The 57,671-nt window shown below is 72.2% G+C and carries 44 protein-coding genes and 1 tRNA gene; 22 read left to right on the top strand and 23 right to left on the bottom strand.

Going from position 1 to position 57,671, the window contains the following annotated elements:
- Positions 1–27 precede the first annotated feature (27 nt).
- Positions 28–831: a hypothetical protein gene (locus AB0F71_RS17740; RefSeq protein ID WP_360234600.1), complete on the top strand. Its 804-nt coding sequence runs from the start codon at positions 28–30 to the stop codon at positions 829–831.
- 78 nt (positions 832–909) lie between these two features.
- On the opposite strand, the gene AB0F71_RS17735 is transcribed toward AB0F71_RS17740, so the two are convergent.
- Both AB0F71_RS17735 and AB0F71_RS17730 read right to left on the bottom strand, forming a co-directional pair.
- Positions 910–1,464, bottom strand: a complete 555-nt coding sequence (locus AB0F71_RS17735) for a hypothetical protein (RefSeq protein WP_360234597.1) — start codon at positions 1,462–1,464, stop codon at positions 910–912.
- Positions 1,465–1,642: 178 nt separating this feature from the next.
- Complete coding sequence (locus AB0F71_RS17730) at positions 1,643–2,632, bottom strand: DUF5937 family protein (protein ID WP_360234595.1); 990 nt, start codon at positions 2,630–2,632, stop codon at positions 1,643–1,645.
- 106 nt (positions 2,633–2,738) lie between these two features.
- Between AB0F71_RS17730 and AB0F71_RS17725 the strand changes: the two genes are divergently transcribed.
- The gene (locus AB0F71_RS17725) at positions 2,739–3,608 is read left to right on the top strand and encodes an alpha/beta hydrolase (protein WP_360234592.1); all 870 of its coding nucleotides are present in this window, start codon (positions 2,739–2,741) and stop codon (positions 3,606–3,608) included.
- A 72-nt stretch (positions 3,609–3,680) separates the two neighbouring features.
- On the opposite strand, the gene AB0F71_RS17720 is transcribed toward AB0F71_RS17725, so the two are convergent.
- Entirely contained in the window at positions 3,681–4,562 is an 882-nt protein-coding gene (locus AB0F71_RS17720) for a LysR family transcriptional regulator (protein ID WP_360234897.1), read from the bottom strand.
- A 79-nt stretch (positions 4,563–4,641) separates the two neighbouring features.
- Here AB0F71_RS17720 and AB0F71_RS17715 point away from each other — a divergent pair, with 79 nt between their 5' ends.
- Entirely contained in the window at positions 4,642–5,370 is a 729-nt protein-coding gene (locus AB0F71_RS17715) for a hypothetical protein (RefSeq protein WP_360234589.1), read from the top strand.
- A gap of 46 nt (positions 5,371–5,416) precedes the next feature.
- Here AB0F71_RS17715 and AB0F71_RS17710 read toward each other — a convergent pair whose 3' ends face one another.
- The 3 genes from AB0F71_RS17710 to AB0F71_RS17700 form a co-directional block, all read right to left on the bottom strand.
- On the bottom strand, positions 5,417–5,956 hold the full coding sequence (locus tag AB0F71_RS17710) for a GNAT family N-acetyltransferase (RefSeq protein WP_360234586.1): 540 nt from the start codon (positions 5,954–5,956) through the stop codon (positions 5,417–5,419).
- A gap of 164 nt (positions 5,957–6,120) precedes the next feature.
- On the bottom strand, positions 6,121–6,720 hold the full coding sequence (coaE, locus tag AB0F71_RS17705; RefSeq protein ID WP_360234583.1) for a dephospho-CoA kinase: 600 nt from the start codon (positions 6,718–6,720) through the stop codon (positions 6,121–6,123).
- A gap of 105 nt (positions 6,721–6,825) precedes the next feature.
- A complete protein-coding gene (locus AB0F71_RS17700; protein WP_360234580.1) occupies positions 6,826–7,467 on the bottom strand; it encodes an MBL fold metallo-hydrolase in 642 nt (213 codons plus the stop codon).
- Positions 7,468–7,529: 62 nt separating this feature from the next.
- Here AB0F71_RS17700 and AB0F71_RS17695 point away from each other — a divergent pair, with 62 nt between their 5' ends.
- Positions 7,530–7,961 (top strand): MarR family transcriptional regulator, encoded by a 432-nt coding sequence (locus AB0F71_RS17695; protein WP_360234577.1) that lies wholly within the window; start codon positions 7,530–7,532, stop codon positions 7,959–7,961.
- Positions 7,962–7,973: 12 nt separating this feature from the next.
- Here the strand turns inward: AB0F71_RS17695 and AB0F71_RS17690 are convergent, their stop codons facing one another.
- Positions 7,974–10,205, bottom strand: coding sequence for an MMPL family transporter (locus AB0F71_RS17690; RefSeq protein WP_360234574.1), 2,232 nt, complete (start codon positions 10,203–10,205; stop codon positions 7,974–7,976).
- 271 nt (positions 10,206–10,476) lie between these two features.
- Positions 10,477–11,967, bottom strand: coding sequence for a 30S ribosomal protein S1 (gene rpsA / locus AB0F71_RS17685; RefSeq protein ID WP_329928268.1), 1,491 nt, complete (start codon positions 11,965–11,967; stop codon positions 10,477–10,479).
- A 414-nt stretch (positions 11,968–12,381) separates the two neighbouring features.
- Between rpsA and AB0F71_RS17680 the strand changes: the two genes are divergently transcribed.
- Together AB0F71_RS17680 and hrpB are read left to right on the top strand one after the other, a co-directional pair.
- The gene (locus AB0F71_RS17680; RefSeq protein WP_360234571.1) at positions 12,382–13,278 is read left to right on the top strand and encodes a class I SAM-dependent methyltransferase; all 897 of its coding nucleotides are present in this window, start codon (positions 12,382–12,384) and stop codon (positions 13,276–13,278) included.
- 5 nt (positions 13,279–13,283) lie between these two features.
- Positions 13,284–15,794: an ATP-dependent helicase HrpB gene (gene hrpB, locus AB0F71_RS17675; protein ID WP_360234568.1), complete on the top strand. Its 2,511-nt coding sequence runs from the start codon at positions 13,284–13,286 to the stop codon at positions 15,792–15,794.
- A gap of 77 nt (positions 15,795–15,871) precedes the next feature.
- On the opposite strand, the gene AB0F71_RS17670 is transcribed toward hrpB, so the two are convergent.
- Together AB0F71_RS17670 and AB0F71_RS17665 are read right to left on the bottom strand one after the other, a co-directional pair.
- On the bottom strand, positions 15,872–16,048 hold the full coding sequence (locus AB0F71_RS17670; protein ID WP_360234566.1) for a hypothetical protein: 177 nt from the start codon (positions 16,046–16,048) through the stop codon (positions 15,872–15,874).
- A 132-nt stretch (positions 16,049–16,180) separates the two neighbouring features.
- Positions 16,181–16,963: an alpha/beta hydrolase gene (locus AB0F71_RS17665; RefSeq protein ID WP_360234563.1), complete on the bottom strand. Its 783-nt coding sequence runs from the start codon at positions 16,961–16,963 to the stop codon at positions 16,181–16,183.
- Positions 16,964–17,338: 375 nt separating this feature from the next.
- Here AB0F71_RS17665 and AB0F71_RS17660 point away from each other — a divergent pair, with 375 nt between their 5' ends.
- Complete coding sequence (locus AB0F71_RS17660) at positions 17,339–17,689, top strand: hypothetical protein (protein WP_360234560.1); 351 nt, start codon at positions 17,339–17,341, stop codon at positions 17,687–17,689.
- 70 nt (positions 17,690–17,759) lie between these two features.
- Here the strand turns inward: AB0F71_RS17660 and AB0F71_RS17655 are convergent, their stop codons facing one another.
- A complete protein-coding gene (locus tag AB0F71_RS17655; protein ID WP_360234557.1) occupies positions 17,760–18,410 on the bottom strand; it encodes an SMI1/KNR4 family protein in 651 nt (216 codons plus the stop codon).
- Between the two features lie 205 nt (positions 18,411–18,615).
- Here AB0F71_RS17655 and AB0F71_RS17650 point away from each other — a divergent pair, with 205 nt between their 5' ends.
- Positions 18,616–19,257, top strand: a complete 642-nt coding sequence (locus tag AB0F71_RS17650; protein ID WP_360234554.1) for a dihydrofolate reductase family protein — start codon at positions 18,616–18,618, stop codon at positions 19,255–19,257.
- 4 nt (positions 19,258–19,261) lie between these two features.
- Positions 19,262–20,137 carry an alpha/beta hydrolase gene (locus tag AB0F71_RS17645; protein WP_360234551.1) on the top strand — a complete coding sequence of 292 codons (876 nt, stop codon included), beginning with the start codon at positions 19,262–19,264 and terminating at the stop codon, positions 20,135–20,137.
- Between the two features lie 120 nt (positions 20,138–20,257).
- Here the strand turns inward: AB0F71_RS17645 and AB0F71_RS17640 are convergent, their stop codons facing one another.
- The 6 genes from AB0F71_RS17640 to polA all read right to left on the bottom strand — a co-directional run bounded on the left by AB0F71_RS17640 (position 20,258) and on the right by polA (position 31,260).
- Complete coding sequence (locus tag AB0F71_RS17640; protein WP_360234548.1) at positions 20,258–21,223, bottom strand: MsnO8 family LLM class oxidoreductase; 966 nt, start codon at positions 21,221–21,223, stop codon at positions 20,258–20,260.
- A complete protein-coding gene (locus tag AB0F71_RS17635) occupies positions 21,223–23,121 on the bottom strand; it encodes an ABC transporter ATP-binding protein (RefSeq protein ID WP_360234545.1) in 1,899 nt (632 codons plus the stop codon). Before AB0F71_RS17635 ends, AB0F71_RS17640 begins: the two co-directional genes overlap by 1 nt.
- A complete protein-coding gene (locus AB0F71_RS17630; RefSeq protein ID WP_360234542.1) occupies positions 23,118–26,327 on the bottom strand; it encodes a lantibiotic dehydratase in 3,210 nt (1,069 codons plus the stop codon). Before AB0F71_RS17630 ends, AB0F71_RS17635 begins: the two co-directional genes overlap by 4 nt.
- A gap of 128 nt (positions 26,328–26,455) precedes the next feature.
- On the bottom strand, positions 26,456–27,736 hold the full coding sequence (locus AB0F71_RS17625) for a lanthionine synthetase C family protein (RefSeq protein WP_360234539.1): 1,281 nt from the start codon (positions 27,734–27,736) through the stop codon (positions 26,456–26,458).
- 226 nt (positions 27,737–27,962) lie between these two features.
- A complete protein-coding gene (locus AB0F71_RS17620) occupies positions 27,963–28,127 on the bottom strand; it encodes an FDLD family class I lanthipeptide (RefSeq protein WP_360234894.1) in 165 nt (54 codons plus the stop codon).
- A gap of 430 nt (positions 28,128–28,557) precedes the next feature.
- A complete protein-coding gene (polA, locus tag AB0F71_RS17615; protein WP_360234891.1) occupies positions 28,558–31,260 on the bottom strand; it encodes a DNA polymerase I in 2,703 nt (900 codons plus the stop codon).
- Positions 31,261–31,494: 234 nt separating this feature from the next.
- On the opposite strand from polA, the gene AB0F71_RS17610 reads away from it, so the two are divergent.
- The 6 genes from AB0F71_RS17610 (at position 31,495) to AB0F71_RS17585 (ending at position 38,418) form a co-directional block, all read left to right on the top strand.
- Entirely contained in the window at positions 31,495–32,001 is a 507-nt protein-coding gene (locus AB0F71_RS17610; RefSeq protein ID WP_360234536.1) for a hotdog fold thioesterase, read from the top strand.
- 601 nt (positions 32,002–32,602) lie between these two features.
- The gene (locus AB0F71_RS17605) at positions 32,603–33,844 is read left to right on the top strand and encodes a branched-chain amino acid ABC transporter substrate-binding protein (protein WP_360234533.1); all 1,242 of its coding nucleotides are present in this window, start codon (positions 32,603–32,605) and stop codon (positions 33,842–33,844) included.
- A gap of 131 nt (positions 33,845–33,975) precedes the next feature.
- Entirely contained in the window at positions 33,976–34,941 is a 966-nt protein-coding gene (locus AB0F71_RS17600; protein ID WP_360234530.1) for a branched-chain amino acid ABC transporter permease, read from the top strand.
- A 5-nt stretch (positions 34,942–34,946) separates the two neighbouring features.
- Positions 34,947–36,878: a branched-chain amino acid ABC transporter permease gene (locus tag AB0F71_RS17595; protein WP_360234527.1), complete on the top strand. Its 1,932-nt coding sequence runs from the start codon at positions 34,947–34,949 to the stop codon at positions 36,876–36,878.
- Between the two features lie 8 nt (positions 36,879–36,886).
- Positions 36,887–37,705 (top strand): ABC transporter ATP-binding protein, encoded by an 819-nt coding sequence (locus AB0F71_RS17590; RefSeq protein ID WP_360234524.1) that lies wholly within the window; start codon positions 36,887–36,889, stop codon positions 37,703–37,705.
- The gene (locus AB0F71_RS17585) at positions 37,702–38,418 is read left to right on the top strand and encodes an ABC transporter ATP-binding protein (protein ID WP_360234521.1); all 717 of its coding nucleotides are present in this window, start codon (positions 37,702–37,704) and stop codon (positions 38,416–38,418) included. Before AB0F71_RS17590 ends, AB0F71_RS17585 begins: the two co-directional genes overlap by 4 nt.
- A 55-nt stretch (positions 38,419–38,473) precedes the next feature.
- Here the strand turns inward: AB0F71_RS17585 and AB0F71_RS17580 are convergent, their stop codons facing one another.
- The gene (locus AB0F71_RS17580; RefSeq protein ID WP_360234888.1) at positions 38,474–39,091 is read right to left on the bottom strand and encodes a response regulator; all 618 of its coding nucleotides are present in this window, start codon (positions 39,089–39,091) and stop codon (positions 38,474–38,476) included.
- 138 nt (positions 39,092–39,229) lie between these two features.
- Between AB0F71_RS17580 and AB0F71_RS17575 the strand changes: the two genes are divergently transcribed.
- Positions 39,230–39,304, top strand: a tRNA-Leu gene (locus tag AB0F71_RS17575).
- 122 nt (positions 39,305–39,426) lie between these two features.
- The gene (locus tag AB0F71_RS17570) at positions 39,427–40,182 is read left to right on the top strand and encodes a transcriptional regulator (protein WP_360234518.1); all 756 of its coding nucleotides are present in this window, start codon (positions 39,427–39,429) and stop codon (positions 40,180–40,182) included.
- A 47-nt stretch (positions 40,183–40,229) separates the two neighbouring features.
- Here AB0F71_RS17570 and pyk read toward each other — a convergent pair whose 3' ends face one another.
- Entirely contained in the window at positions 40,230–41,660 is a 1,431-nt protein-coding gene (gene pyk, locus AB0F71_RS17565) for a pyruvate kinase (protein WP_360234515.1), read from the bottom strand.
- Positions 41,661–42,002: 342 nt separating this feature from the next.
- Here pyk and AB0F71_RS17560 point away from each other — a divergent pair, with 342 nt between their 5' ends.
- The 5 genes from AB0F71_RS17560 to AB0F71_RS17540 all read left to right on the top strand — a co-directional run bounded on the left by AB0F71_RS17560 (position 42,003) and on the right by AB0F71_RS17540 (position 47,974).
- Positions 42,003–43,106, top strand: coding sequence for a hypothetical protein (locus tag AB0F71_RS17560; protein ID WP_360234512.1), 1,104 nt, complete (start codon positions 42,003–42,005; stop codon positions 43,104–43,106).
- Positions 43,103–44,758, top strand: a complete 1,656-nt coding sequence (locus tag AB0F71_RS17555) for an extracellular solute-binding protein (protein ID WP_360234509.1) — start codon at positions 43,103–43,105, stop codon at positions 44,756–44,758. Before AB0F71_RS17560 ends, AB0F71_RS17555 begins: the two co-directional genes overlap by 4 nt.
- On the top strand, positions 44,745–45,224 hold the full coding sequence (locus AB0F71_RS17550; protein WP_360234506.1) for a hypothetical protein: 480 nt from the start codon (positions 44,745–44,747) through the stop codon (positions 45,222–45,224). The genes AB0F71_RS17555 and AB0F71_RS17550 overlap by 14 nt, the downstream gene beginning before the upstream one ends.
- Positions 45,225–45,503: 279 nt before the next feature.
- Complete coding sequence (locus tag AB0F71_RS17545) at positions 45,504–47,339, top strand: 5'-nucleotidase C-terminal domain-containing protein (protein WP_360234503.1); 1,836 nt, start codon at positions 45,504–45,506, stop codon at positions 47,337–47,339.
- A 74-nt stretch (positions 47,340–47,413) separates the two neighbouring features.
- Entirely contained in the window at positions 47,414–47,974 is a 561-nt protein-coding gene (locus AB0F71_RS17540) for a Uma2 family endonuclease (protein WP_360234500.1), read from the top strand.
- A gap of 228 nt (positions 47,975–48,202) precedes the next feature.
- Here the strand turns inward: AB0F71_RS17540 and AB0F71_RS17535 are convergent, their stop codons facing one another.
- From AB0F71_RS17535 to gltB, 4 genes are all read right to left on the bottom strand, one after another.
- On the bottom strand, positions 48,203–49,660 hold the full coding sequence (locus AB0F71_RS17535) for an aldehyde dehydrogenase family protein (RefSeq protein ID WP_360234885.1): 1,458 nt from the start codon (positions 49,658–49,660) through the stop codon (positions 48,203–48,205).
- Positions 49,661–49,708: 48 nt separating this feature from the next.
- Complete coding sequence (locus tag AB0F71_RS17530; protein WP_360234497.1) at positions 49,709–50,575, bottom strand: helix-turn-helix transcriptional regulator; 867 nt, start codon at positions 50,573–50,575, stop codon at positions 49,709–49,711.
- 477 nt (positions 50,576–51,052) lie between these two features.
- Positions 51,053–52,513 (bottom strand): glutamate synthase subunit beta, encoded by a 1,461-nt coding sequence (locus AB0F71_RS17525; protein WP_360234494.1) that lies wholly within the window; start codon positions 52,511–52,513, stop codon positions 51,053–51,055.
- Complete coding sequence (gene gltB, locus AB0F71_RS17520) at positions 52,506–57,134, bottom strand: glutamate synthase large subunit (RefSeq protein ID WP_360234882.1); 4,629 nt, start codon at positions 57,132–57,134, stop codon at positions 52,506–52,508. Before gltB ends, AB0F71_RS17525 begins: the two co-directional genes overlap by 8 nt.
- Between the last annotated feature and the right edge of the window lie 537 nt (positions 57,135–57,671).

Below are 57,671 nucleotides of genomic sequence, written 5' to 3'. Positions count from 1 at the left end.
GACACCGGACACCCGAGGGATCGTCACGTGCGCAGCAGCACCCGCCTGGTCACCGTCACCGCCGCCGCCCTGCTCTGTGCGGGCGCCCTGAGCGCCTGCGGACCGGACAACGGCGGCCAGGACGGCGGCCGCAGCGCCGCCCCGGCGGCGCCGACCACCGCGGCGCCCGCCACCGGCACGGCCCAGCCCGGCGGCACCGCCAAGCCCACCACCGGCGCCGACCAGGGCAAGGGCGTCCCGGCCAAGGCCTGGGCGGACACCAAGAGCATCCCGATGGACGAGACCTACCACTTCGCCCCGCTGGCGGCCAACGCCAAGCCGGTCACCGGGCCGATCGGCTTCAAGGGCATGGAGCTGTGCCACGCCGCGCCGCCCAAGGGCGACGAGTACATGTACACCGACGGCGCTGCGCGGGCCAAGGCCGCCGTCGGCTTCGGCGGGGACCGCTGGACGGCCCAGCAGACCGTGGACTTCTGGGGCGACCCGACCCACAGCAGCGGCAACGCCCAGACCGCCAACGCGATCAAGCGCGGGCTGGTCGAGGCCGTGACGAACTGCGCCCGGACGGCGCCCGGCGCCACGGTCAAGGTGACCAGCGCGGCCGACGCGCCCTACTTCGCCGCCACCGTCACGGCCCCGCAGCCCGACGGCTCCACCGCCACCCTGCACGAGTACGTGGTGCTGGGCGGCGGGGCGGTCACCGAGCTGTCCGTCTGGGCGACCGCCAAGGGCGGCGCCCAGCCCAAGGACGCCTGGAAGGCGCCCGAGGACAAGTACGTCGCCACCGGCATGACGGCCCCGCTCTGCGAGGCCTTCCCCGGCTGCAGCTGACGTACCGACAGACCGCCGCCAGGCCCGTCCGGCACAGGGGACCGGACGGACCTGGCGGCTTCCTTCAACCCCGCGGGGTCACAGCCCCAGGCGGCTGAGCGCGGTGGTCCAGTCACTGGCGATCGCGCTGCGGGCGGCGTCGAGGGTCACCTTGTGGCCGCACACCGCGTTCTTCAATCTGGTCTCGACCGAGTCCTTGCTCTGCGCGGGCTCGGTGCCGTAGCGCGGCTCGGGCCACAGGTTGCGCGGGTCGCGCGGGTCGCCGCCGAGCTCCAGCGGGACGAAGTGGTCCTCCTCGTAGTCCGAGAGGTTGGTGTCCGAGTAGCCGTACTGGGCGATCTGCTGGGTCTTCAACGCGTTGGTGTAGCTGGTCGGCGGGCGCACGGTGGCGGTCCAGCCGGAGACGCAGATGGTCTGGCCGATGGTGGCCTGGGTGACCGCCGGGTTGTACGCGCCGGGGGTGCAGGACGGGTCGGGCAGCGGCAGGTACGCCTGCGAACAACTGGCGGCCGTGGCACCGGACTTGCCCGGCTTGTGGGCGGCCGTGGCGGCCTGCGCGGTGCCGGTGGCGAGCCCGGCGGCGGCGAGGGCGATCACCGCGGCGATGACGGTGGGACGCTGACGGAGCATCATGGGGGAAGCTCTCCCGGTCCGGCCCGGCCGTTCGCCGGGCGACTGTGCCCATGACAGCACCGCCCGCGCGACGACCGTCAGGTGCGGGACGTGAACGAGTGGTGTCCACCCCCTCCACATCCGCCCGGCCCCGGGCAGTCGGACCCGTCCGCCCGCCCCCGAGCGGGGGCTCCGGCCCTCAGCCCCCGGGCCCCGGCGGAACGGCGCCCGGCTCCCCCACCAGCACCGCCCCCAGCGCCGTCGGCAGGTGCAGCGCGTTGCGCCCGCTCCGCCGGGTGGCCACCAGCCCCGCGCCGCGCAGCGCGCCGAGGTGCTGGGAGACGGCACTCGGGGTGACGCCGAGCCGCTCGGCGAGCTGCGGGGTGCTCGACGGCTCGCCGAGCACGGCGAGCAGCTCCGCGCGGGTGCGCCCCAGCACGGCGGCCAGCCCGGCGGAGGACGGCCGGGGCTCCTCCCACAACAGGCCGACGCCGGCCGCCGGGTAGCGGATCGAGGCGGCGGCGCGCGGGGAGTGGTCGACGATCACGTCCGGCCAGCCGAAGACCGACGGCAGCAGCGCCAGGCCGTGCCCGCCCGCCTCGACCGTCCACACCGACCCGGTACGGCGACGGCCGTGCACCAGCAACTCGCCCTCCCGCCAGACGACATCGCCGTGCAGCTCGGCGAACAGCCCCTCCACCCCGCGGTCCACCAGGGTCACCGCCCGGCGGCCCAGGTCCGCCTCCAGCAGGGCCCGCATCCGCCCCCAGTGCGGGGCGACCAGCTCGCCGTGGAAGCGCTCCAACGCATCGGCGACCCGGCTCAACAGCTCTTCGGCGCCCGGCAGTTCACGCGCCCGGGCAGCGCCCAGCGCGGCGGCGCACTCGGCCGCCGTGTACGCCGGGTCGGTCGCCCGCAGCCCGGCCAGTTCGGCCTCGAAGGAGGGCAGCCGCGACTCCGGCACCGGGAACAGGAAGGACGGCAGGCACCCCGTCAACAGGGCCCGCAGCAGCGGCAGTTCCGGCTCCCGGGCGAGCACCGGACGGGCCCCGCGCACCCACCCCCGGTGCACGTCGTGCCCGCCGACCCCGAGCGTCAGCCGCAGCCCGAGCACCGTCTCGGCCAGCGGGGAGACCGCGAACCGCACCCGGGCGACCTCCGCCGCCGACAGCCGGATCTCCACCGCCACGCGGCCACCGCCCCTCGATCGTTCAGTCCTCGACCGTTCAGCCCTCGATCATTCAGTCCTGGCTGAACGATAGCCGTGCGGGCACCGGCCCTCCAGGCTGTCCGCCATGGAGTTCCTCACCTCGTACGACGGCACCGACCTGGCCTTCCGCACCCTGGGCGACGGCCCGCCGCTGCTCTGCCTCCCCGGCGGCCCCGGCCGCGCCGCCGAGTACCTCGGCGACCTCGGCGGCCTGAGCGCCCACCGCACCCTGATCCTGCCCGACACCCGGGGCACCGGCGCCTCCGGGACGCCCGCCGACCCGACGAGCTTCCGGGTCGACCGCCTGGTCGCCGACGTCGAGGCACTGCGTCGCCACCTCGGCCTGGACCGGATCGACCTGCTCGGTCACTCCGCCGGCGGCGCCCTCGCCATGCTCTACGCGGCCGCCCACCCCGACCGCCTGACCAGCCTCACCCTGCTCACCCCCTCCTTCGCCGCCGTCGGCCTGCCCTCCGACACCGGCGCGCGGGAGGTGATCGCCGCCCGGGCGGGCGAGCCCTGGCACGCCGAGGCCGTCGCCGCGTACGACGGCATGCGGTCCGCCACCACCTTCGCCGAGGCCGCCCGGCACCGCTTCGCCTTCGAGCCGCTGATGTACGGCCGCTGGGACGCCGCGGCCCGCGCCCACGCCGCCGCCGACCCGGCCCAGCGCTCCCTGCCGGTCAGCGAGCACTACTACGCCGGCTACACCCCCGACACCGAGGGGCTGCGCCGCCGACTGGCCGCGCTCAGCTGCCCGGTGCTGCTGCTCGCCGGGGAGGTGGACCTGTGGCCCACCGCGGCCTCGGCCGCCGCGGCGGCCTCGCTCTTCCCGGACGTCACCCTCACCGTCCAGCCGGGCGCGGGCCACTACCCGTGGCTGGACGACCCGGCGGCGCTCACCGGCGCGGTCGCGGACTTCCTCGCCCGCAGCGACGCACGGACCGCGGCCTGACCGCGCGCCTGACCGCGCACCCGACCTCAGCCCGACCGCGCGCCCGACCTCAGCCTCACCCCGCGCCTGACCTCACCCCGCCAGCAGCCGCGCCAGCAGTGCCGCCGGCCCCTCCGGCAGGCTGCCGTGGAGGAGTTCGGTGCGGTGCACCAGCCGGGGCGCGGCGACCAGGGCGTACGCGACCTCGGGCGTCCGGGCGAGGACGGACGCGGGCAGCAGGGTCAGTCCGTGCCCGGCGGCGACCAGCGCGAGCAGCCCGTACAGGTCGGTGCCGCGGTAGCGGGTGGCGGACCGGAAGCCGTCGGTACCGGCGGCGGCGCGCAGCCGGGCCGCGGTGGGCGTGAGGTCGGGGGCGTCCAGCCAGCGGGCGGCGGACAGGTCGGCGAGGGCGAGGCCGGGGCGGTCGGCCAGCGGGTGTCCGAGGGGCAGGGCGACGGCGAGCGGCTGTTCCTCGACGGCGACGGTGGTCAGCGGGCCGACCTCGGGCAGCGGCAGCGGGTCGCTGGGCGCGGCCAGGCCGTCGATCAGCGCGAGGTCGACCTCGCCGGTCGCGACCTGGGCGGGCAGCACGCCCTGGGCGAGCACCTGGACGACGGGTTCCACCTGCGGGAACACCCGGCGCACTTCACCGAGCGCACGCCCCAGGGCCGCTCCGACCGCCAGTGGGGTGGCGCCGAGCACCAGCCGGGCACTCGGGGCATCGGCCAGGCGCGCGACATCGGCGCGCGCCGCCTCCAGCCGGACCAGCAGCGGGGCGGCGTGCTCCAGCAGTCGCCGGCCGGCCGCGGTCGGGGCGACCGGGCGGCGGCCCAGCAGGGCGGTGCCGAGGTCGGCCTCCAGCGCGGCGATCTGCTGGGACACCGCGGACTGGGTGTAGCCGAGGTCCCGGGCCGCCTCGGAGAAGGAGGCGAGCCGGGCGACGGTGACGAAGGTGCGGAGCTGCTGCGGATCCACTGCGGTCATCAACCGATCTGATCGGGGTGTAAGAAATCATCGTTGGCGCTGATCTCGGATGCGGCGCCAGGATAGCCCCATGACCTACCTGACCCCCCGGATCGCCCTGGTCGGCGACCGCTCCCCCGCCGTCCGCTCGCACGCCCGCATCCCCGGCCTGCTCGCCTCCCTCGCCGAACGCGAGCAACTGGTCCTGGACGCCTACTGGATCCCCACCGAGGACGCCGGGGCCCCGGGCGCGCTCGACGGCTTCGACGCCGTCTGGCTGCTGCCCGGCAGCCCGTACCGCAGCGAGGAGGGCGCCCTGGCCGCGATCCGGACCGCCCGCGAGAACGGCATCCCCTTCCTCGGCACCTGCGCCGGGTTCCAGCACGCGGTGCTGGAGTTCGCCCGCAACGTCTGCGGCATCACCGGAGCCGTCCACGGCGAACAGGACCCGGACCTCGACCAGCAGGTGATCGTCCCGCTCAGCTGCTCCCTGGTCGGCCACGAGGGCGCCGTCGCGATCACCCCCGGCACCCTCGCCGAGCGCGCCCTGGGCGCCACCGGCACCCAGGAGCGCTACCACTGCAACTACGGCCTCAACGCCGACTACCTGGACCGGCTGCGCGCCCACGGGCTGCGTTTCAGCGGCGCGGACACGTCCGGCGAGGTCCGCATCCTCGAACTGCCGGAGCACCCGTTCTTCCTGGCCTCGCTGTTCCAGCCCGAGCTGTCCGGCGACGGCACCCGGGCCCACCCGATGATCCGCGCCCTGGCTCAGGCGGCCGTCGCCCGCGCGGCCCGCACCGAAGCGACGCCCGCCTGACCCCACCCGAGCTCGCCGGAGCCCGGTGGCCCCGGCCGATCGGCCCTCACATCGGCAGCGACCGCAGCCGTACCGGCCCCTCCGGCCACCCGGCGCCCTCCGCCAGCGGCCGCCACATGGTGCGCAGCGGCATGACCGCGAGCCGCCCCTCCGGCTGCTCGACCGTCACCTCCTCGGCCACCTCCCGGAAGCCGAGCCCCCGGTAGAAGGCCGCCAGCGGCGGGCGGCAGAACAGCAGCGCGTACCGGAAGCCGAGCGCGCGCCCGTGGTCCACGGCGGCGCCGACCACGGCGTGCGCCAGGCCCTCGCCGCGCCGCTCGGGGGCGACGCAGACGCCGCCGACGCCGATCGCGTCCAGGTCGGTGCCGCCGACGGTGAGCGGGACCGGGAGCAGCCCGGTGTGGGCGACGAGCCGGCCGTCGGCGGCCCGGATGCCGAAGTGCACGTCCTTGGGCCGGAAGGTGAGCCCGGTGTAGGCGACGCCGTACGGGTCCTCGCCGGGGCCGAGGATCTGGTCCTGTTCGGCGCGGGAGTAGCTCTCCAAGCGCTCGACGGTCAGTGGTTCAGCGGAGAATCGATCATCCATCACTCCATGCTCCGTTCCCCACGGACCGGCCTCCAAGTCCCCTCCGGCCCACCGGATCGGTCACATGATCGGACGGTGGGCTCCGCGGGTACGGGGGCGTGGAAACCGGCCCCTCATGCGCCGACCGTCCGGCCCACCGGACCGGCCGACCCCACGGCGCGGCCCTACGCGGCGGCCCGCTCCACCAGCTCCGCCCACACCTCGTCGACCCGCGCCGCCAGCGCCTCCAGCGGCCCGCCGTTGTCGATCACCAGGTCGGCGGCCGCCAGCCGGTCCGCCCGCGAGGCCTGGGCGGCCATCCGGGCCCGGGCCTCCTCCTCGGCCATCCCGCGCAGCCGCACCAGCCGGTCCAGCCGCACCTCGTCGTCCGCGTCGATCACCACGACCAGGTCGAACAGCGACGCCAGCCCGTTCTCGACGAGCAGCGGCACGTCGTGCACCACCACCGCGTCCGGCGCGGCCGCCGCCTCCAGTTCGGCGGAGCGGGCCCGCACCAGCGGGTGGACGATCGCGTTCAGCGCCCGCAGCCTCTCCGGATCGGCGAACACGACCGCCCCGAGGGCCGGCCGGTCCAGCGTGCCGTCCTCCCGCAGCACCTGCGGGCCGAACTCGGCGACCACGGCCGCCAGGCCGTCCGTCCCGGGGGCGACCACCTCGCGGGCGATCAGGTCGGAGTCCACGATCACCGCGCCGTGCGCGGCGAACAGCCGGGACACCTCGCTCTTGCCCGCGCCGATCCCGCCGGTCAGTCCGATCTTCAGCATGGCGTCAGGCTACCGGCGCGGCTACGGACGCGGCAGCCCGGGCCCGAAGCCCCGGCCTCGGGCCCGGCCCCGGTCCCGGGCCCGAGGCGTCAGGCCGTCGGACCGTCAGCCCAGCTCCAGGCTCTCGCCGTCGCCCAGCACGGTCAGTTCCGCACCGGCGCCCGGCCCGTCCGGCCCGAGCAGCCGGGTGGCGATCATGTGCCCGATCGGGCTGAGCGTCGCCTCGTGCACCGGCACCGCCACCCGGGGGCCCGCCTCCCGGACGTAGTCGACCACCTCGCCGGCCTTGCTCCAGGGCGCCGCGAGCGGCAGCAGCAGGGTGTCCACGGCGTGCGGCGGCACGGTGAAGGCGTCGCCGGGGTGGAACAGCCGGCCGTCGAGGAGGAAGCCGATGTTCTTCACCAGCGGGATGTCCCGGTGGATCTCGGCGTGCCACTCGCCGTGGACGGAGACCCCGACCCCGCCGATCTCGAAGGCGTCGCCCTCGCCGACGACGGTGATCCGCTGCCCGACGCCGTCCAGCTGGGCGGCGACCTCGCGGTTGGCCCAGACCCGCAGTGCCGGGTCGGCCTCCAGCGCGGCGCGCAGCCGGGACGGCTCGAAGTGGTCCATGTGCTCGTGGGTGATCAGGACGGCGTCGGCCCCGGCCAGGGCGGCGGGGTCGGTGAAGGCTCCGGGGTCTATGACGAGCGTGGTCCCGTCCTGCTCGACGCGTACGCAGGCGTGTCCGAACTTGGTGATTCGCATGGAAGAAACCATACAGCACAGCTGTACAGTCTTGCTGCACATCTTCCGGATAGACTTCCCCCATGCCCAGCAACGCCCCGCACCCGGACACCCTGGATCTCGCCGCCGACCTGCGCGCCGCCCTCGGCAGCCTGGTCCGCACCCTGCGCGACAGCGACGAGCTCCCGCCCAACCAGGCGGCCGTGCTCGGCCTGCTGGTCCGCGACGAACGCTCCTACACCGTCGCCGAACTCGCCGACCTCCGCCGGGTGCGCCACCAGTCGATGGCCCGCACCGTCGCCCTGATGTCCGAGGCCGGCCTGGTCGCCCAGCAGCCCCACCCCACCGACGGCCGCAAGCAGCTGATCGCCGTCACCGAGGCCGGCCGCACCGCCCTGCTCGACCAGCGCGCCCGCCGCGAGCACCACATCGCCACGGCCATCGAGTCCCGCCTCAGCACCACCGAGCGCGAGCAGCTGCGCACCGCCGTCGGCCTGCTGAACCGCCTCGCGTGAACCCGGAAGGCCTCAGGCCTTCACCAGGTCCTGCTCCGCGGGTACGGCAGGCCCGCCGGCCGCGGGCCGCTGCGCCGGGAGGACCGCCGGCTCGATCTCCGGCAGGTCCACGTGCTCGCTCAGCCCGAACCGCCGGTGCAGCCGCCGCAGCGGTGCGGGCGCCCACCAGTTGAACTCGCCGAACAGGCTCATCGCGGCCGGCACCAGCAGGCAGCGCACCAGGGTGGCGTCCACCGCGACGGCCACGGCCAGCGCGATGCCCATCTGCTTGACCATGAGCATGTCCCCGAGCGCGAAGCCCGCGAAGACGATCACCATCAGCAGCGCCGCCGAGGTGATGATCCGACCGCTGCGCTGGACGCCCAGCTCCACCGCCCGGACGCAGCCGTGCCCGCGGTCGGTCAGCTCCTTGATCCGGGCGAGCAGGAACACCTCGTAGTCCATCGACAGCCCGAACGCGAAGGCGAAGACCAGCACCGGGATGAAGGTCTCCAGCCCGCCCGTCGAGCTGAACCCGAGCAGCCCGCTCAACCAGCCGTCCTGGAACACCAGGGTCAGCGCGCCGAGCGAGGCACCCAGCGACAGCAGGTTCATCAGCAGCGCCTTGACCGGCATCACCACCGAGCCGGTCATCAGGAACAGCAGCACCAGCGTCCCGGCCGCGACCAGGCCCAGCGCCCACGGCCCGCGCGCCAGCAGCTCGTCCTGGAAGTCCACCACCGAGGCCGCGCCACCGGTGACGTAGGTCTTCAACCCGCCCCGGTCGGCCCGCAGCTCGTCCACCACCTGCTTGGCCGTGGCGCCCTGCGGGTCCCCGTGCACCAGCACGTCGACCGTCGAGACCGCCCCGCTCACCGGCGTCACCGCCCGGACCCCGCTGACGCCCGGCAGCTTGGCCACCACCTCGTCCGCGTACGCCTGCGCCACCGGCGCCCCGCCCTCGACCACCACCGTGATCGGCGCGGCCGCGATCTGCGGGAAGCGCTGGTCGATCGCCTCCGCGACCTGCCGGCCGGCCGAGGAGGCGGGCAGCACGGCGGCGCCGGAACTGCGCATGTCGGCGTGCAGGAACGGCGCCCCGGCCGCCATCAGCACGCCCACGCAGGCGAGGGTGACCAGCACGGCCCGCTTGCGGACCCGGCGCACGGTACGGCTGAAGAAGCCCTCGTCCGGAACGGGCGCGCTCGGTGTCCTGATCCGGCCGCCGGCGAAGCCGAGCAGCGCGGGGATCAGGGTGAGCGCGGCGGCGACCGCGATCACCACCACACTGACCCCGGCGGCGGCGACCGCGCCCAGCACCGGGCTGGTGAAGACGAACAGGCCGGCCAGCGCGACGGCCACGGTCAGTCCGGAGAAGGCGACGGTGCGCCCGGCGGTCGCGGCGGTGCGTTCGACCGCGGCGGCGATGCCCGCGCCGTGGCCGCGCTCCTCGCGGAAACGATTCACCATCAGCAGCGCGTAGTCGATCGAGAGCCCGAGCCCCAGCACGGTGGCGATCGGCAGCACGCTGGTGTCGATGTCCATGATCCGGCTGAACCCGAACATGGCCAGCAGCGCCCCGCCCACCGAGGCGACGGCGCCGATCACCGGCAGTGCGGCGGCGGCCAGGCCGCCGAACACCAGCACCATGACGACCAGGGTGAGCGGCAGGGTCACCATCTCGCCGAAGCGGGTGTCCTGCTCGGTCTGCTTCTTGACCTCCTGCTGGAGGACGAGGTCCCCGCCGACGGTCACGTGCGCCCCGCCCGCGCCGTTCAGGGCGGCCAGCCGATGGGTGGCCGCGTCGGTCTGCGCGGAGGTCGCGGTGTCGGCCATCCGTACGCTGACCAGACCGGCCCTGCCGTCGGCGGCCCGCAGCGCGGCCGCGCCCGGGCCGGAGCCGTACGGGTCCTGGGCGCCGGCGACCCCGGGCAGGGCGGCGATCTCGGCGGTGGCCTTCTGCACGGCGGCCCGGACGACCGGGTCGTCCACCGGCCTGCCGTCCACCACCGCGGTCAGCGTCCCCTTGACCGGGTCGGCCGCGGCGACCACCGCACTGCCCCGGTCCGCCTCGGCGGACGCGGAGGAGGCCCCGGCCACCGAGCCCTCGAACACCCGACCGCCGATCAGCACCCCGACGACGAGGACCACGGCCCAGAAGCCGAGCACCCACCGACGGTGGCGGAAACAGAACCGGCCGATCGCGGCGAGCCGGCCACCGACCACGGCGGTGGGGACGGCGGAGGAGGGGTTGCGCATGCGCATGAAGGAGCCTTTCGGGCAGCTCCACTCAATGTAGGTGCAACCCGAACTCCGGCCTATAGCAGGGCAATGAGCCTCATCTCACATTTCCCTTCACATAAACCACACATAAGTCAAACCGGAAAACGAAGGCCCGGGAGGACGCGCGAAACGGGTGGAGAACACAACCGATGGAGAGCACAACACCGTCGGCCGGAAACGCGAAACGGGCCCCACCCGGAGTGATCCGGATGGGGCCCGTTCCCTAGCTGTCAGCTAGCGGGGGGCGAGAGCCTCAGCTCTGGCCGCCGGCCAGCTTCTCGCGCAGGGCGGCCAGGGCCTCGTCGGAGGCCAGGGCGCCCGAGCCCTCGTCGCTGCTGGACGAGTACGAGCCACCGGCAGCGGCGGCGACGGCGTCGCCACCCTCGGCAGCGGCCTCGGCGTCGGCCTCGCGGCTCTTGATGACCTGGGCCTGGTGCTGCTCGAAGCGGGTCTGCGCCTCGGCGTACTGGCGCTCCCACTCCTCACGCTGCTTCTCGAAGCCGGGCAGCCAGTCGTTCGCCTCGGGGTCGAAGCCCTCCGGGTAGATGTAGTTGCCCTGGTCGTCGTACGAGGCGGCCATGCCGTACAGGGTCGGGTCGAACTCGACCTCGGCCGGGTTGGCACCCAGGGCCTCGTTGGCCTGCTTGAGCGACAGGCTGATGCGACGACGCTCGAGGTCGATGTCGATGACCTTGACGAAGATCTCGTCGCCGACCTGGACGACCTGCTCCGGGATCTCGACGTGGCGCTCGGCCAGCTCGGAGATGTGGACCAGGCCCTCGATGCCCTCGTCCACGCGGACGAACGCACCGAACGGAACCAGCTTGGTGACCTTACCCGGAACGACCTGGCCGATCTGGTGGGTACGGGCGAACTGCTGCCACGGGTCCTCCTGGGTCGCCTTCAGCGACAGGGAGACGCGCTCGCGGTCCATGTCAACGTCGAGAACCTCGACGGTGACCTCCTGGCCGACCTCGACAACCTCGGACGGGTGGTCGATGTGCTTCCAGGACAGCTCGGAGACGTGCACCAGGCCGTCGACGCCACCCAGGTCCACGAAGGCACCGAAGTTGACGATCGAGGAGACGACGCCGGAGCGCACCTGACCCTTCTGGAGGGTGGTGAGGAAGGTCTGGCGGACCTCGCTCTGGGTCTGCTCCAGCCAGGCACGGCGGGACAGGACCACGTTGTTGCGGTTCTTGTCCAGCTCGATGATCTTGGCCTCGAGCTCCTTGCCCACGTAGGGCTGGAGGTCGCGGACGCGGCGCATCTCGACCAGCGAGGCGGGGAGGAAGCCCCGGAGGCCGATGTCGAGGATGAGACCACCCTTGACGACCTCGATGACGGTACCGGTGACGATGCCGTCCTCTTCCTTGATCTTCTCGATCGTGCCCCAGGCACGCTCGTACTGAGCGCGCTTCTTGGACAGGATGAGACGACCCTCCTTGTCCTCCTTCTGGAGAACCAGGGCCTCGATGTTGTCACCGACGGCGACGACCTCGTGCGGGTCAACGTCGTGCTTGATCGAGAGCTCGCGGGACGGGATGACGCCCTCGGTCTTGTAACCGATGTCGAGGAGGACCTCGTCACGGTCGACCTTCACGATGACGCCCTCGACGATGTCGCCATCGTTGAAGTACTTGATGGTCTCGTCGATGGCGGCGAGGAACGCCTCCGCGTCGCCGATGTCGTTGACCGCGACCTGCGGGGTGGTGCTGAGGGAGGAGTCGGTGGGGCTCGTCATTAGGAAAAGGGCTCCGGTACGGACATGAAAGTCGTAGGTAATGCCACGCGGAGGGCCCGTATCGCTCCCACCGAAAGCCGGACAGCCAAGAGCACGGCACACCGGAAATCCCGTAAACAACGAGAAATCGGCGTCCGTCTTGCGACCGTGGGGTCTTCGACAGATGCGAGCGCGACCTGCTCCGTCCGAGGCGCGCAGGCCCGCAGCGCAACTTGTAGCATACGGGGACGGCCAGGCACGGTCAACGCCAGAAGAGGCAAGACGGTGGAGCCTGGTACGGATCAGGCCATATCCTCCGATCGCGCACCTCGCGGTGGCGCCCGAAGGGGCCCTTCCCCGGATGCCACCGCCAGGACCCGGCCCCGATGGGGTCGTTTCGCAGCAGCGGCGCTTCCGCACTCCATACCCTACGCGATGGGCATTGTCACCGTGGCCACCACCCCCCAGTCCTCCCTTCACGATCTTGACACCTCTCCCGCAGGGGCCGACGGAATCGACGAGTTCGAGGAGGAGGACGGCGACGACGCGGTCCGGCGCGAGGCCGGGGCCGGCGAGAGCAGCCGGGCCAGCCGGCACTGGTGGGACCGCAACGCCGACGAGTACCAGGACGAGCACGGCGAGTTCCTCGGCGACGACCGCTTCACCTGGTGCCCCGAGGGCCTGGACGAGGCCGACGCCCGCCTGCTCGGCGACGTGGCCGGCCGGGACGTGCTGGAGATCGGCGCCGGCGCCGCCCAGTGCTCCCGCTGGCTGGCCGCCCGCGGCGCCCGCCCGGTCGCCCTCGACATCTCCTACCGCCAGCTCCAGCACTCCCGCCGGATCGACCTCGGGCGGGGCGTGGAGCCCGTGGCCGTCGTCCAGGCCGACGCCGCCGTCCTGCCCTTCGCGGACGCCTCCTTCGACCTCGCCTGCTCCGCCTACGGCGCCGTCCCGTTCAGCGCCGACACCGAGCAGCTGATGCGCGAGGTGCACCGGGTGCTGCGGCCCGGCGGGCGCTGGGTGTTCTCGGTGACCCACCCGATCCGCTGGGCCTTCCCCGACGAGCCCGGCGTCGAGGGCCTGACCGCGGTGTCCTCCTACTTCGACCGCACCCCGTACGTCGAACAGGACGAGAACGGCCACGCCACCTACGTCGAGCACCACCGCACCCTGGGCGACCGGGTCCGCGAACTCGTCGCCGCGGGCTTCCGGCTGGTCGACCTGGTCGAGCCCGAGTGGCCGGCCGGACTGGAGCAGGAGTGGGGCGGCTGGTCCCCGCTGCGCGGGCGGCTGATCCCCGGCACGGCGATCTTCGTCACCGAGCGGGGCTGAGGCCCGTGAACCCCGCGTGGCGCGAACTCCCGGTCCGTACCGCCCTCCCCGCGCTGCACGAGGCCCTGGACGGGGACGGCACGGCCGTCCTCGCCGCCCCGCCCGGCACCGGGAAGACGACCTTGGTGCCGCTCGCTCTGGCCGGGCTGCTCGCCGACGGCCGGCCGGTGCGCCGGGTGCTGGTCGCCGAACCGCGCCGGCTCGCCGTCCGGGCCGCCGCCCGGCGGATGGCCTGGCTGCTCGGCTCGTCCGTGGGCCGCGAGGTCGGCTACACCGTGCGCGGGGACCGGCGCGTCGGCGCCGACACCGTGGTCGAGGTGGTCACCACCGGGGTACTGCTGCAACGGCTCCAGCGCGACCAGGAGTTGCCCGGGGTGGACGTGGTCGTCCTGGACGAGTGCCACGAACGGCACCTGGACGCCGACACCGCGCTCGCCTTCCTGCTCGACGTCCGGGCGGCGCTGCGGCCCGAACTGCGGCTGGTCTGCGCCTCGGCCACCTCCGACACCGAGGCCTGGGCCGAACTCCTCGGCGGCGCACCGGTGGTGGCGGCGCACGGGGTGTCCCACCCGGTGGACGTGGTGTGGGCGCCGCCGCCGCGCGCCGTCCGGCCCGCGCACGGGACCCGGGTCGATCCGGCCCTGCTCGACCACGTCGCGGCCGTGGTGCGGCGGGCGCTCGGCGAGCAGGACGGGGACGTGCTCTGCTTCCTGCCCGGGGTCGGCGAGATCGCCCGGGTCGCCGGGCAGTTGAGCGGCGTTCCGGCCGACGTGCTCCAGCTCCACGGCCGCGCCCCGCAGGCCGTCCAGGACGCCGCGCTGACCCCGTCGCAGGGGCGTCGGGTCGTCCTCGCCACCGCCGTCGCCGAGTCCTCGCTCACCGTGCCCGGCGTGCGGGTCGTGGTCGACGCCGGACTCGCCCGCGAGCCGCGCACCGACCACGCGCGGGGGCTGGCCGGGCTGGTCACCGTACGGGCCTCGCTCGCCGCGGCCCGCCAACGCGCGGGCCGCGCCGGGCGCGAGGCCCCCGGCACCGTCTACCGCTGCTGGAACGAAGCCGAGGACGCCCTCGCCGCCCGCTTCCCCACCCCCGAGATCGCCCTCGCCGACCTCACCACCTTCGCCCTCCAGGCGGCCTGCTGGGGCGACCCGGACGCCACCGGGCTCGCCCTGCCCGACGCCCCGCCCGCCGGCGCGATGGCCGCCGCCCGGCAGACGCTGACCGCCCTCGGCGCGGTCTCCGCCGACGGCCGGGCCACGGATCGCGGCGTCCGGCTCGCCCGTACGGGGCTGCACCCACGGCTGGGCCGCGCGCTGGTCGACGGGGCGGCGGCCGTCGGCGCGCGGCGGGCCGCCGAGGTGGTCGCCCTGCTCTCCGAGGAACCGCCGCGTGCGCTCGGGGACGACCTCGGCGCGGTGTGGCGGGCGGTGAAGGACTCCCGGGACCCGTACGCGGGCCGCTGGCGCGACGAAGTCCGCCGCTTGCTGCGCGCCACCTCCGACGAACCCGCGACCGCCCTGCCCGACGCCACCGCCGTCGGCCTCGTCGTCGCCCTCGCCTTCCCCGAACGCATCGCCCGCGCCCGGGTCGAACGGCCCGCCCCCGGCGAGCGCAGCCCGTACCTGATGGCCTCCGGCACGGCCGCCGAACTCGCCCCCGGCACCGCGCTGGGCGCCCTCCCCTGGCTCGCCGTCGCCGTCGCCGACCGCCCGGCCGGCTCGCACTCCGCCCGGGTGCTGCACGCTGCGGCACTGGACGAGTCCACCGCGCTCCAGGCCGGCGCCTCGCTCGTCACCGCCCGCGAGGAAGTCCACTGGGACACCCGCCGAGGCGAAGTCACCGCCCGCCGGGTCGAATCCCTCGGCGCCGTCGAACTCGCCGAGAAGCCCCTCAAGCGCCCCGACCCGGCACTCGTCCGGGGCGCCCTGGTGGAAGGCCTCGCCCGCGAAGGCGTGAGCGAGCTGCTGACCTTCACCTCCGGGCTCCGCGAACGCCTCGCCTTCCTCCACACCGCCCTCGGCGACCCGTGGCCCGACGTCTCCGACGAGGCGCTGCTCGACCGCGCCGACGAATGGCTGGAACCCGAACTCTCCCGCGCCCGCCGCCGCGCCGACCTCGCGAGGATCGACACCACGGCCGCCCTCCAACGCCTCCTGCCCTGGGCCACCGGCGAAGCGGGCCGCCTGGACGAACTCGCACCGGAGCGCATCACCGTCCCGTCCGGCTCGCGGATACGGGTGGACTACGGCACCGAACGCCCCGTCCTGGCAGTCAAGTTGCAGGAGCTCTTCGGCTGGACCACGACCCCCGCCCTGGCCGCCGGCCGCGTCCCGCTGACCATCCACCTGCTCTCCCCCGCCGGCCGCCCGGCCGCCGTCACCGGCGACCTGGCGTCCTTCTGGCGCGACGGCTACCGCGCCGTCCGCGCCGAGCTACGAGGCCGCTACCCGCGCCACCCCTGGCCCGAGGACCCCACCACGGCCGAGCCCACCCGGCGTACCAAACCGCGGAACTGACGGCCGCCCGGCGCGGCGTCGGCGCCCCCCGGCGGCAGGTCACCACCCTACGGAGCCACCGACCCGGGCGGGTGCGGTCAGTCGCGCGGGCCCGGCCGGATCGCGGAGAAGAGGACGAACGCCAGGACCACGGTGGTGAAGAGGATCAGGAACTGCCGGAAGCCCTCGGAGCTGGCGGGCAGCCATCCCTGGATCAGCCCGACCAGCAGCACGATGTCGAGCACCACCGCAACTACGTACCCTGGTCGCTTCATTGTCGACCTCCCTCCCCACTTCCCGTTCGCACCGTACCCGATCGGGCCGCTCCTCGGGAGGCCCGCCCGGAGCGCGGGAAGTCGGCCCCGTCGACTTCCCGCGCCGGGCGCCATGCGCCGCGACCGGGGTGGTCAGGCCTGCGGGGTGGGGGTGGTGGGGCGGCCGAGGTGTCGGGCGAAGAAGCGGGCCGCGCTGTCGGCCTCGAAGCGGGGAAGGTCCTTGTGCCTGCCGGAGTTCACGTGCAGGGACTTCTCCTTCGAGGCGAAGGCGTCGAACAGCGCGAGGCCCTCCTCGCGCGTGATGTGCTCGTCGTCCCACTGGAGGTCGAACTCGACCGGGACGGTGATCCGCCTCGCCTGCTCGGCCAGGGTGTCCGGCCAGTGCTGGCCGAAGACGGCGGCGGAGATCCTGGGTTCGCCCGCCACGAAGGGGATGCCGATCGCGGTGCCCATGTTGATGCCCCAGAAGCCGACCGGCCCGTCGGCGCCGATCTCCGGGAGCTCCTGGAGGGCGTCCAGCAGCGCCCGGTACTCGGGTACGGCCTGCTCCGCCAGGTGGTCGTTGTAGCGCACGACGATCGGGCCCTCCGGCTCGCCCGCCGCCCGGGCCGCGTACAGGGCGGCGATCTCCGCCTCGTCGTGTGCCGTGCGCGGCCGGTCGCCGTGGCCGGGCGCGTCGATGACGGCGACGTGGAAGCCGCAGCCGGCCACCAGGAGTCGGGCGCGGCCGGACATCGCCGGGTGCTTCTTGTGGTTGCCGCCGCCGTGGGCCATCAGGACCAGGGGCGCGCGGTCGGCCGCGCCGGAGGCCGGGGACCAGAGGACACCGGGGACGCCGGGGGCGGTGCCGAGGGTGAAGTCGCGCTCGAGAATGCCGTTCGAGGACGACTGAGCGGTGAAGTGTGCAGAGTCCATGAGGTGTTGCCTTTCGGGAGTGCCTGGCTGTCGAGGCGCTCCCGGCGACACCTACGTCAATCGCCCGACCGTGACGAGCGGGGGAGCACCCATATGGGTCCAGCGGTCATGGGTCTCACCTCCTCGGGCGGTTGCACGGTCGCTTGGAAGCTACCAGCCCCGGCGATCATCCCCCAACCCCTTTTTTGCCCGTACGCACCGGAAGTCGGCGGGGTCGACTTCCTGCGCCGCCCTCAACTCCGCAGGGCCGGTTGCTCTTTCGGGGGAACTTCCGGCCAACCTAGGGACAGCCGTGACCGCCCTCGGTCAAGGTGGCACCGGGCCCTCCCCCGGGCCCGCACGATCCCGCACGATCCCGCGAGGAAGGGCACCCCTATGCGCGTCTCCCCGTCCCGGCTCGTCCGCACCGGCGGCACCATCGGATCGATCGCCCTGGCGACCGTCCTCGCGACCGCCACCACGGCGGCCTCCGCCGGCCCCACGTCCTTGCAGATCGACGACGGCACCACCGTCAGCTCCCGGCAGGTGACGGTCGGGCAGTGCGTCAACCCCTCGCTGACCACCCACATCCAGAGCATCGCCGTGGGGAACCGGGCGGGCAACGGCAGCGCCACCGTCTTCCAGTACCGCAACTGCACCGGCAACGTGATCCGGCAGGGCCGGAGCCCCCTGTTCTTCAACCCGCCGACCTCGATCGGCTCGGTCCGCATCGACTCCGCCCCCTGACCACCGGAAGCCACGAGGACCAGCTGGGCGCAGGAAGTCGACCCCGCCGACGGGTACCGGGCCCAGCGCGTCAACGGCCCGCCGTGGTGGGCTCCCAGGTGAGATCGCCTACGGCGTCGACCGTCGCGGTGCCGGGTGCCTGGGAGCCGCCGAGGGCCGCGTGGCCGAGCAGCACCGGCGTCCCGGCCTCCAGCGCCTGGGCGACGTCCTGGAGCATCGAGGCCACCGAGGCCCACTGGGGAACGTCCAGGATCCAGGTCTCATGGTCCCAGCGGAACACCGCGCCCCGGGTATCCCCGGGGCGCAGGTCGACGATCAGTCCGTCGCCGCCGGGGTCCAACGCGATCGGCATGAACTCCCGCTGGTAGCGGCTCTCGGGCCGGCCGTTCCCGTCGAAGGAGTCGCCCTCCTGCGCCGCGACCAGCAGCCAGGTCTCGTGGGTCTCCAGAGCCTCGCCCAGCGGGACCGGGGCGAACTCGCCCGGGATCCAGTGACCGGCGGCGACCTCGGGCAGCAGCCACCAGGCCCGCAGGTCGGCGGGCAGCGGCAGGCCGAGGTCCGCCTCGAACGCGTCCAGCCGGGCCGCGTCCGTCGCCGGTCCCGCCGAGCCCGCCGGTCCCGCTGGTCCGGCCGATCTCACCGGGCCTCGTCGGGTGTGCGCGGCGAGCCAGGCGTCGATGCGGCTCCAGGAGGTCGGGACGTCGTGATCGGCGCTGCTCATGGCCGGAAGTCTGCCGCACCGGACCGACATCGGAAGTCGGCCCGGCCGACTTCCGGTGCCCGGACGGGCTACCGCCGGACGGGGTGGTCGGCGAGTCCGGAAACCGGGTGTCGGCGCGCCGATGAGTTTTCCGGCGCCGACCGGTCTACATCTCGACGGGACCGACCGGTCCCTCCGACCGACCCAGCTCATCGGGAGTGCAGACATGGGCCTCATCCAGATCGAACTGTTCGCGACCCTCGACCTCGTCGGGCAGGCGCCCGGCGGCCCCGACGAGGACCCGGAGGGGTTCCCGTACGGCGGCTGGCAGGCGCCCCTGCTGAACGAGGTCACCGGGGCGCAGATCCTCGCCGCCTACCAGGGCACGGACGCGCTGCTGCTCGGCCGGCGCACCTACGACCTCTTCGCCTCCTACTGGCCGCACCAGAAGGAGGGCGAGATCGCCGAGCTGTTCAACCGCGTCCCGAAGTACGTGGCCTCCCGGGGCACGACCGACCTCTCGTGGGCCGACTCCACCCAGCTGGGCCCGGACCTGGCCGGCGCGGTGCGCGAGCTCCGCGACCGGCACGAGAACGTGAAGGTCGTCGGCAGCCTGAACCTGGTGCAGAGCCTCCTGCGCGAGAAGCTCTTCGACCGCCTCGACCTGTGGGTGCACCCGATCGTGCTCGGCGTCGGGAAGAAGGTCTTCGAGGAGGGCGCGGTGCCCACGAACCTCACGCTCCTCGAACCCCCGGCGGCCGGCCCGCAGGGCACCGTCTACCTGCGGTACGGGCTCGCCGAGGGCACGCCCAGGACGGGCGACATGAGCCTGCCCGACCGCGGTCTCGGGGACGACGGGGCCCGGTGACCCGATGACCGCCGTCCACGCCACCGTCCACACCGCCGTGCACGTCAACGGGGTGGTCTCGGGCACCGAGTCGTTCGGTGCCGCCGACGCGCCGCTGGTCCTGCTCGCGGGCGGGCCGACGATGCTGTCCTGGCCCGACGCGCTCTGCGCGCGCCTCGCGGCCGGCGGGCGCCGGGTGGTGCGCTACGACCTGCGCGACAGCGGGGCGTCGACGACGGTGGATCCGCAGGCGCCCGCCTACACCCTGCGTGACCTCGCCGCCGACGCCGCCGCCCTGGCCGGCGCGCTCGGCGGCGGGAGCCCCGCGCACCTCGCGGGGATCGGTGTCGGCGGGATGGTCGCCCAGGTGGCCGCGCTCGACCACCCGGGGGCGTTCTGCGCCCTCACCCTGGTCGGCACCCGCGCGGTCGCCCCCGGCCCGCCCGACGACGACCTCCCCGGCCACGACCCGGCGACGATGAGCCGGCTGTTCGCCCGTCCGGCGCCGGACTGGAGCAGCCGCACGGCGGTGGCGGAGTTCGCCGCCGCCGGCGCGGAGATCCTCGGCAACGACCCCGACACCGCACGAGCGACCGCCACGCGCATCTGGGACCGTACGCCCGGCACCGCTCCCCCGGTCCAGCTGGCCAACCAGCTGGGCCTGGTGTTCTCCCGGCTCGACTGCGCACCCCGCTGGCGCGAGCGCCTGCCCGGGATCCGGGTCCCCACGCTCGTCGTCCACGGCCGCCGCGACCCGTTCTTCCCCGTCGGCAACGGCGAGGCGCTCGCCCGCGAGATCCCCGGGGCCCGGCTGCTCGTCCTCCCGCAGGCCGCCACCGCGATCCCCGACGCGGCGGTCGGCGAGGTCGCCGGAGCGATGCTCGCGCTCGGACCGGGGTGAGGCGGGGCGGGTGGGCACACCCGGTGAGCCCGGAACCCACCGGCCCCGACCACCCGGCCCACCCACTGCCCCACCCACCGCCCCGCCCCTCGCCCCGCCTGAACGGCACTCGGGCCGCAGTCACGACCTCGCGGTGGCCGAAGCGGCCGGGACCATCGCGCGGAGCAGCTCGAAGGTGCGGATCCGGAGGCCGAGGTCGGGGCAGAGCGTGGTGATCGCGAGCTCGTCGGGCGCGTAGGCGGCGGTCAGGGCGGCGAGCCGCTCGGACACCTCGGCGGGGGCCCCGGCGAGTACGGACATGTCGGCCGGTTCCTCCGCGGGCAACGACCCGGTCGCTGCCAGGGCGTGGAGTTCGTCCCAGGAGGGAAGGGTCCGGCGGCCCGTCGAGGTGGCGCCGAGGGCGAGGCCGGCGCGCAGCAGCCGGACGTCCCCCGGGTCGTCCGCGCAGGCCACCCGGACCGCGACGGCGACGCGTGGGAGTGCCCCGAACGGGCCTGGGCGGAAGTTCTCCCGGTACAGCTCGACGATGTCCGGCCGCAGGTCGCCGTGGGCGAACTGCGCCAGGCAGAACGGCAGTCCGTAGTGGGCGGCGAGGTGTGCCCCGCCCGCTCCGGCGCCGGTCAGCCACAGCTGCGGCGGGGTGGAGTCGGGCAGCAGGTCCGTCTCCGCGGTGAGATGGGCCAGCAGCTGTGCGATCTTCTCGTGGTACGGCGCCTCGCCCTCCCGTGCGAGCAGCCGGGTGACCCGCTCGGCCGCACCGGGCCCGCGGCCGATGCCGAGGTCGATCCGCCCGGGGTGGAGCCGTTCCAGCAGGTTGAAGGTGGTCGCCACCTTCAACGGCGCGTAGTGGGGCAGCAGGACCGAGGCGGTGCCGACCCGGATGGTGCCGGTCGCGGCCGCGGCGGCGGCGACCAGGATCTCGGGCGAGCCGCAGCCGCTGGTCGTGCCGTGGTGCTCGGCGACCCAGAACCGGTGGTAGCCCAGGCGCTCGGCCGCCACGGCGAGTTGGACCGACTCCCGGGCGGCGCCGGCCGGGCCGGTGCCGCCGTAGACCAGCACCTGGTCGAACGCGGTGAGTTTCATCATCAGGCTCCTGTTCCCGCCCTCGTTCCGGCCTTCGCCCCGGCCTTCGCCCCGGCCCTCGTCCCGGCCCTCGTCCCGGCCTTCGACGCGGGTTCGTGGCCGGCGGTCTGCGCCTCGTACATCTCCGCGTACAGGCCGCCGAGGCTCATCAGTTCCTGGTGGTCGCCGTCCTCGACGAGCCGGCCCCGGTCGAAGACCAGCACCCGGTCCGCGCGCAGCACGGAGGAGAAGCGGTGGGCGATCATCAGCGAGACCTGGCCGGCCGAGGTCGCGGTCAGCGTGTCGAGCAGTTCGGCCTCGGTGATGGGGTCGAGCGCGGCGGTCGGCTCGTCCATGACCCGTACGCTGGCGGACCGCACCGCGCTGCGGGCGATGGCCAGTCGCTGCCACTGGCCGCCGGAGAACTCCACGCCTCCGGCGAACAGCTTCCCCGCCTGTGTCCGGTAGCCCTGGGGCAGGGCGGTGATGTGCTCGTGCATCCCGACCTCGCGGGCCGCGGCCTCGACCCGGGCGGTCGACCGGTCGGCCTCGTGCGCCATGCCGAGCGAGATGTTCTCGCCCACCGAGAGCTGGTACTCGACGTAGTTCTGGAACACGTAGGAGACCCGGTCGCGCAGGCTGTCCAGCCGGTAGTCGGTGAGCGGGACGCCGTCGACCAGGATCGAGCCCCCGGTCGGTTCGTAGAGGCGGCCGATGAGCTTGCCGAGGGTGGACTTCCCCGCGCCGTTCAGGCCGACCACGGCCGTCACCTGGCCCGGTTTCAGGGTGAAGGAGACGTTGTCCAGGGCGAGCCGCTCGCCGCCGGGGTAGCTGAACGAGACGTTGCGGAACTCGATGCCTCCCGCGATCTCCTGAGGAAACGTCAACTCACCCTCGACCGAAGCTTCCTGCTCGATCGCGAGGAACTCGTGCACGTTGCGCAGGTAGAGCTGGTTGACGTACATCCCGGACACCGCGCCGAAGAGCTGTTGCATGCTGCCCTGCAACATGCCGATCGCCTGGATCACGGCCAGCAGACCGGCCAGGTGCCGGGTGTCGCCACTGCCGGCCACGATCGCCGTGGCCTGCGCGGCGATCGTCAGCAGCGCGGTCAGGACAACCATCGGGACGGCCAGGGCGAAGTTCCGGTTCGCCATCCGCAGGTCCGCGCCGACGATCCTGGCCAGCAGCCGCCGGTGGTTGGTGAGCACCACCGGGCCGAGCCGGAAGGCCAGCACCTCCTTCATCGAGTTCGGCTGCGAGGCCAGGTGCTGCCAGTAGTTGACCCGCCGCCGCTCCTCGGACCGGCCGTGCTCCAGCGCGTGCGCACGGCGGCCCTGCAGGATCTGCGCGACCACCGTGGGGAACGGCGCGACCACGGCCAGCAGCGCGACCCGGGGGTCCAGGGTCCACAGGATCGCGCCGACCGAGCCGAAGGTGACCACCGGGGTGGCTGCCTGCACCAGTTGGGAGAGCATCATCCCCGGCCGGAACGCCACCTCCCGGACGGCCCGCTGCAACGAGTCCTGCACGCCCGCGTCCTCCACCTGGGAGAGCGTGAAGCGACTCGCACGGCTGATGATCTCGTCGGCCAGGTAAGCCGAGAGCCGGCTCTGGCAGCGCTGCATGGCCCGGTTCTGCAGCAGCGTCAGCAGCTGCGAGCCGAGGCCGAGCAGCGCCAGCACGACCAGGTAGAACAGGACGCCGCCGACCTGCGGGTGCCCGCCCTCGGCCGCGCTGAGCAGGGCCGCGGCGAACGCCGCCGTGGTCTTGACCTGCCAGGCCGGCAGGAGGCCGACCACCAGCGAGATCAGCAGCACCTGTGCCGTTCCCGAGCGGTCGCAGCGCCAGGACTGGCCCAGCACGGTCAGCACCGGGCGCAGCGCGGCCACCGGCCGCCGGAACCAGGGGCGCGGGCTCACCTGGCCCTCCCCTCCGGCGAGCCCCCGGCCGTGGCGGCCCGGTCGAGCAGCCGCCGCCACATGCCGTAGGCGGCGTCCTCCTGCTCGCGCAGCAGGCCCATCCGGTTGCAGTGCATGTGGAACAGGCTGCGCAGGACGGACTCCCGGTCCGACCAGAGTTCGCCGGCCTCGGCGGCCTTCGCGACCCCGGCGGCGAATCCGGCTCCCTCCAGGCCCCAGGCGGCGCCCACCCGCTCCAGCACCGCGGCCTCGCCACCGGGCGCGGTGAGGCCCTGCCAGAGCCGGCGGGCGACGGCCCGGTACTCCGTGGCACCGGCCTGCGGCCCGGCCATGGACCGCACCAGGGCGTGCCGTTCGGCGAAGTCGGGGACCAGCACCCGCCCGACGGTTTCGAGGCTGAGCGCGGTGAGGGCGTTGCGCTCCAGCGGGACCTCACCCGCCCGTACGGGCTCGGCAAGGTGCCGCAACAGGGCCAGGGTCGCGGTGCTGTCCAGGCAGAACAGCTCCTCGGCCCGGTCGATCAGGTCGGGGCCGCCGTAGCGCTCGATCTCGCGGCGGTAGGTCGCGAACTCGACGTCCGCGATCCGGCCCTCGACGGCCAGGTCGTGCGCCCACCGGGCGACCTCGCCCAGCAGTTCGGCGCCCCCGGCCGGGTCCGCGGCCCGGTAGCGCAACCGCAGGTGCGGGGCGGGATCGCCGTACCGGAGGTAGAACATGTGCCGGGTCAGGCCGCGTTCGGCCAGCGAGCGCGTCAGCGCCGTCACCTGCTCCAGCAGCAGGGCGTCCTGTGCCTCGTTCTCCACGTACAGCTTGGCGAAGACCCACGGCCCGCCGGCCGGGCGGAGCCGCTCGGCCTCGGTGATCCGCCGACGGGTGACGGCCGCCGCCCGGGGCGCCCGGGCCCGCTGCCCGGACAGTACGGGGACCACGACCTCCGCGACGTAGCGGGCGCCGTCCGTGTCGCGCAGGAAACCCTCCTCGGGGCCGGGCAGCGCCTCCTCGATCCGCAGCGCGAAGGACGCCGCGTTCCGGGCGGCGGCCAGCCGCAGCTCCGCCAGCGAGGGCTCGCTCTCCAGGTCCAGCAGGATCGTGTTGTCGCCGTGGGTGAGGAAGACCAGGCGCGGCACGCGCCACTGCTCGCGCCAGGCCGCGACGGCCGCGGTGAAGGCCGCCGCCGAAGCGGTGCAGCCGGCCGGCACGTCGGTGGCACGCAGCAGCCAGCACGCGCGCCTGAGCACCAGGTCGTGCCGGACGACCCTGGGCAGGAACGGCATGACGGTGGCCAGTCCGCCCCAGTCGAACGAAGGGACCTCCTGGAAGGCCGCCGAGGAGACGTCCAGCAGGAAGCGGGCGACGTTCGGCGCCATCAGCGGGTTGAGCATGGTGTGTTGGGTGACGTGCAGGTCGCGTCCGAGGGCGGGGCTGTGCAGGTACAGCCGGCCCTCCCGGACGCCGACGACCACGTCGTCCAGCGCGATCACCTCCCCCGTGCCCCGCCCCGGTGCCACGTTGACCGGCAGTTCCAGCCTCCGTACCGCGGGCCGGACCGAGACGTTCGCGGCCCGCGCCTTCTCCGGCAGGTAGGTCAGCTCGACCACCTCGACCCCGGGCAGTGCCGCCGCCTCCGCCTCGGCCAGCTCCCGCAGCCCGGCCTGCTCCTCGGCGCCCAGCAGGTCGTGGAACCGGGCGAAGGTGCGCCCGCCGTTCGCCATCGCGGTGACCACTCCGCGCCACCGCGAACCCGGTGCCGTCGGCGGCGCCAGCTGCAGGTGGACGTCGACCGCGGGCCTCGGCGGCCGGTCGTCCGAACCGTGCCCGAGCTCGGCCATCCACCGCTCGTCGAGGACCGCCTCCACGCTGCCGCGGCTGAGCGTGTCGGCGACGAGCCGGTGCAGCACCGCGTCCCGTTCCTCCATGCTCCGGTCGCGCCTGGTCGCCGGCTGCAACTCGAAGGTGCGCGGCGGATTCCGATAGCTGTTCGGCGCACCGAGGCCGGTCTCCTCGGAGAGCGCCTCCAGGACCGGGACCTCGGCCTGCGCGCCGTAGCGCTCGCTGAACGCCAGCGCGTAGTCGCTCAGCTGCGACGGGTACCGCTGGCCGGCGCCCAAGGTGGCCAGGATCTCGGCGGCGTCCTCCGCCAGCGTCCGGACCTCGGCCGGCAGCACCGGCGGGGAGACCAGGTTCAGCCGGGCGTCGACCCTCAGCAGGGGCCCGTCGTAGTCCTCGCTCACCCGCCGCGCCTGTGGGGCGATCCGCTCCTGGAGCGCCTCCAGACCCCGTGGGTCGCCGACCGAGTTGAACTCGGCCACCGCCTCCTCGACGGACGTCAGCGCGGTGGCCGCGTCGCCGTCGTGGACACCCGCCAGCTGGGCCGACAGCGACGGCCGGCCCGGCCCCTCCAGCAGGGCCGGCCGGTGCGCGGTGATCAGGAACGCCAACTCGACCAGCTGGTCCAGGAGCGCGGTGACCTTCTCCACCGGAACCGTCGGGTACCGCTGCGCCAGTTGCTCCCGCAGCTCGCCGAAGGTCTGCGGGGTGCGCGCCGCCTCCAGGACGAACTGGACGGCCGGGGACCAGCGGACGGACACCGAGCGTCGCGATCCCCCGCCGTAGGCGTCGGCCGTGGAGAGCCAGGCCCGTCCCCGGCCGCGGTGGATCAGGTCGTTGGCGCGCAGCTCCAGTTCGGGCCGCAGCCGCGGCGCGTCGGCGGCCGCCCGGAACAGGTGCAGCACCCAGCCCATGTCCGGCCTGGCCACCGCCGTGCCGATCGCGGGAACGCCGAGCCGGGTGGCCGCGGTGTCCGACTCCGGCCCCGGGAACGTGCCGACCGCGACACCCGCCACCGTGCCCAGCGGGGTCGCCCGCATGCTCATCCGGTTCAGGTACCGGCCCAGGCTCATCATCGCCCGCCGCCGGTCCCGGGCCGGGAGCCGGTCGATCCCTGTCACCGCCCGGGCCAGGTCCGGTGCCGCCAGCGAGATCGCCGAGCGGACCTCGGGCCTCTCCCACAGCTCCAGCAGGCCCTGGAGGTAGCGGTCCTCCCAGGTGGCGCCGTCCGCGCCCGCCGGACCCGTCCCGGGGGCCAGCAGGTCGGTCAGCGCCCGGGTCGGCAGAGCGGGCGCGCGGAGCAGGAAGAAGTCCCGGGCGACGTAGCTGCGGCTCCTCCCGGACTTCCGGTCGCTGGTCTCGGCGTTCCGACGGGTCACACTCGTTCCTTAGCTCTGCTGTCGACGCTGGTACGGGACAAGGCGGTTCGGCGCGGGCGCCCGGGGCGGTCCAGCGCGGGCGCCCGGGGCGGTCCGGCGCGGCCGGGCTTCGCGGCCTCCGGCCGCGGTCAGGCCGGGGAGAGGAGGAAGATCTCGTCCCACCCGGTCGCCCGCGGTGCGAGCACGCCGCAGAGCGCGAGCAGCACGCCGGCCGCACCGTTGACGAATCCCGGGTCGTCGACCGGCTCGCCGGGCCTGGGCTCGTCCGCCATCACGTACGGGCGGGCCTCGTCCGCCTTCGAGAGCACGGCCCGGAGCGACTGCTCGGCCATCGACTCGAAGGCGGCCGAGCCGGTGAGCGCGTGAGCCCGCTGATAGATCGCCAGCAGCCCGGCGTGGCCGTGGCAGAGGTTGGGCGAGAAGATGTACCGCTCGGCCGGCGACCAGTCCACCACCCGTTGCAGGGCTCCGACCGCGGTCGCCTCGAGGGCGGTGTCACCGAGCACCCGGGCCGCGTTCAGCAGGGCGGTGCCGATGCCCGGAGCGCCGTAGCACCAGGCGGCGCGCGCGGACCGTCGGCCGGTCGGGGGGACGGGCAGCCCGGTCCCCTCCTCGGCCTGGAGCACGTTCGGCCAGGCAGCGCCGGGCACGTCGTCCCTGAGCCGGTTCTCGACCAGCCAGGCCGTGGTCCGCGCGATCGTCTCGGCCGGGCCCGACCCGCCGATCCCGGCGACGGCCGCGGCGGACAGCCCCGCCACGATGCCCGGAAGGCCGTGCGCGAAGCCGATGTTGTACATCCCGTACGGGGCCTGCTCGTCGTAGCCCGGGTAGGCCGCGTAGTAGTCCGTCGACGTGAACCAGCCGAACCGGTGCCGGTCGTCCGGCTCGGTCACCCGCAGGAGGTACGCCGTCAGCCGCTCGGCCGCGGTGCGGATCGGGTCGCCCGGCCGGGACTCCAGCACCGAGCAGAGCCGCACGGCCGCGGCCAGCTGCCCGGCCGCACCCGAGATGACGTCGAAGGCGGAGAGCGGCAGTCCCTTCCCGGGCTCCAGGAGCGGCCTGGCGGCGATCTGCTCGCCGAGCCGGTCGGCGACCCGGCGCAGGGACGGCAGGTAGCGGCCGTCGTGGATCGAGAATTCGAGCAGGATGCTGGCGAAGCCCGCGGTGCCGTTGTAGAGACCGGCCTCGGACAGCGGCCTTTCGGCGGTGGCCTGCGCCGAACGGCGGAGCACGGCCTGTGCCGCCTCGATCAGCCCGGGCTCGTCCAGCGCCTTTCCGGCGTGCAGCAGCGACAGTGCGATCCCTGGATAGCCGTCGGCCAGGCTCGCCCCGTCCGAAAGCGGCTCGGGTCCCGTCGGTTCCCCCGACGCCCCCGGCGTGCGGGCGAAAACCGTCAGCCGATCAGCCACGGACCGGGCCACCTCCGCGGTCCTCACATCGAGATCCAGCACCGCCACTGCGAATTCCCCCAGAATCACATCGCCGATACCCGGCAGCATTTCCGAACGTACGCGCCTCGAGTGCGCCGACCCGTTCGCCGAAGAATCCCGGAAAGGATTCCGGCTCATTCGGGAGGGCTCCCGGCGCAGGACAGCGCCAGGAGCCCCCCAGGTCGGCGTCGGCGCCGACGAGCGACTAGCAGACGGTCGGGAAGCCGACCGTGATCGGGCAGTTGCACGAGTTGCCACAGGACCAGCACGTGGTGCCGATGGTGGCGAAACCGTCCGGCGTGTTGGCCGCCTCGGGAGCAACAGCCACGCGGACGTCGAGGTCGAAGTCCTGCTCCATTTTTACCTCCATCACGAATTCATCCTTCCCGCTCCCCCGACCGGGTTTCCACGAAATTCCGCACGAAGGAGCGGCTGTAGGAGTTTTCTAGCACGCCCCTCGAACGCGGGAGCCGATTTGTACGATCGATTCGAGCCAACAGAACCGCGCCTCCGGCAACGGCCACCCGAAAAGTGCTGGTCAACCGACCGCCGGACGGGGCGGCCGAGCGATCAAGATGGCTGATCTCGTCATTGGCGGACTCGAACACGAAGTACCAGATGTCCACCTTGGACAAGTTCGTCGACATTGAATAATTCGGCCACATTGCGGGTGATCATCCGTATACCGGAAGACCGGAACGGGCGCCGGCGTTCGGACGCATTCCCACCCGAAAACACGGCGGCGGGCCCGGACACGCAACCGTGTCCGGGCCCGCCGCCGAGGATGACCGCGGCGCGCGTCAGTGCGCGGCGGCCTCCCAGTCGGCGCCGACGCCGACGGAGACGTCGAGCGGGGCGCGCAGCGGGTAGGCGCCGGCCATCTGCTCGCGGACGACGGCCTCGACCGGCTCGCGCTCGCCCGGGGCGAGTTCCAGCACGATTTCGTCGTGCACCTGGAGCAGCATCCGGGAGGTCAGCCCGGCGGCGCGCAGGGCCTCGTCGACCCGCAGCATGGCGATCTTGACGATGTCGGCGGCCGAGCCCTGGATGGGGGCGTTGAGGGCCATCCGCTCGGCCATCTCGCGGCGCTGGCGGTTGTCGCTGTTGAGGTCGGGCAGGTAGCGGCGGCGGCCGAGCAGGGTCTCGGTGTAGCCGGTGGCGCGGGCCTCCTCGACGACCCGGTGCAGGTAGTCGCGCACGCCGCCGAAGCGCTCGAAGTAGGTGTCCATCAGGCCCTGGGCCTCGGCGGGCTTGATGTTGAGCTGCTGCGAGAGCCCGTACGCGGAGAGCCCGTACGCCAGGCCGTAGGACATCGCCTTGATCTTGCGCCGCATCTCGGCGTCGACCGCCGCGCCCGGGACCTCGAAGACCTGGGAGGCGACGGTGGTGTGGAGGTCCTCGCCGGAGGCGAAGGCCTCGATCAGGGCCTCGTCCTCGGAGAGGTGCGCCATGATCCGCAGTTCGATCTGCGAGTAGTCGGCGGTGAGCAGCGACTCGTAGCCGGCCCCGACGACGAAGGCGCGGCGGATGGCGCGCCCCTCCTCGGTGCGGACCGGGATGTTCTGCAGGTTCGGGTCCTGCGAGGAGAGCCGGCCGGTGGCGGCGACCATCTGGTTGAAGGTGGTGTGGATCCGGCCCTGCGGGGAGACGGTCTTGAGCAGGCCCTCGACGGTGGTGCGCAGCTTGGCCTGGTCGCGGTGGCGCAGCAGGATGACCGGCAGTTCGTTGTCGGTCTGGGTGGCGAGCCAGGTGAGCGCGTCGGCGTCGGTGGTGTAGCCGGTCTTGATCTTCTTGGTCTTGGGGAGGGCGAGTTCGCCGAAGAGGATCTCCTGCAGCTGCTTGGGCGAGCCGAGGTTGAACTCGCGCCCGGCGGCGGCGTGGGCCTCTTCGACGCAGCGCTGGATCTCGGCGGCGAACTGGGCCTCGAGCCGGGTGAGCCAGTCGCGGTCGGCGGCGATGCCGTTGCGCTCCATCCGGGCGAGGAGGGCGGCGATGGGCAGTTCCATGTCGTGCAGCAGCTCGGCGGCGCCGACCTCGGCGAGGCGGGTGTCGAAGAGCGCGGCGAGGTCGAGCACGGCGCGGGCCTGGAGCATCAGCGCCTGGGCGCGCGCGGCCTCGGCGTCGACGCCGTCCTCCTCCGGGGCGTCGAAGGCGAGTTGGCCGCTCTCGGCGGCGGGGGCGGCCGGGGTGAGCGAGCGGGCCAGGTACTCCTCGGCGAGCACCTCCAGGGTGAAGGTGCGGCGGCCGGGCTTCTCCAGGTAGGCGGCGAGCGCGGTGTCGGCGACGACCCCGGCGATGGTCCAGCCGCGTTCGGCGAAGGCCCGCATGACCTGCTTGGCGATGTGCAGGGCCTTGGGGGCCGACGCGTCGGCGAGCCAGTCGGCGAAGGCCTGTTCGTCCTCCTCGGCGAGCAGCGCCGGGTCGAACCAGGCGGCCGCCTCCCCTGCGGCGAGCGCCACTTCGGTGACCTCGCCGGTGCCGAGGGCCCACTGGTAGACGGCGGCCAGCGCCACCGGCGCCTTGTCGTCACGGGCGTGCTCGCGCAGCCAGGCGGCCAGGGTGCCCGGGTCGGTGAGGAGTTCGCCGTCGACCTCGACGCCGGGGGCGAGTTCGGCCTCCGCGGCCTCCGCGGCACCGGCCGGGTCGATCCCGAACACCCGGTCGCGGAAGTTGGCGTTGCGGAACTCCAGCGACTCCATCAGGGTGCCGACGGCGTCCCGGTCGAAGGGCTGCCGGGCCAGGTCGGGGACGCCCAGCGGGAGTTCGACGTCGCGGACCAGCTCGGTGAGCACCCGGTTGCGCTTGACCGAGTCGAGGTTGTCGCGCAGCTTCTCGCCGATCTTGCCCTTCACCTCGTCGGCGCGGGCGACGAGTTCGTCGAAGGAGCCGAACTGGTTGACCCACTTGGCGGCGGTCTTCTCGCCGACGCCGGGGATGCCGGGCAGGTTGTCGGACGGGTCCCCGCGCAGGGCTGCGAGGTCGGGGTACTGGCGCGGGGTGACGCCGTACTTCTCGGTGACCTTCTCCGGGGTGAAGCGGGTGAGCTCGGAGACGCCCTTGGTCGGGTAGAGCACGGTGACGTGGTCGGTGACGAGTTGGAGGGAGTCGCGGTCGCCGGTGACGATGTCGACGTCGTAGCCGGCCGCTTCGGCGGCGGTGGCGAGGGTGGCGATGATGTCGTCGGCCTCGAAGCCCTCGACCGTCATCCGGGGGACGTTCATGGCGTCGAGGAGTTCGCCGATCAGGCCGATCTGGCTCTTGAACTCGTCCGGCGTCTTGGCCCGGTTGGCCTTGTAGTCGGGGAACTCGGCGGAGCGGAAGGTCTGCCGGGAGAGGTCGAAGGCGACGGCGAGGTGGGTGGGCCGTTCGTCCCGGACGGTGTTGGCGAGCATCGAGGCGAAGCCATAGACCGCGTTGGTGGGCTGTCCGGTGGAGGTGTTGAAGTTCTCCACCGGCAGGGCGTAGAAGGCCCGGTAGGCCATCGAGTGCCCGTCGAGCAGCATCAGCCGGGGCCGCGGGCCGGCCCCGCCGCCACCCGTCGCGCCCTTGTCCGTACTCTGCGTAGCCACGTCAACGTCCGTTCCTGCCGATTCCACTACCGGCCCCCGATCCTATGGCCCGGCACCGACAAAAGGGGCGCCGCGCCGGTCGGGCCGGGCCCACTACCAGTGAGTAGGACGGTCGTACGATCACAGGCAGCACGACGACGTGACCCCAGAGCGGCAGGAGTTCCCCCGATGACCGACGCGGCCCCCGGCACCGCCCCCGAGAACGCCCCGGGCACCGCCCCCGACGGCGCCCCGGCCACCGTCCTGAACGTCCCGCAGGACGTGCTGGACCACTTCGCCAAGCTCGGCGTGAACCCGGAGACCTTCTCCGGCGGCCACCTCGGCGAGAAGCTCGGCATCCGGATCGTCGAGGCCTCCGGCGACCGGGTCGTCGGCACCATGCCGGTGGAGGGCAACCAGCAGCCGTACGGGCTGCTGCACGGCGGCGCCTCGGCGGCGCTGGCGGAGACCCTCGGCTCGATCGGCGCGATGCTGCACGCCGGCCCGGGCCGCTACGCGGTGGGCGTGGACCTCAACGCCACCCACCACCGCTCGGCCACCTCCGGCCTGGTCACCGGCGTGGCGACGGCGGTGTTCAAGGGCCGCACCGCCGCGACGTACGAGATCGCGATCACCGACGACACCGGCAAGCGGATCACCAGTTGCCGGCTGACCTGCATGCTGCGCGACCTGTAACGGGCCCCCGAGGAGATCAACGGGCCTCCGGGCAGCGCCAGTTCACCACCGAGAACACCAAGTCTCCTTCCCGCCCCCTTGTTTGACCTTCCGCCGCCCTGGGCAGGCGTTGGTCTGAACGAGGGGGCGTCGGCATGTCCGGATGCGATCGGCACGCTCCCAAAACCTGTAACACTGCGTAACAGCCAGGAAATCCCAGCGGGCGACTGTTCCGCGGCCCCCCGAGGCGCGGAACCTCTTCGCCGCACCCCCGCCGTCCGCAATGCGGACGTGCACGGCCGAATGCCGCACACCGGACAGCACTGTCCGATTATCGACGCTGCCAGCTGCAACCCCCATTTCTGGCCCTTACATCCCTCTACCAGCAAGTAAACGCCCGGCAGTTCAGGATCGGTCGAGCCGGAACGACCACATGCTGAGACAAATGCTCCGTGTGCTCATAACAAGAGAATCACAGCCTGCCCGCAGCACTGCCCGAGCCGCCCAACGGCATCTAGAGTCACGGCCAGTCACCGCGCCATCCGGAATGGGCCCGGCCCTCCGCGCATCCCGGCTCCCGCCACTCAGGCGCGGGCGCCTCCTGAACCGAATGGGGACCCTCGTGCGTCATCGTTCCGCAATTGTCGTGAGCATTGCCGTGATCGGCGCCCTCAGCCTCACCGCCTGCGGCTCCCGCGGCGGGAAGTCCGGCGACAACGCCGGCGGCAAGGACAACGGCTCCACCACCGTCGTCATCGGCGTCGACGCCCCGCTCACCGGCGACCTCTCCGCCCTCGGCCTCGGCATCCGCAACTCCGTCGACCTCGCCGTCAAGAACGCCAACGCGACCAACGAGGTCCCCGGCGTCAAGTTCGAGGTCAAGGCCCTCGACGACACCGCCAAGCCCGCCCCCGGCCAGCAGAACGCCACCCAGCTCGTCGGCGACCCCAAGGTCCTCGGCGTCGTCGGCCCGCTCAACTCCAGCGTCGCCCAGTCCATGCAGCAGATCTTCGACGACGCCAGCCTCACCGAGATCTCCCCCGCCAACACCGGCGTCGCCCTCAGCCAGGGCGAGAAGTGGGCCAGCGGCGACAAGAAGCGCCCCTTCAAGTCCTACTTCCGCACCGCCACCACCGACGCCGTCCAGGGCCCCTTCGCCGCCCAGTTCCTCTACAACGACGCCAAGAAGACCAAGGTCTTCCTCATCGACGACCAGAAGACCTACGGCGCCGGCCTCGCCTCCACCTTCAAGGGCGAATTCACCAAGCTCGGCGGCACCCTCGCCGGCGAGGAGCACGTCAACCCCGACGACCGCGACTTCTCCGCCATCGTCACCAAGGTCAAGACCTCCGGCGCCGACGCCGTCTACTACGGCGGCGAGTACCCCGCCGCCGGCCCGCTCTCCCTCCAGCTCAAGGACGCCGGCGTCAACATCCCCCTGATGGGCGGCGACGGCATCCAGAGCGGCGACTTCATCAAGCTCAACCCCAAGGGCCAGGGCGACTTCGCCACCGCCGTCGGCCTGCCCGTCGAATCCCTCGACACCGCCAAGAAGTACATCGCCGACTACAAGGCCGCCGGCTACAAGGACGCCTACGAGACCTACGGCGGCTACTCCTACGACAGCGCCTGGGCCATCATCCAGGCCGTCAAGTCCGTCGTGAACAGCAACAACGGCAAGCTCCCCACCGGCGACGGCCTGCGCAAGAGCGTCCGCGACGCCGTCCAGAAGGTCTCCTTCGACGGCGTCACCGGCAAGGTCTCCTTCGACGAGTTCGGCGACACCACCAACAAGCAGCTCACCGTCTACACCGTCAAGGACGGCAAGTGGGCCGTGGAGAAGTCCGGCACCTTCAACGGCTGACACCTTCAACGGCTGACACGCCGGCCGGCCCCACCGAACCACCAGCGCGCGGGGGCACCACGAGTGCCCCCGCGCGCCCCCACATCCACCACCCACGCGGACACCCCCGAACGCACTACGGAGGCCCAGCGGTGCACGACCTACCGCAGCAGCTGGCCAACGGCCTGATCCTCGGCGCCCTCTACGGACTCGTCGCGATCGGCTACACGATGGTCTACGGCATCGTCCAGCTCATCAACTTCGCCCACGGCGAGATCGTCATGGTCGGCGGCTTCGGCGCCCTGACCGCCTACCTCGCCCTCCCCGGCGGCACCACCCTGTGGCTGGCCCTACCCCTCATGCTGATCGCCGGCATCCTGGTCTCCACCCTCACCGCCGTCGCCGCCGAACGCTTCGCCTACCGGCCGCTGCGCAACGCCCCCCGGCTCGCCCCCCTGATCACCGCGATCGGGCTGTCCATCTTCCTCCAGCAACTCGTCTTCTCCTTCTACCCCGACGCCAAGAAGGCCCGGGTCTTCCCCAAGATCCCCGGCGACCCCTTCTCCTTCGACTTCCCCAAGTTCGTCCAGGAGTACCTGCACCTCGGCTCCGTCACCTTCCAGCGCAGCGACCTCTTCCTGATCATCGCCGCCCCGCTGTGCATGCTCATCCTCGGCTGGTTCGTCACCCGCACCCGCTCCGGCCGCGCCATGCAGGCCACCAGCCAGGACCCCGACACCGCCAAGCTGATGGGCATCGACACCGACCGCATCATCGTCATGGCCTTCGCCATCGGCGCAGCGTTCGCCGCCGTCGCCGCCGTCGCCTACGGACTGCGCAGCGGCCAGGTCGACTTCCGGATGGGCTTCATCCTCGGCCTCAAGGCCTTCACCGCCGCCGTCCTCGGCGGCATCGGCAACATCTACGGCGCCATGCTCGGCGGCCTCGCCCTCGGCCTCGCCGAAGCCCTCGCCACCGGCTACATCCAGCACCTGCCCGGCATGCACCTCTTCGGAGGCGGCGCCTGGAAGGACGTCTGGGCCTTCGTACTCCTCATCCTCGTGCTCCTCGTCCGGCCCCAAGGCCTGCTCGGCGAGCGCGTCTCGGACAGGGCGTGACCACCATGACCACCACCAGCACCGAGACCACCCCGGTCATCCCCCTGCCCGCCCCCGCCGCCACCGCCCTCACCGGCCTCGGCGCCCTCCTCACCGCCGCCTCCGCCGCCATGTCCTGGACCTGGACCAGCGACTTCCCCGGCGACCTCACCTACTACGGCTCCCCCGCCGGACTCCAGTGGCTCGCCGTCGTCGCCGGCGTCCTCACCCTCGTCCTGCTGCTCGCCGCCCAAGGCGTCCCCGGCCTGCGCTGGGCCGCCCCCAGCCGCAGCAACAACGCCGTCCTGTTCGCCGCCACCGGCGCCCTCGCCGTCGCCGCCTACTCCGTCACCGCCATCTCCGTCGAACTCGGCGGCCTCGCCAACCTCGAACCCGGCGGCTGGGTCCTCGCCGCCGGCGGCCTGCTCGGCGTCCTCGGCGCCCTCGGCCTCCCCCTCGACCGGCGCACCGCCGTCCCGCTGCGGATCCTCGACAAGCGGCTCTTCCTGCTCGTCCCCGCCGCCCCCATCGGCTGGTTCGCCGCCCACGCCATCCCCGACGACCAGCCGGTCGCCCCGGTGATGACCGCCCTGGCCGGCGCCCTCGCCATCGCCGCCGGCGTCGTCCTGCTGCTCCAGCTCGGCCACCTCGCCAACAGCCGGATCCGTCTCGGCACCGTCGAACGCCCGCTCCCCGCGGCCCGCCAACTCCCCTCCTGGGCCGAGGTCCTGCTCATCGTCCTGGCCTTCGGACTCGGCCTGTACGCGATCACCTTCGGCATCGACACCGAGTACGGCGAGCTCTTCATCGGCTACCTGCTGCTCGCCGCCCCCTCGATCGCCGCCCTCGCCAAGTCCGGACTGCTCGGCCGGCTGCGCGCCCTGACCGTCAAGTACCGCCCGGTCACCACCGGCGCCGCCTTCGCCGCCGCCGCCAGCTTCCCCTTCACCCAGAGCAGCGACCAGTACACCTCGGTCGCCACCAACATCCTGATCTTCGCCACCGTCGCCCTCGGCCTCAACATCGTCGTCGGCCTGGCCGGCCTGCTCGACCTCGGGTACGTCGCCTTCCTCGGCGTCGGCGCCTACGCCGCCGCCCTGGTCTCCGGCTCCCCCGCCTCGCCCATCCACGTCCAGTTCCCGTTCTGGGCCGCGATGCTCACCGGCGCCGCCGTCTCCATGGTCTTCGGCGTCCTGATCGGCGCCCCCACCCTGCGGCTGCGCGGCGACTACCTCGCCATCGTCACCCTCGGCTTCGGCGAGATCTTCCGCATCACCATGCTCAACCTCAACGGCACCACCGGCCCCAAGATCACCAACGGCTCCAACGGCATCCCCCGCATCCCCGACCTGGAGATCTTCGGCTTCGACCTCGGCAAGCCGCACACCGTCGGCGGCATCGAACTCGGCCGCTTCTCCAACTACTACCTGCTGATGCTGCTGGTCACCGCCCTCGTCGTACTGATCTTCGCCCGCGTCGGCAACTCCCGCATCGGCCGCGCCTGGGTCGCCATCCGCGAGGACGAGACCGCCGCCGAAGCCATGGGCATCAACGGCTTCCGCCTCAAGCTCCTCGCCTTCGCCCTCGGCGCCTGCCTGGCCGGCCTGGCCGGCACCGTCCAGGCCCACGTCAGCTACACCGTCACCCCCGACCAGTACACCTTCGCCGAAGCCCTCCCCCCCAACTCCGCCTTCCTGCTCGCCGCCGTCATCCTCGGCGGCATGGGCACCATCAGCGGCCCCCTGGCCGGCGCCACCCTCCTCTTCCTCATCCCCAAGAAGCTGGAATTCCTCTCCGACTACCAGCTCCTCGCCTTCGGCGCCGCCCTCATCGTCCTGATGCGCGTCCGCCCCGAAGGACTCATCCCCAACCGGCGCCGCCAACTCGAGTTCCACGAAGCCGCCATCCCGGCCCAGCCCACCGGCGAACCGGGCGCACTCACCAAGGCAGGGGCGTGACGCGCCAGATGACCACCACCGCAACGCCATCCACCGCAACCACCCTGCTCGACGTCACCGGCGTCACCATGCGCTTCGGCGGCCTCACCGCCGTCAACGACGTCTCCCTCACCGTCGGCGAAGGCGAGATCATCGGCCTCATCGGCCCCAACGGCGCCGGCAAGACCACCTTCTTCAACTGCCTCACCGGCCTCTACGTCCCCACCGAGGGCACCGTCCGCTACCGCGGCACCCAACTGCCCCCCAAACCCCACCTCGTCACCCAGGCCGGCATCGCCCGCACCTTCCAGAACATCCGGCTCTTCGCCAACATGACCGTCCTGGAAAACGTCCTCGTCGGCCGCCACAGCCGCACCAAGGAAGGCATCTTCGCCGCCATCCTCCGCGGCCCCCGCTACCACCGCGCCGAAGCCGAGAGCCGCGAGAAGGCCATGGAACTCCTCGCCTTCACCGGCCTCGCCGAAAAGGCCGACCACCTCGCCCGCAACCTCCCCTACGGCGAACAGCGCAAGCTGGAGATCGCCCGCGCCCTCGCCTCCGACCCCGGCCTGCTGCTCCTCGACGAACCCACCGCGGGCATGAACCCCCAGGAGACCCGCGCCGCCGAGGAACTCGTCTTCGCCATCCGCGACCGCGGCATCTCCATCCTCGTCATCGAGCACGACATGCGGTTCATCTTCAACCTCTGCGACCGCACCGCCGTCCTCGTCCAGGGCCAGAAGATCGTCGAAGGCGACCGCGAGACCGTCCAGAACGACGAACGGGTCATCACCGCCTACCTCGGCGCCCCGCTCGAAACCCCCGCAACACCGGAGGACCCCAAGTGACCGCGCTCCTCGAGGTCGAGGACCTCCGCGTCGCCTACGGCAAGATCGAAGCCGTCAAGGGCATCAGCTTCACCGTCGACCAGGGCGAGGTCACCACCCTCATCGGCACCAACGGCGCCGGCAAGACCACCACCCTGCGCACCCTCTCCGGCCTCCTCAAGCCCACCGCCGGCCGGATCACCTTCGACGGCCAGGACCTGAGCACCGTCCCCGCGCACAAGATCGTCGCCCTCGGCCTCGCCCACTCCCCCGAAGGCCGGCACATCTTCCCCCGCATGACCATCGAGGAGAACCTCCTCCTCGGCGCCTTCCTGCGCACCGACACGGCGGGCATCCAGTCCGACGTGGAACGCGCCTACACCCTCTTCCCCATCCTCGGCGAACGCCGCAAGCAGGCCGCCGGCACGCTGTCCGGCGGCGAGCAGCAGATGCTCGCCATGGGCCGGGCCCTGATGTCCCAGCCCAAACTGCTGATGCTGGACGAGCCCTCGATGGGCCTCTCCCCGCTGATGATGCAGAAGATCATGTCCACCATCGTCGAACTCAAGGCGTCCGGTACGACCATCCTCCTGGTCGAACAGAACGCCCAGGCCGCCCTGTCGCTCTCCGACCGCGGCTACGTCATGGAAACCGGCCGCATCGTCCTCTCCGGGACGGGCGCCGACCTCCTCCACGACGAGTCCGTCCGCAAGGCCTACCTCGGCGAGGACTGAGCCCGCACACGCGAAAGGGCCCGGCGGACGATCCGCCGGGCCCTTCGCCTGCGCGCTACTCGCCCTTGTCGCCCTCTTCCGCCTTCTTGCGGTCCTGGGCCTCGCCCTCCTCGATGACCGCCTCGGCCACCGCCGCCATCGTCATCCGCCGGTCCATCGAGGTCTTCTGGATCCATCGGAAGGCAGCCGGCTCGTTCAGCCCGAACTTCGTCTGCAGCACACCCTTGGCGCGGTCCACCAGCTTCCGGGTCTCCAGCCGCTGGGTGAGATCCCCGATCTCCTTCTCCAGCTCCCGCATCTCGGTGTACCGCGACACCGCCATCTCGATCGCCGGGACTAGGTCCGCCTTCGAGAACGGCTTCACGATGTACGCCATCGCGCCCGCGTCCCGCGCCCGGTCCACCAGCTCCCGCTGCGAGAAGGCGGTCAGCATCAGGACGGGAGCCAGGTGCTTCTCGTGGATCTGCTCAGCGGCGGAGAGCCCGTCCAGGATCGGCATCTTCACGTCGAAGATCGCCAGATCCGGCTTCAACTCCTCCACCAGCCGCACCGCCGTCTCCCCGTCGCCGGCCTCACCGACGACGGTGTACCCCTCCTCCTCCAGCATCTCCTTCAGGTCGAGACGGATCAGCGCCTCGTCCTCGGCGATCACGATCCGGGTGATCTGGGGCATATCGGTCTCAAGCGGCTGTGCCTGCTCGTCGGCGGTGCTCACTGGGCTCCTAGTTCCGGCGGGGTACTGCATGCACGAGGGTACCTAGACACGGTATGTTTGAGTTAATCGATTCGGGCAGCCGCCTTCGAATCGTAGGCCCCGATAGCCCAATCGGCAGCAGGCAGTGGTCTCAAACACCATACAGTGTGGGTTCGAATCCCACTCGGGGCACTTTACCTTCAAATCAAAGGAAGCCTGGGCCTAGCCCAGGCTGCATGAGGGCTTCACTCGTCCGAGTGAAGCCCTCATGTTTTGCCTGCCGTCATGTCAACCGCCTATGCAATCTCGGTCACATGTACGACATGGCCACCCGGCAGCGAGCGCTCGACCTCCACGCCTCCGGGCTGACCTTCAGCCAAGTAAGCCGCGCGACCGGTATATCCCGGTTCGCGATCCGCGAGTGGGCCTCCGGTGCCGTCCCCAGCCCTCGCATGACCGCCGAGTGCCCGGTCCGCGACGGCCGGCTCGACCCATCCCGCCCACGCGCGGAGTACGCCTACCTGCTCGGCCTCTACCTCGGCGACGGCTGTATCAGCGAGGGCCGCCGCAAGGTCCACGCCCTCCGCATCGCCTGCTGCGATGCCTGGCCCGGCCTCATCGACGAGTGCGAGCGGGCCGTCTCCGCCGTCATGCCGCACAACAAGGTCAACCGCGTCCGCGCGCCCGGCTGCACCAGCGTCGTGAGCACCAGCAAGCACTGGCCCTGCCTGTTCCCGCAGCACGGCCCCGGCCCGAAGCACCTGCGGTCGATCTCCCTGGCGCCTTGGCAGCAGGAGATCGTGGACGCCCACCCGTGGGAGTTCCTGCGCGGGCTGATCCACTCCGACGGCTGCCGCATCACCAACTGGGCGACCCGCACCGTCAATGGCGTCACAAAGCGCTACGAGTACCCGCGGTTCTTCTTCACCAACACCTCGACCGACATCATCGGCCTCTTCACCGCCACCCTCGACGCCGTCGGCGTCGCCTGGAAGGCCGCGCCGCGCGCTACCGGCGCCACCAACGTCTCCGTCGCCCTGATGGACGCCCACATCGGCCCCAAGTACTGACAGCGGCGCGGCCCTTCCGCCGGAAGGGCCGCGCCGCGTACGAAGCCTCAGTCGTCCAGGGTCCCCACGTGGTGGACGCGGACGAGGTTGGTGGAGCCGGCCAGGCCGGGCGGGGAGCCGGCGGTGATGACGACGATGTCGCCCTTCTGGCAGCGGCCGAGGGAGAGCAGGGCCGCGTCGACCTGTTCGACCATCTGGTCGGTGGTCGGGGCGAAGGGGCCGAGGAAGGTCTCCACGCCCCAGGTGAGGGCGAGTTGGCTGCGCACGGCCGGTTCGTAGGTGAAGGCGAGCACCGGGATGGGCGAGCGGTAGCGGGTGAGCCGCCGGGCGGTGTCGCCGGACTGGGTGAAGGCGACCAGGTACTTGGCGTGCAGGAAGTCGCCGATCTCGGCGGCCGCGCGGGCGACGGCGCCGCCCTGGGTCCGCGGCTTGCTGCCGGTGGTCAGCGGGGGCAGCCCGGCGGCCAGGATGTCGTTCTCGGCGGCTTCGATGATCCGGCCCATGGTCTTGACCGTCTCGATCGGGAACTTGCCGACCGAGGTCTCGCCGCTGAGCATCACCGCGTCCGTCCCGTCGAGGACGGCGTTGGCGACGTCGGAGGCCTCGGCGCGGGTTGGCCGGGAGGCGTTGATCATGGAGTCGAGCATCTGGGTCGCCACGATGACGGGCTTGGCGTTGCGCCTGGCCAGCTTGATGGCGCGCTTCTGGACCAGCGGGACCTGTTCGAGGGGCATCTCCACGCCCAGGTCCCCGCGGGCCACCATGATGCCGTCGAAGGCGTCCACGATGGAGTCGAGGTTCTCGACCGCCTGCGGCTTCTCGATCTTGGCGATGACCGGGACGTACCGCCCCTCCTCCGCCATCACCCGGTGCACGTCCTCGATGTCGCGCCCGGTGCGGACGAAGGAGAGCGCGATCAGGTCGGCGCCGGTGCGCAGCGCCCACCGCAGGTCGGCGACGTCCTTGTCGCTGAGTGCGGGGACGGAGACGGCGACGCCGGGGAGGTTGAGGCCCTTGTGGTCGGAGACGAGTCCGCCTTCGATGACGAGGCATCGCACCCGTGGTCCGTCGACGGCGACGACTTCCAGGGTGACGCGGCCGTCGTCGACGAGGATGCGTTCGCCGCGGCTGACGTCGCCGGCGAGGCCGGCGTAGGTGGTGCCGCAGATGTCCTTGTCCCCCACGACGCCGTTGTCGGTGGAGATGGTGAACTCGTCGCCGCGTTCGAGGAGTACGGGCCCGTGGGCGAAGGTGTCGAGTCGGATCTTCGGGCCTTGGAGGTCGGCGAGGACGCCGACGCTCCGGCCGGTCTCGTCGGCGGCCTTGCGGACGCGACGGTAGCGTTCTTCGTGTTCGGCGTGGGTGCCGTGGCTGAGGTTGAAGCGGGCGATGTCCATTCCGGCGTCGACCAGGGTCTTGATCTGGTCGTACGAGTCGGTGGCCGGCCCGAGGGTGCAGACGATTTTTGCTCGGCGCATACTGCTGAGGGTAGGCATTACCGGCGCGTAACCTCGACGTGGTTCCGGACTGCGGGATGACCTTTGTCGTAAGGCGAGTTGAACAATCTGACACTTCCTCAAACCGGTGTGCGAGGGGTCCGGCGAGGGGTCCAGCGAGAGGTTCGTCGAGGGGTCCGGCGCGGGGTTCGTCGAGGGTTGTACGGGCGCCCTGCCGGAGCCCCCCTTCCGATGCGATTCCGTGAAACGGTGTTCACCCCTGGTTCACCGCACCTTCCGCCCGTGCTCCCCGCCCGGCGGGACGCTCGTCACCCCCGGGTGACGGCATCCGGGTGGCGGAGCAACGAGGGGGAGGCGCTCGCGATGAGACGACGCGCTCTGGGGGTGCTCGCAGCCCTGGCCCTGCTGGGCGGGGTGACGTACGCGCTGGTCCCGGGGGACGCCGGGACGGGCCCGGCGAAGACGGTCACGGTCACCGGGCTGATCGGTTCGGAGAAGCGGAGCTTCTTCGAGAACGCCGAGGTGAAGGCCGAGTTGGCGAAGCAGGGGGTGGAGGTGCGCGCCGACTCGACCGGTTCCTGGACGATGGGCGAGCAGGCGAGGAGCAGTTCCGGGCTGGACTTCGCGTTTCCGGCGAGCACGGCGCCGGCTCACGAGATCCAGCGCGACTGGGGGTTGCAGGACTCCCCGCTGGTGCCGTTCTACTCGCCACTGGTGGTGGTGGCGCACGCGCCGGTCGCGCAGATCCTCAAGGACAGCAACCTGGCCGCGCGGGACGATTCGACCGGTGTGTGGACGTTCCGGATGGACGAGTACGTCCGTGCCCTCAAGGCCGGGCGCAAGTGGCAGGACCTGCCGGGCACGGGGAGTCACGGGGAGTTGTCGGGCCCGATCTTCGTCACCACCACCGACCCGGAGAGTTCCTCCTCGGGGGCGCTGTACATCGCGCTGCTGTCGTACGTCCTGAACAACAACCTGGTGGTCTCCGACGACGCCGGGGTCGAGGCCGTCCGGCCGGTCCTGTACCAGGCGACCGCGCTGCAGGGCGGCCAGAAGAGCAGCAGTGACGAGCCGTTCCGGGACTTCCTGGCCGGGGTCGGCAACCCGCTGATCTTCGGCTACGAGTCGCAGGTCGCCGCGATGGCCGTCCAGGGCCAGCCGACGGGGGACATGGTGGTGATGTACCCGGACACCACGGCCTACTCCGACCACACGATCATCGCCCGCACCGAGAACGGCCGGAAGCTCGCCGGACTGCTGCAGAACGACGAGGCGCTGCGCGCCCTGGAGGTCCGGTTCGGCTTCCGTCCGCAGGCGGCCGGCGGCGCGTTCGCCGACCGGGTGAGGGACGTCAAGCAGCCGGTCTTCGCCCAGGACCTGAACGCGGCGAGGGTGAAGCAGGCGACCGTCCCGTCGCTGGACAACCTGACCAAGCTGACCAAGGCGGCGAAGGGGAGCCCGAAGTGAACCTCCTGACGAAGCGGCCGGCCCGGCTGGCCGCCGTCCTGGCGGCGGTGCTCGCCGCGGTGACCGCCTGCACCTCCTCCCCCGCCCCGGCGCCGGTGCCGAACCCGAGCGGCTCGCTGGCCGAGACGGCGCGCCCCGGGGTGCTGCGCGTCCTGGCCGGCAGTGAACTCCAGGACCTGCAACCGGTCCTGGACGACGCCCGGAAGGCAACCGGGGTGACGGTCCAACTGGCGTTCGGCGGCACGCTGGACGGTGCGGACGCCATCTCGGCCGGCCGGGCGGACGGCAAGTACGACGCGGTCTGGTTCCCGTCGAACCAGTATCTGCGGCTGGATCCGACCGGCAGGTCCAAGGTGCTGTCGGAGACTCCGGTGATGGTCTCCCCGGTGGCCGTGGGGGTGCGGTCCTCGGTGCTGGCCGACCTCGGCTGGGGGGACGGTTCGAAGGTCACCTGGGCGCAGATCGGCGACGCGGCCGCGGCCGGGAAGCTGTCGTACGGGATGTCCGACCCGTCGCGCTCCAACTCCGGCTTCTCCGCCCTGGTCGCGGTGGCCTCGGCGTTCTCGGGCGCGGGCGCGGCGCTGACCGCGGCGGACGTGCAGAAGGCGACGCCGCAGTTGAAGCAGTTCTTCACCGGCCAGAAGCTGACCTCGGGTTCCTCGGGCTGGCTGGCGCAGGCGTACGCCAAGGCCGAGCCGGGCCGGGTCGGCGCCCTGGTGAACTACGAGTCGGTGCTGCTGTCGCTGAACCGGACCCTGCCCGCGGACCAGCAGCTGACGGTGGTGCGCCCGGTGGACGGCGTGGTGTCGGCGGACTACCCGCTGTCGCTGCTGTCCTCGGCGGGGCAGGGCGAGCGGGAGTCCTTCCAGCGGCTGGTCGGCTACCTGTTGAAGGAGGACGTGCAGAAGCGCATCTCGGAGCTGACGCTGCGCCGCCCGGTGTCGGCGGGGGTGGCCCCGGCGGCGGGGCTGCCCACCGACCGCCGCCGTGAGCTGCCGTTCCCGGGCACCCGGGAGGTGGCGGACGGCCTGCTGGCCTCGTACCAGAACGAGCTGCGCCGCCCGTCCCGGACGGTGTACGTGCTGGACACCTCGGGTTCGATGGACGGCCAGCGGCTGGCCTCGCTCAAGGCGGCGCTGGGCCGGCTGACGGGTACGGACGACACCCGGGGGCTGCGCCGCTTCCGGGACCGCGAGGAGGTGACGCTGATCTCCTTCGCGTCGGCGGTGAAGTGGTCGAGGACCCACGTCGTCCCGGCCTCGGGCAGCCAGCCCGGTCCGGAGTCCGAACTGGCGGCGATCAACGCCGACGTCCAGTCGCTGCGGGCCGAGGGCGGTACGGCGCTGTACGACTCGCTGGAGCAGGCCTACCGGGTGATCGAGGCGCAGCAGAAGGCGGCGGGGGACGACCGGTTCACGTCGATCGTGCTGATGACGGACGGGGAGAGCAACGAGGGGGCGACGGACGGGGACTTCAAGCGCTTCCACGACGGGCTGCCGTCGGGCGAGAAGTCGATCCCGGTGTTCCCGATCAAGTTCGGCGAGGCGGCGGTGGGTCAGCTGCAGGGGATCGCGGATGTGAGCGGGGGCAAGCTGTTCGACGGCGGGGGTTCGCTGGACGGGGTGTTCGAGGAGATCCGTGGCTACCAGTGACGGGTACGGCCGGTGGCTGCTGCGCTACCTGGAGTCGACCAGGAACCTGGTCGGCTGCGGGGGCGGCGCCATCGGGCTGGGGCTGCACTTCGCGGGCCTGGGCGGGTCCTGGTGGCCGGGGGTGGTGGCGGGCCTGTACGGCGTCGGCGCCCTGCTGACGCCGGGCCCGCCGCCACCGCCGCCACCGCCCCCACCGCCTCCGGCGCACCCCGAACTGGACGGGCTGGCCGCCTATCTGGAGACCGTCCCGCTGCCCGCTTCCGCCGGGGTGGACGCCCTGCTGGTGGCGTTGCGCGAGGCCGGTCCCGGCCCGGTGGCCGATCCGATCGTCCGCCACCGCCTGCCGGTCGCGGTGGACGGCTACCTACGGGCTCGCGCCTGGCTGCCGTGGGCGGAGCCGGACGCGCCGGACCCGGCGGCGGAGCTGGGCCGCGAGGTGAAGCAGCTGTCGGCCGAACTCGACTGACCGAAGTCGACCGACCGGCCGGAAGGCAGGGGCGGGGTGGCCGGAAATCGACCCTCCCGCCCCATACCACCCCTTTCTCCGCCCACCCCGGTCACGAACGAGTCGCCAAGATCTCACCTGTTGGAAACGTCGGAGGGCTATCCAGCGGCCCGGCTCGCACGGCAGACTTCTACGCGCGTCCTTCTACGCGCGTCACCGCTCTCGCGGACGCGCCACGCACGCCATTCGCACACAAGTTGACGGCCCATCCGCCGTCGTTCCCACTCGGGAGAGTCGTCCATGTCGCTGAACCGCCGTGACTTCGTCACCCGGTCCGCCGCCACCGCCGCCGGCGCCGCCCTGACCGGCGGAGCCCTCGTCGCCGCCGCCCCCGCCGCCGTGGCCGCCGAGCCGGGCACGGCGGCCGCCAAGGGCAAGAAGAAGCCGCCCCGCCGCCAGGCCTTCACCGTCATGGGCACCACCGACCTGCACGGCCGGGTCCTCAACTGGGACTACTTCACCGACGCCGAGTACGTCGACAAGGCCCACAACGCGGTCGGCCTCGCCAAGATCTCCACCCTGGCCAACCAGGTCCGCGAGGAGAAGGGCTGGGACCGCTGTCTGCTCATCGACTCCGGTGACATCATCCAGGGCACCCAGCTGAGCTACTACTACGCCCGGGTCGAGCCGATCGCCACCGACGGCGACAACGTGCCGGACCACCCGATGGCCGTCGCCATGAACCTCATGGGCTACGACGCCGCCGCGCTCGGCAACCACGAGTTCAACTACGGCATCCCCACCGTGAAGGCCTTCGAGGACCAGCTGGAGTTCCCGCTGCTGGGCGCCAACGCCCTGCACGCGAAGAACGAGAAGCCGGCCTTCAAGCCGTACGTGATCAAGGAGGTGTGGCTGGACGAGGACACCCCGATCAAGGTCGGCATCCTCGGCCTCACCAACCCCGGCATCGCGATCTGGGACAAGGCCAACGTGGCCGGGCAGATGGTCTTCCCGGGCATCGTCGAGACCGCCGCCAAGTACGTGCCCCGGATGAAGGCCGCGGGCGCGGACGTCATCGTGGTCTCCGCCCACTCCGGCATCGACGAGCCGACCACCTACGGCGACCAGCTGCCCTGGCCCGAGGACGCCTCCGGCGAGATGGCCGAGACCGTCCCGGACATCGACGCGGTGCTGGTGGGCCACACCCACAAGGAGGTCGCGCAGCGCCTCATCGTCAACAAGAAGACCGGCCGGACGGTCGTGCTCTCCGAGCCGCTGTGCTGGGGCCAGCGCCTGAGCTGCTTCGACTTCGAGGTCGAGTTCGTCGACGGCCACTGGAAGGTCGCCTCGGTCTCCTCCCGGGTGCTGAACTCCAACACCGTGCCGGAGAACCCGGAGATCAGCAACGCCATCGTCGGCCAGCACAAGAAGGTCGTCGCGTACGTCAACCAGAACATCGGCACCAGCAAGATCGAGCTGTCGATCGCCGAGGCCCGGTTCAAGGCCACCCCGATCATCGACCTGATCGGCAAGGTCCAGGCCGACGCCGTCAAGACCGCGCTGGCGGGCGGGCAGTACGCCAACCTCCCGGTCCTGGCCCAGGCCGCCCCGTTCAACCGCACCGCGCTGATCCCCTCCGGCCAGGTCAAGCTGCGCGACGCGGCCGGCCTGTACATCTACGAGAACACCCTGGAGGCCCGCATCCTGACGGGCGCCCAGCTCAAGGACTACCTGGAGTTCTCGGCGAAGTACTACTACCAGCTCGCCCCGGGCGCCCCGGTCGACAAGGACGCCATGACCGGCGCCGAGACCACCCCGGACTACAACTACGACTCGGTCTACGGCCTGAGCTACGACATCGACATCGCCCAGCCCAAGGGCCAGCGGATCGTCAACCTCAGCTTCCAGGGCAAGCCGATCGACCCGAACGCCCAGTTCGTGTTCGCGGTCAACAACTACCGCGCCAACGGCGGCGGCAACTTCCCGCACGTCGCCACCGCCAAGGTGGTCTGGACGAACTCCGACGAGATCCGCAACACCATGATCGCCTGGGTCAAGGCCAAGGGCGTCATCGACCCCGCCGACTTCTTCACCAACTCCTGGCGCCTCGTCCGCGCCGGCCAGCCGGTGTTCTAGTCGCACCTTTCCGTGAAGGCCGTCTGCCCCCGCGCAGACGGCCTTCATGCCGTTCCCGCTGGAAGAATGGAGCCATGAGCGAGTTCCAGATTCCCGACCGCCACGCCCGGCTGCTCGAGTACGCGCAGAGCCTGACGCCCCCGGCCGGATGGAAGATCGAGATCTCCGGCGACGAGATCATCATGATGGCCGGCCCGTCCGCGATCCACCAGCGCAACCTCCTGCTGGTCCGCAGGCAGTTCGAGGCACACGAGCCGGCCGACATGATGCCGAGCGAGAACACGGACCTCGCCTCCCCCAACGTGGGAAAGCTGCGCAACCCCGACCTCACCTACATCCCTCTGGAGTCGGCCGGCAACCCGACCCCCGCCGAGCAGGCCGCCATCGCGGTCGAGATCGTCTCCCCGTCGAACCCTGAGAACGACCTGGTCGGCAAGGTCCGCGACTATCCGCTGATGGGCATCCCGCTCTACCTCCTGATCGACCCGCGCGAGGGCGACATCACCCTCTACTCGGACCCCTCCGACGGCGGCTACCACCAGTGCTGGCACGGCAAGTTCGGGGACCGCGTGCCGATCCCGGCGCCCTTCGACTTCACGCTCGCCACCGACGGCCTGGTCCGCTACCCCGCCTGAGCCGCCGTCCAGGGCGTGTCTTGTGGATCAGGCCAGGCCCGCGACGCCAGGGCACGCACCTCGCCGCGTTGTCGTCGGTCGCCGATGGCCCCCAGCCTTCGGCCGGGAGGTGCCCCCACCGCATGGACTCTCCCCCAGCCTTCGGCCGGGAGGTGCCCCCATCCTCCGCCTTGCGATGCACGCACCCTGACGCCGCGGTCTGGTCCGACCTGATCCACAAGACACGCCCTAGAACGGGAACGGCGCCCGGCCGTGCTGCACCGAGATCCACTTCACCGTGGTGAAGGCGTCCACCGTGTACTCCCCGTTGAGGCGCCCGACGCCGGAGTTCTTCTCCCCGCCGAACGGCACCCCGGGCTCGTCCGCGATGGTCCCGCCGTTGACGTGGATCATGCCGGTCTCGATCCGCTGGGCGACCCGCACACCGCGCTCGACGTCCGCGGTGTGCACCGCGCCGCTGAGCCCGAAGGGCGTGTGGTTGGCCAGCCGGACGGCCTCCTCCTCGCCGTCGAAGGGCACCAGCAGGACGACCGGGCCGAAGAGTTCGCGCTGCAGGATGGGCGCGTCCTCGGCCAGGTCGGTGAGCACGGTGGGTGCCATCAGGCTGCCGGCCGTGGCCCCGCGGAGCAGGGCGGTGGCGCCGCCGGCGACGGCCTGGTCGACCTGGGCGTTGATGGCGTCGGCCTGGACGGAGTTGATCAGCGGGCCGATGTGGGTGGCCGGGTCCCGGGGGTCGCCGACGGTCAGCGAGGCGACCTTGGCGACGAACTTCTCGGTGAACTCGGCGAGCACCCGCCGGTCCACCAGCACCCGGTTGGCGGCCATGCAGACCTGGCCCTGGTGGACGAAGCGGCTGAACACGGCCGCGTCCACGGCGTAGTCGACGTCGGCGTCGTCCAGGACGATCAGCGCGCTGTTGCCGCCGAGTTCCAGCACCGACCGCTTGAAGTGGGCGGCGGCGACGGTGGCGACGTGCCGGCCGATCTGGTCGGAGCCGGTGAAGGAGATCACCTTGGGCACCGGGTGCTCCAGGAAGCTGTCGCCGATCTCCGCGATGTCGGTGATGACGACGTTCAGCAGGCCGGGCGGCAGGCCCGCGTCCTCGAAGAGCTTGGCGATCAGGCTGCCGCCGACGATCGGGGTCTCCTGGTGCGGCTTGAGCACCACGCCGTTGCCGAGCGCGAGCGCCGGGCCGATCGCCTTGAGGGCGAGGAACAGCGGGAAGTTGAACGGGCTGATCACGCCGACCACGCCGACCGGCAGCCGGTAGAGCCGGTTCTCCTTGCCGGGGGCGGGGGAGGGCAGCAGCCGGCCCTCGGTGGCCACCGACAGGTGCAGGCACTCCCGCAGCACGTCCTTGACCAGGGAGAGTTCGAAGCCCGCCTTGAGCGCGGTGCCGCCGAGTTCGGCCATCACGGCCCGGACGATCTCGCCCTCGCGCTCCTCCAGCAGCCGCAGCGCCCGCTCGAAGACCAGGCGGCGCTGGTAGGGGTTGGTGGCGGCCCAGGAGCGCTGGGCGCGCTCGGCGGCGCGGTAGGCCCGGTCGACCTCGGCGACGGTGGCCACGGTGATGGTGGCCAGCTTGTCCCCGGTGTAGGGGTCGACGTCGACGATGTCCCAGGAGCCGCTGCCGCTGCACCATTCGCCGTCGATGTACTGCAGCGCCAACTCGGAGAAGTACGACATCTGTTCCCTCTCGTGCCCGACCTGATGGGAGCTCATCGTACTGATGTGTCAGAGCTCTTGGCGTACGGAGAGCAGAAGATCGCGGGTCCGTTCGGGTCCGAGGCTCTCGGCGAGCAGCCCGTCCATCGCCTGCCGGTACGAGGCGACCTCGGCGGGCTTGTCCACGTAGAGGGCGGTGGTGAACTGCTCCAGGTAGACGACGTCGGCGAGTTCGGCCTCGGCGAAGCCCAGCACGCTGAACGCACCGCTCTCGGCGCTCAGCGCGGCGCCGCCGAGCGGGCGCACCTGGAGGCGCACGTTGGGCAGTTCGGAGAGCTGGAGGAGGGTGTCGAGCTGGCCGCGCATCAGCTCGGGCCCGCCCCAGGGGCGGCGCAGCGCGGCCTCGTCGAGGACGGCGTGCAGGTACGGCGGGTGGTCGGCGGTGAGCAGGTCCTGGCGCTTGCGCCGCACCTCGACCCGGCGTTCGACCTCGTCGTCGCGGAGGCCGTGGCAGCCGGCGTGGATGACGGCGCGGGCGTAGTCGGCGGTCTGCAGCAGCCCGTGCACGAACTGGACCTCGTAGCTGCGGATCTCGGCGGCGGCCTCTTCCAGGCCGAGGTAGTTCTGGAACCAGGCGGGCAGCACGTCGCCGTAGTCGTGCCACCAGGAGGTGGCGTTGGCCTCCCGGACGAGGCCGAGGACGTTGGCCCGTTCCTGTTCGGCGTCGACGCCGTAGAGGGTGAGGAGGTCGGCGACGTCGCGTTCCTTGAAGCCGACCCGGCCGAGTTCCATCCGGCTGATCTTGGACTCGGAGGCGCGGATCGAGTACCCGGCCTCCTCGCGGCTGACGCCTCTGGCCTCGCGGAGCTTGCGCAGCTGGCTGCCGAGCAGCAGGCGCCGTACGGTGGCGCCTCCGCCTGCCTGAGTCGTGCCCATCGAAGTCAACCTCCGCACTCGTGCAGCCCCCCGGCCGTCGGCGGCAGTCTGCCACCTGGCACTGACGAGCAACAGCCCGTGCCGGGTCGCATTCCGGTCGCGGTGCGAAGCCTGGGAGAAAGCTGTGAGGCGACCCTCGGTGCACGGACGGACGCGCAGGTGGGAGCGCAGGTGGGAGCCCCTGGTAAGGGGCGGGTGAGAGCCCTGGCGGGGCGCGGGTGAGAGGCGGCTGGGAACGCGGAAGGGAACGCGGCGGGAAGCCCCGGGAACGCGAAGGGGAACGCGTTCGGGAACGCGAAAGGAAACCCGAGAGGAAGCCCAAGAGGGAACGCGACGGCGCCCGCCCTCCAACTGGTCGGGGAAGAGGGCAGGCGCCAGGAGACCGCGTTGGCCCGGCGACGCTGGCGGGGGCAGCGGGTTGAGCTCCCGGCGATGCGGCGCCGGGGGTTCGGGGTGGGCCGGTCGGACCGTCGGCCCTCAGACCACCAGGGGGCGGTCGGTGGGCCGGATCGGGGCGGGAAGCGGGGTCTTGCCGCCCAGGTGCTTGTCCACCGCGGCGGCGGCCGAACGGCCTTCCGCGATGGCCCAGACGATCAGTGACTGGCCACGGCCGGCGTCTCCGCAGACGTACACGCCATCGACATTGGTGGCGAACCGGCCGTCGCGGGCAATGTTACCGCGTGTGTCGAGGTCGAGGCCGAGCTGCTCGACCAGGCCGTTCTTCACGTCCGTCCCGGTGAAGCCCATGGCCAGGGTGACCAGCTGGGCCGGGAGGGCCCGCTCGGTGCCGGGGACGGGCTCGAACCGGCCGTCCTTGAACTCGACCTCGACCAGGTGCAGTTCCTGGACGTTGCCGTCCTCGTCGCCGGTGAAGTGGGTGGTGTTGACGGAGTAGATCCGCTCGCCGCCCTCCTCGTGCGCGGAGGTGACCTTGTAGGTCATCGGCATGGTGGGCCAGGGCTGGTGGCCGGGCCGCTCCTCGCCGGGGCGCGGCATGATCTCCAGCTGGGTGACGGAGAGGGCGCCCTGGCGGTGGGCGGTGCCGACGCAGTCGGCGCCGGTGTCGCCGCCGCCGATGACGACCACGTGCTTGCCCTTGGCGCTGATCGGGGAGTCGACGAGGTCGCCCTCCTGGACCTTGTTGGCCAGCGGCAGGTACTCCATCGCCTGGTGGACGCCCTTGAGCTCGCGTCCGGGCACCGGCAGGTCGCGGGCGGTGGTGGCGCCGGCGGCGATCACCACGGCGTCGAAGCGCTCGCGCAGCTGCTGGCCGGTGATGTCCTCGCCGACGTGCACGCCGGTGCGGAACCGGGTGCCCTCGGCCCGCATCTGCTCGATGCGGCGGTTGATGTGGCGCTTCTCCATCTTGAACTCGGGGATGCCGTAGCGCAGCAGTCCGCCGATCCGGTCGGCGCGCTCGTACACCACCACGGTGTGCCCGGCCCGGGTGAGCTGCTGGGCGGCGGCCAGGCCGGCCGGGCCGGAGCCGACGACGGCGACGGTCTTGCCGGAGAGCCGCTCCGGGATCTGCGGGGTGACCCCGCCGCGGTCCCAGGCCTTGTCGATGATGGTGACCTCGACGTTCTTGATGGTCACCGCGTCCTGGTTGATGCCGAGCACGCACGCCGACTCGCAGGGCGCCGGGCACAGCCGCCCGGTGAACTCCGGGAAGTTGTTGGTGGCGTGCAGGCGCTCGATGGCGCCGGTGAAGTCGTCGCGGTAGGCGAGGTCGTTCCACTCGGGGATGAGGTTCCCGAGTGGGCAGCCGTTGTGGCAGAACGGGATGCCGCAGTCCATGCAGCGGCCGGCCTGCTTGGTGATGATCGGCAGGAGGCTGCGCTCGACGTAGACCTCGTTCCAGTCCTTGATCCGCACGTCGACCGGGCGGCGCTCCGCCAGCTGCTTGGGCGTGGTCAGGAAGCCCTTGGGGTCAGCCATGTGCCGCCTCCATCATCTTGCGAGTGGTCTCGGTCTCGGAGAGACCGTCGCGCTCGGCGGCGTCCTTGGCGGCGAGCACTGCCTTGTAGTCGGTCGGCATGATCTTGGAGAAGCGGGAGACCCCGCTGCCCCAGTCGGCCAGGAGCTCGGCGGCGACGGTGGAGCCGGTCTCCTCGTAGTGCTGCTGCACGATCTCGCGCAGCCAGTCGCGGTCGGCGGCGGTCGGGGCCTCGATGCCCACCATGCCGTCGTTGACGTTGGCGGGGCGCAGGTCCAGGACGTACGCGACGCCGCCGGACATGCCCGCCGCGAGGTTGCGCCCGGTCTCGCCGAGGATGACGACCCGGCCGCCGGTCATGTACTCCAGGCCGTGGTCGCCGACGCCCTCGACGACGAGGGTGGCGCCGGAGTTGCGGACGGCGAAGCGCTCACCGGCCTTGCCGCGCAGGTGGATCCGGCCGGAGGTGGCGCCGTAGCCGATGGTGTTCCCGGCGATGACGTGGTTCTGGGCGTCGTTGCCGATGGCCGCGGCCTCGCGGGCCGGGCGGACGACGAGCACGCCGCCGGAGAGGCCCTTGCCCACGTAGTCGTTGGCGTCGCCCTCCAGCCGCAGGGTGATCCCCTTCGGCACGAAGGCGCCGAAGGACTGTCCGGCGGAGCCGGTGAAGGTGACGTCGATGGTCCCCTCCGGCAGGCCCTCGCCGCGGTACCGCTTGGTCACCTCGTGGCCGAGCATGGTGCCGACGGTGCGGTTGACGTTGCGGATCGGCAGCTGGATCCGCACCGACTCGCCGCGCTCCAGGGCGTCCTCGGCCAGCGTGATCAGCTGGTTGTCCAGGGCCTTGTCGAGCGCGTGGTCCTGCTCGGTGGTGCGGTGCCGGGCGGCGCCCTCGGGCAGCTCGGGCACGTGGAACAGCGGGGCCAGGTCGAGCCCGGCGGCCTTCCAGTGGTCGACGGCGGCCTGGGCGTTGATGTGCTCGGCGCGGCCGACGGCCTCCTCGATCGAGCGGAAGCCCAGCGAGGCCAGGATCTCCCGGACCTCCTCGGCGATGAACTCGAAGAAGTTGACCACGAATTCGGGCTTGCCGGAGAAGCGCTCACGCAGCACCGGGTTCTGGGTGGCGACGCCGACCGGGCAGGTGTCCAGGTGGCAGACGCGCATCATGATGCAGCCGGAGACGACCAGCGGGGCGGTGGCGAAGCCGAACTCCTCGGCGCCGAGCAGCGCGGCGATGACCACGTCGCGGCCGGTCTTCAACTGGCCGTCGGTCTGGACGACGATGCGGTCGCGCAGCCCGTTGAGCAGCAGGGTCTGCTGGGTCTCGGCGAGGCCGAGCTCCCAGGGGCCGCCGGCGTGCTTGAGCGAGGTGAGCGGCGAGGCGCCGGTGCCGCCGTCGTGTCCGGAGACCAGCACCACGTCGGCGTGCGCCTTGGAGACGCCGGCCGCGACCGTCCCGACGCCGACCTCGGAGACCAGCTTCACGTGGATGCGGGCCGCCGGGTTGGCGTTCTTGAGGTCGTGGATCAGCTGGGCCAGGTCCTCGATCGAGTAGATGTCGTGGTGCGGCGGCGGGGAGATCAGGCCGACGCCCGGGGTGGAGTGCCGGGTCCTGGCGACCCACGGGTAGACCTTGTGGCCGGGCAGCTGGCCGCCCTCGCCGGGCTTGGCGCCCTGGGCCATCTTGATCTGGATGTCGTCGGCGTTGACCAGGTACTCGGAGGTGACGCCGAAGCGGCCGGAGGCGACCTGCTTGATCGCCGAGCGGCGCTCGGGGTCGTACAGGCGGTCCGGGTCCTCGCCGCCCTCGCCGGTGTTGGACTTGCCGCCGAGGCGGTTCATCGCGATGGCGAGGGTCTCGTGGGCCTCCAGCGAGATCGAGCCGTAGGACATCGCGCCGGTGGAGAAGCGCTTGACGATCTCGGAGACCGGCTCGACCTCCTCCACCGGGATCGGCTCCCGGCCGAGGCCGTCCAGCTGGAACAGGCCGCGCAGCGTCATCAGCCGCTCGGACTGCTCGTTCACCCGGTCCGTGTACTGCTTGAAGATGTCGTACCGGCGGTTGCGGGTGGAGTGCTGGAGCCGGAAGACGGTGTCCGGGTCGAACAGGTGGGGCTCGCCCTCGCGGCGCCACTGGTACTCGCCGCCGATGTCCAGCGCGCGGTGCGCGGCCGGGATGCCGGAGGCCGGGTACGCCTTGGCGTGCCGGGCGGCGGTCTCCTTGGCGATCTCCTCCAGCCCGATCCCGCCGAGCTTGGTGGTGGTGCCGGCGAAGTAGTCGTCGACCAGGCCCTGGGAGAGGCCGATGGCCTCGAAGACCTGGGCGCCGCGGTAGGAGGCGACGGTGGAGATGCCCATCTTGGACATCACCTTGAGCACGCCCTTGCCGAGCGCCTTGATCAGGTTCTTGATCGCCTTCTCGGCCTCGACGCCCTGGATGAAGACGCCCTGCGCGACCAGGTCCTCGACCGACTCCATCGCCAGGTAGGGGTTGACGGCCCCGGCGCCGTAGCCGATCAGCAGCGCGACGTGGTGCACCTCGCGCACGTCACCGGCCTCGACCAGCAGCGACACCTGGGTGCGCTGCTTGGTGCGGATCAGGTGGTGGTGGATCGCGGAGGTGAGCAGCAGCGAGGGGATCGGGGCGTGCTCGGCGTCGGAGTGCCGGTCGGAGAGCACGATGATCCGGGCGCCGTCGGCGATCGCGGCGTCGGCCTCGGCGGCTATCTCCGCGAGCCGGGCGGCCAGGCCCGCTCCCCCGCTGGCGACCTTGTACAGGCCGGACAGCGTGACGGCCTTGAGGCCGGGCTGGTCGCCGTCGGCGTTGATGTGGACCAGCTTGGCCAGTTCGTCGTTGTCGATCACCGGGAAGGTGATGCCGACGGAGCGGCAGGAGGCGGACTCGGCGGCCAGCAGGTTGCCCTCGGGGCCGAGGTTGGACAGCAGCGAGGTGACGAGCTCCTCGCGGATGGCGTCCAGCGGCGGGTTGGTGACCTGCGCGAAGAGCTGGACGAAGTAGTCGAACAGCAGCCGCGGCTTCTCGCTCAGCGCGGCGATCGGCGAGTCGGTGCCCATCGAGCCGAGCGCCTCGGCGCCGGTCCTGGCCATCGGCGCCAGGATGACGCGCAGCTCCTCCTCGGTGTAGCCGAAGGTCTGCTGGCGGCGGGTGACGGAGGCGTGGGTGTGGGCGATGTGCTCGCGCTCGGGCAGCTTGGCGAGCTGGATCTGCCCGGCGCCGACCCACTCCTCGTAGGGGTGCTCGGCGGCGAGGGCGGACTTGATCTCCTCGTCCTCGACGATCCGGCCCTCGACGGTGTCCACCAGGAACATCCGGCCGGGCTGGAGGCGGCCCTTCCTGGTGACCTTCTCCTGGTCGATGTCGAGCACGCCGACCTCGGAGGAGAGGACGACCAGGCCGTCCTCGGTGATCCAGTAGCGGGCGGGGCGCAGGCCGTTGCGGTCGAGCACGGCGCCGATCTGGGTGCCGTCGGTGAAGGTGACGCAGGCCGGGCCGTCCCAGGGCTCCATCAGGTTGGAGTGGTACTGGTAGAAGGCGCGGCGGGCCGGCTCCATGGTGGCGTGGTTCTCCCACGCCTCCGGGATCATCATCAGCACCGAGTGCGGCAGCGAGCGGCCGCCGAGGTGCAGCAGTTCCAGGACCTCGTCGAAGGACGCGGAGTCCGAGTGGTCGGGCGTGCAGATCGGGAAGATCCGCTCCAGACCCTGCCCGTTCCTGTTGGCCGGGATCAGGTCGGTCGCGAGCTGCGACTCCCGGGCCCGCATCCAGTTGCGGTTGCCCTTCACCGTGTTGATCTCGCCGTTGTGCGCGACGAAGCGGTACGGGTGGGCGAGCGGCCAGCTCGGGAAGGTGTTGGTGGAGAACCGCGAGTGCACCAGGCCGATGGCGGACGCGTAGGTGCGGTCCGACAGGTCGGGGAAGAAGGGCTCCAGCTGGCCGGTGGTCAGCATGCCCTTGTAGACGATGGTGCGGGCGGACAGCGACGGGAAGTACACCCCGGCCTCGCGCTCGGCCCGCTTGCGGACCACGAAGGCGACCCGGTCCAGCTCGATCCCCGACCGGCCCTCCTGGGCCGGGTCCTGTCCGACCGGCGCGGACGCGAGGAAGAGCTGCCGGAAGCGCGGCATCACGCTGCGTGCGGTGGCGCCGAGCAGGTCGGGGGTGACCGGCACGTCGCGCCAGCCGAGGACGGTCAGGTCCTCCTCGGCCGCGATGGCCTCGATCTGCGCGACGGCGGCACCGGCGGCCTCGTCCTCGTCCGGGAGGAAGGCGATGCCCACCGCGTAGGAGCCGGCGGCCGGGAGCTCGAAGTCGACCTTGCCGCGCAGGAACGCGTCCGGGACCTGGGTCAGGATGCCCGCGCCGTCACCGGAGTCCGGCTCGGCGCCGGTGGCGCCGCGGTGCTCCAGGTTGCGCAGGACGTTCAGCGCCTGCTCGACGATGGTGTGGTCGGCGATGCCGGTCAGCGTGGCGACGAAACCGACGCCGCAGGCGTCGTGCTCGTTCCGCGGGTCGTACAGGCCCTGAGCAGCAGGTCGCGCATCCGGCACGAGCGCGTACGGCCGGCGGTCGGCGCCGGCCTGGGGCTCGTTGGCGGAGTGCATGGATGCAGACAGCATCGGCTCTCCCGTCGTCGTCTTTCGGCAAGTTGGTGCAAGTAGGGACGACGTTGGCCCTGATGCGGTGAATCGATGTCGTGCAAGTTACATGATGCCCAGGATCCCGAGAAGCGGAATATCCCGTCCACATGGCGGACGGACGCGCAGGTCAGGGGGCCGGAGAAGAGGACGTGCCACAGTGCACGTCCCGACGATTGTGCCCGGCCGTCCCCGGCCTGAAACAGGGGCGAAACCGGATCGCCACACAAGCCGATCATGAACGCCTGGGAATCCATCCCGGGACCCTGGCTCCCGGATGCGAATCCGCGGCTCGGAGGCCCGGATGATGAGACGATGCCGGGCAACGGGCGACGTCCATGTGTGAAACGTCACCCGTTGCCCGGCATAGTCATGCAGCGCTGTCGCCGTGCACCGCGGCGTCGGCCCCAGGGCGTGTCTTGTGGATCAGGTCGGACCAGACCGCGGCGTCAGGGTGCGTGCATCGCAAGGCGGAGGAGGGAGTCCATGCGGAGCATCGGCGAC

Origin of the sequence: Kitasatospora sp. NPDC028055, assembly GCF_040637885.1 — a bacterium.
In the GTDB taxonomy this organism is placed as follows: Bacteria; Actinomycetota; Actinomycetes; order Streptomycetales; family Streptomycetaceae; genus Kitasatospora.
The sequence above is the reverse complement of the archived record's forward strand: the minus strand, read 5'-3'. Positions and strand labels throughout refer to the sequence as shown.

Bases quoted from the DNA above. Each gene is read 5' to 3' on its own strand.
- AB0F71_RS17690 (WP_360234574.1), bottom strand. From the start codon at position 10,205: ATGCGCATGCGCAACCCCTCCTCCGCCGTCCCCACCGCCGTGGTCGGT.
- AB0F71_RS17645 (WP_360234551.1), top strand. From the start codon at position 19,262: ATGACCGCCGTCCACGCCACCGTCCACACCGCCGTGCACGTCAACGGG.
- AB0F71_RS17530 (WP_360234497.1), bottom strand. From the start codon at position 50,575: ATGGGCACGACTCAGGCAGGCGGAGGCGCCACCGTACGGCGCCTGCTG.
- AB0F71_RS17710 (WP_360234586.1), bottom strand. From the start codon at position 5,956: ATGGATGATCGATTCTCCGCTGAACCACTGACCGTCGAGCGCTTGGAG.
- coaE (WP_360234583.1), bottom strand. From the start codon at position 6,720: ATGCTGAAGATCGGACTGACCGGCGGGATCGGCGCGGGCAAGAGCGAG.
- AB0F71_RS17665 (WP_360234563.1), bottom strand. From the start codon at position 16,963: ATGGACTCTGCACACTTCACCGCTCAGTCGTCCTCGAACGGCATTCTC.
- AB0F71_RS17525 (WP_360234494.1), bottom strand. From the start codon at position 52,513: ATGGCTGACCCCAAGGGCTTCCTGACCACGCCCAAGCAGCTGGCGGAG.
- AB0F71_RS17540 (WP_360234500.1), top strand. From the start codon at position 47,414: ATGAGCGAGTTCCAGATTCCCGACCGCCACGCCCGGCTGCTCGAGTAC.
- AB0F71_RS17595 (WP_360234527.1), top strand. From the start codon at position 34,947: ATGACCACCACCAGCACCGAGACCACCCCGGTCATCCCCCTGCCCGCC.
- AB0F71_RS17610 (WP_360234536.1), top strand. From the start codon at position 31,495: ATGACCGACGCGGCCCCCGGCACCGCCCCCGAGAACGCCCCGGGCACC.
- rpsA (WP_329928268.1), bottom strand. From the start codon at position 11,967: ATGACGAGCCCCACCGACTCCTCCCTCAGCACCACCCCGCAGGTCGCG.
- gltB (WP_360234882.1), bottom strand. From the start codon at position 57,134: ATGCACTCCGCCAACGAGCCCCAGGCCGGCGCCGACCGCCGGCCGTAC.
- AB0F71_RS17695 (WP_360234577.1), top strand. From the start codon at position 7,530: ATGCCCAGCAACGCCCCGCACCCGGACACCCTGGATCTCGCCGCCGAC.
- AB0F71_RS17570 (WP_360234518.1), top strand. From the start codon at position 39,427: ATGTACGACATGGCCACCCGGCAGCGAGCGCTCGACCTCCACGCCTCC.
- AB0F71_RS17700 (WP_360234580.1), bottom strand. From the start codon at position 7,467: ATGCGAATCACCAAGTTCGGACACGCCTGCGTACGCGTCGAGCAGGAC.
- AB0F71_RS17680 (WP_360234571.1), top strand. From the start codon at position 12,382: ATGGGCATTGTCACCGTGGCCACCACCCCCCAGTCCTCCCTTCACGAT.
- AB0F71_RS17535 (WP_360234885.1), bottom strand. From the start codon at position 49,660: ATGTCGTACTTCTCCGAGTTGGCGCTGCAGTACATCGACGGCGAATGG.
- AB0F71_RS17715 (WP_360234589.1), top strand. From the start codon at position 4,642: ATGACCTACCTGACCCCCCGGATCGCCCTGGTCGGCGACCGCTCCCCC.
- AB0F71_RS17560 (WP_360234512.1), top strand. From the start codon at position 42,003: ATGAGACGACGCGCTCTGGGGGTGCTCGCAGCCCTGGCCCTGCTGGGC.
- AB0F71_RS17725 (WP_360234592.1), top strand. From the start codon at position 2,739: ATGGAGTTCCTCACCTCGTACGACGGCACCGACCTGGCCTTCCGCACC.
- AB0F71_RS17580 (WP_360234888.1), bottom strand. From the start codon at position 39,091: ATGCCCCAGATCACCCGGATCGTGATCGCCGAGGACGAGGCGCTGATC.
- AB0F71_RS17655 (WP_360234557.1), bottom strand. From the start codon at position 18,410: ATGAGCAGCGCCGATCACGACGTCCCGACCTCCTGGAGCCGCATCGAC.
- pyk (WP_360234515.1), bottom strand. From the start codon at position 41,660: ATGCGCCGAGCAAAAATCGTCTGCACCCTCGGGCCGGCCACCGACTCG.
- AB0F71_RS17670 (WP_360234566.1), bottom strand. From the start codon at position 16,048: ATGAAGCGACCAGGGTACGTAGTTGCGGTGGTGCTCGACATCGTGCTG.
- polA (WP_360234891.1), bottom strand. From the start codon at position 31,260: ATGCTGCTCGACGGGCACTCGATGGCCTACCGGGCCTTCTACGCCCTG.
- AB0F71_RS17650 (WP_360234554.1), top strand. From the start codon at position 18,616: ATGGGCCTCATCCAGATCGAACTGTTCGCGACCCTCGACCTCGTCGGG.
- AB0F71_RS17620 (WP_360234894.1), bottom strand. From the start codon at position 28,127: ATGGAGGTAAAAATGGAGCAGGACTTCGACCTCGACGTCCGCGTGGCT.
- AB0F71_RS17660 (WP_360234560.1), top strand. From the start codon at position 17,339: ATGCGCGTCTCCCCGTCCCGGCTCGTCCGCACCGGCGGCACCATCGGA.
- AB0F71_RS17735 (WP_360234597.1), bottom strand. From the start codon at position 1,464: ATGATGCTCCGTCAGCGTCCCACCGTCATCGCCGCGGTGATCGCCCTC.
- AB0F71_RS17545 (WP_360234503.1), top strand. From the start codon at position 45,504: ATGTCGCTGAACCGCCGTGACTTCGTCACCCGGTCCGCCGCCACCGCC.
- AB0F71_RS17590 (WP_360234524.1), top strand. From the start codon at position 36,887: ATGACCACCACCGCAACGCCATCCACCGCAACCACCCTGCTCGACGTC.
- AB0F71_RS17640 (WP_360234548.1), bottom strand. From the start codon at position 21,223: ATGATGAAACTCACCGCGTTCGACCAGGTGCTGGTCTACGGCGGCACC.